The organism is Candidatus Borreliella tachyglossi (assembly GCF_003076595.1).
GTDB lineage: Bacteria > Spirochaetota > Spirochaetia > Borreliales > Borreliaceae > Borrelia > Borrelia tachyglossi.
Map to the genome: position 1 here is coordinate 6,824 of NZ_CP025786.1, position 57,671 is coordinate 64,494.

A 57,671-nucleotide genomic window follows, 5' to 3' on the forward strand; every position below is an offset into this window, starting at 1 on the left:
AGTCATCCCTATTTCTTTAAATAAAATATCTTTATATAATATGTATTGATACTTTGATTATTATAATTACTTAGTATCTCCCCTATAAGTAGCATTTAATGCTTTAATAGCGTAAGAGAATGCTTGTCCTGTTTCATCTCCAAATTTTTCAGCATATTCAGTAGCCTTATTAACATCTTTTTGCAAAATAATAGCTCCAATAGCATAGTCAATAGCACCAACGGATGCAACACCATTTTTATCAGCAAGGCGTCTAGCAGCTTCAGCAAACTTACCAACAGCAGTATTAAATTCGCTAGAAGAAGTAGTAACTGTAGCCAAGGCATCAATATAAGCTTCAATAGCAACATCTATAACCTTAAGGTAAGAATCAGCAGCCTTTCTAGCAATTTCTCCTCCAATACCAACCGGATGATCAGTCCCAGTCTTGTTTAAAGCAGCTTTGACATCTTCCTCAAAGTGTTTAATTGCATTATCCAAAGTTTGACTATTAGCACCTCTTATGAGATCAGCAAGCTTTTTAAATCCCTTAACAAGCTCTGGATCATTTAGCTTGGCAACACCCGCAATACGAATCTTAGAAGGTTCCTCCGAATCACATGAAGACATCTTATCCTTGCTACATCCAGAATAAGTTTTAACATCATTGGAAGCTGAAATATACCTATTGTAAATAGAAACTAGCGTATTTGCATATTCACTAGACTTTTTAACAAAATCTTTAAGTTTATTCATATCTTTTTTTGTTAGGTTATTATTAAGAAGAATTCCATCATTACCCCTAAGATGGCTTCCCTCGCCAGCTGAGTTTTGACATGAAACAAACATTGATACTAATAATATTAAAATAAGACTCACATTGTTTTTTCTCACAATTTCTTCCTTTTTTTTAAAAAAAATTAAACTTCTCTTTAAATATTATGCTATAATATTTAATTTTAATCAATACTAATATAAATTAGAATTAACTCTAAAATTAAAAATGAGATGCTGTCTTTTAAAAAGTCAGTCATCCCTATTCTTTAAATAAAATCTCTTTATATAATATGTACTGCTTGATTATTTTTCTAATGTTTTAATAGCTGCCTTATAAGCAACATTTAATGCCTCAATAGCATAAGAGAATGCTTGTCCTGTTTCGTCTACAAATATTTTAGCATGGTCAGTAGCCCCATTAACATCTTTTTGCAAAACAATAGCTTCAATAGCATAATCAATAGCACTAATAGCTACAACATTATATTTAGTAGCAAAAGGTCTAGCAACTTCAACAAACTTGTCAACGGCAGTATTAAATTCACTAGAAGAAGTAGTAACTGCAGCCAAGGCATCAATATAAGTTTTAATAGCGCTATCCATAATATCAGAATAAGCCTTACCCGCCAATCGAGCATCACGAATAGCTTTTGACATAAGACCCTTATCCTTTTGCTTATCCTCAGGCTTAGTAGCATCAGCCGAACTAGAAGCAGTCTTGATAGCTTCACTGAAAGCATGAATCTTATTCTTTAAGTCCTGTGCATCATAACTCTTTATGGTACCAGCAAGCTTTTTAAAATCATCAGCAAGCTTTTGCTCACTTAGCTTAGAAACAGCCTTATTACGAGCCTCAGATTGTTCCTTACTATTGCACCCACTCCCATCTGTATCGCTACATCCAGAATACACTTTAATATCATTATAAAATCCAACATTATCATTATAAATAGTTATTAAAGATAGGCTATACTCACTAGTATTTTTAACAAAAGTTTCAAGTTTATTAATATCTTCTTTTGTTAATTTAACAACACGTTGTATCGCTACTGCAGGTTCCTTTCTCTGGTTATCAACAACATCAAAACCAATTCGATCCTGATTATCATTCGCACCTACAATCCCATCTTCCTTTGCAACACCATCACCTATCCCTATCTCACCATCTGCAATATCAGAATTATTTTCTCTGTTACTATTGCCAATACCATTAGCAACTCTCTTGATAGCTAGATCATTACCCATTTTTTTATTGCCAATTACATCATTTATGTACCCCCTGTCAGAGAATCCAAATGGATTTTGACATGACACACAAGCCATTGACAACAATAATATTAAATTAAACATACTGTTTTTTCTCATAGCTTCTTCCTCTCTACTTAAAAATAAAAATGTATTTTTATTTTCATCATTTAACCTTCAAATAAATATAAAGCAATATTAATATAAAACAATATTCAATCTAATTTAATACTTAAAATATTTTCCCTACCCTCTAATTTGTAAGTACAGCTTTAATAATTAAAATCTTTGCTCAATATGATTGAATTTACGTCTTATTTTCTCTACAAGTTACCCTGAAGTAGCTCTGCAATAAACTAACTAAATCGCATAGGTCTAAATTAAAAAAATGATTTATATACTTATTTTTAAGCTTAGAGTTAAGCTTGCTTTGTGTATACTTTACTTGTAACTATTTAGATGAAAGTCCTCTATTGCTTCCTTTATTAAACTTTCAATAGTTTGATATATGTTATTTGGATTCAAATCAAGAATTTGGTATGTGTTGTTTGGATTCAAATTAATACTTGAGATATGCTTAAAAACTTTAGACAGATTGGTATTAAGCTTCTGTAATCTTTTCTTTTCATGATCACTTAAAGATTCTAAATCGTTTAAAATATCCTCATCAGTCATCTTTTTATGTAAGTAATCGCTTCCAACATTGCCAATGACTGAACTTGTTATAAGTTCATCCAACCTTGCTAAGGTCTTTTGTGTTAATGATTTCCCTAATACCATAAATCCATCATTCATCTCCTCTAAGGACATGTTTTGATCCCTTAAAAGGATCTCACAAAGCTTTAATACATACCTTTCTTTATCAGTCAAGTGTTCTTTAAACTTTTCATACCAACTAAGTTCAGCTTCTGCATTAACGCCTTGAGTATTCATTAAGAGCAACTCATTATTAATATTTTTCATAAAAGATTTACAAAAAGTTTTAATTTCACTTAAAATCTCACCATACTGTTTTTTATGGTAAACCTTTGTTTGATAAAATGCGTATGATAAGTCCGATTCCAAATCATACTGAACATCTTCCTTATCACCCACGCCACTATATTTATCAACTAATTCTCTGGCACCCTTTATCTCAGTAAGCATATCTTTTGTCTCAACCTCGCCTATGCTTGATAAAAACCCAAGAAAATCATCCTCATTGTAAGCATACTTGTCAGGATCATCTTCATATCTATCCATATGAATCCCGCCAAGTCTTGTCTTATAGCGTGCATCTTGTAACACAGCTTTGAAATATTCTAATGTTGTTGTGTGCGCTTCATCTAACCCCTTAAGCCAATCGAGACTAATCTTCTCCTCAACCTTTAAAGAATCATCATCGCCACTCCTTAGACTATCCTCCTCTTTTATTGCTACTAAAGTATCACCCTCATCATTAACTGAGACTGTCTCTACCAAAGGAGTAATAAACCCATCATCACTACGCTCAAAATCAACATTAGCCTCAGGAACAACACTAGTCGCAATTTTTTCTGTCCCAGAGACCTCCTTAGTCAAAGAAGCCTTCTTGTCTACCTTTTTAAAGTCGCCACTAGAGGTAGCTTTATCCAAATCCACCTTAGCCTCAGGAACATCGTTACTAAGTTTATTATCTAAATCCTTATTAGAGCCCATGATTGAACCAACATTAATATTACCGTTGCTACAAGAGACTATAAAAAATGATATAATAAGACAAAATAGTTTAGTCCTCATCACTTTAAACTCCAAAGGATCAAAACATTAGTGAAAAGTATATGGCATTTACGCTACCCTTTCAACTTTTCATGCAAATGAATTATACCATTATATCATATTATCCCATTGTGATGTTATTCTTTATTTGACGACTAGATTCACTGCAGTATAAACGCTTTAGGACTACAATACAAATCCCCTCACCTAAAGCTTACAGGTAATTATTAAGTATATTAGCTTAAAAATCGTGCCTGCAGTACTTCGATTACAGCCCCCTTAAGAAATATTTACAAGTCTTGTTGATGATATAATTACACCTTTGTATTGTACATTTATTGCATTATGATATTTACTACACTTTGTATTTTTAAACCTTTTTTCTTTTGTTCTCAACATTTTGAGAACATTCTTATTATTTAGACATAGCAAGTTCTAGGTTTACAGCTCTTGGGCACAAAGTATTTAAATTGAAATCACAAAAGTTTAAATACATAACAGAGATGGATGATAAAGAAAGGTGTGTGATACTTGGAATATCTACTACTGGCTCGGTTATAAACTATCTCGCCAAATTAATTATACTTTAAAAAGAGAAGTTATCCACACTAAGTACTACTCATGCTAATACGTTTAGCTTACAAATAAACTAAGATATTAGATCATTCTTAAATGCGACACTAGTCTACTTTTACAGTATAGTTATAAATATTTACAAAAACACTGTTCACTTAAATAATGCCAGCAATTATATGAAAGGATTTTAAAGACAAAAAATATCATTGATGATGTTAAACACAATAACTTTAGAAACAATATCGATAAATGGTTCTTAAACGCAAAGATACTTAAACATATTTTAAAAAGCAAGGTATGTTGACGTATCCCCAAGGTATACTTCAACATACCACTTAATATTACTCAAAATAACTTGTTAATGTCAATAGCTTCTTAATGTAAAAGATGACTTAATTAATCCCGATGAAGTGCTTATAGACTTAGCTGAATTCTTTAGCGAATCTAAAGCTACCTTATACTTAGCATCTGCAGGTTGTTTGTCCAACTTCTCTTTAATGCCAGAGAAAAGGGTTTCCACATCTCCCATAAGACCCTTCACACATTTCTTAGCATCAATATGGTGTTTATCATTTTGGCCTCCGCCCTTTTGAAACCTCCCATCTGCTTTCCATCTTTCCTGTATGCCTGTATCAAAACTTGGATTAGATTCCCCAAACTCTTTTAGTAACTTTTCCATAGCTGCATTATCATCCCGCGTAGTTACTATGCCTACCAACTTATCTAGTAAAGTCATATATTTTACTGCATCATCTATTTTTTTCTTTACTATATTTTCAGGATCACCGTACCCTTCACCTAATAATGCCTTAAATGCTGTTCCAAACTTTTCTGTTAAACCTTTAATGTCTTTAATAAGGTCTGAAACCTCCCATACTCCTAATACTTGCCAACCGCGTCGATCATTCTTTCTCTTTTCCCTCTCATCAAACCAACCCTGAGCCTCTTTTTGAGCCTTACCCGAAGATTTCTCTACAATATTTGCAAGCTCCTCTGGACTTAAAGCCTTAACTTCATCTACGCTTAATCCTGTAATCTCACCAATGTCCTCTGCTATAGATTCTGCACTCTTCTGAGCTGATTGAATCTCAGCAATTGCATCACCAATAGCATCATACGCCTTACAACTTACTATCATCGTGACTAGCAGAATGCTTATTATATTAATGTATCTCATTTTCACGCTCTCCTTGCAGTAAACATACCTCACAAACACTGTAATACCCACATGATTAATGCCCAGACAAATCATCCTGTTTAAGCCTTAATTTTAAAAAATTAAGGCTTTTAAATATTGTTTTAAACTTACGATATTGGCAATTTATATACTATAAGAACAGTTAAAATAGAGCTTGTAACATTATGCTCTACGTTTAATATATTTTCTGGTCCAACTTTATCGATAAAATTTTCAACCATCTTTGACAAATTATAATCCCTAGTATTCTCTAATTTTTTTCCATTAATAAAGATATCATCTCCTTTAAATTTAACAATTATAAGTTCTATTCTTATTTTGTCACCTCTTCTAATGTTATAAGCAAATGTACTTAAATTTAAGCAAAATAAAGCTATAACAATAATCATAATTATTCTCACTTCCCTCTCCTTTAAGTTATTCTAATAATTTAATACGCAAATCTTTGATAAATTTAATGTTGATCCAAACTTTTAAAGTTTTATTACTTATTCTCAAGCGCAGACTTCATTGTAGTAAAGGTACCCGGACACAAATGCATCTCTTGATTAACAATTTGTTTCTCAACTTCTGCCAATGTATCAATTACTCTACCAAGTTATTTATCCACTCTTATAGCATCCTTACGCTCCAAGTTGGCTATCTCTTGGCTTAATCGGAAAACATTTTCCTCCAGCTGTCTAGCTTGCTTATAGTCATTCTTTACCTCTAAATCAAAATGTTTATTGAAAGGCTTTATGAACTTAAGTGTAATTGAATGCGTCTCCAGTTCTATTTGGTTTTTATCCCAATTAACCTGTGACCCAAAGTCAATATGACTATTAAAAATTTTATCCACTGTGTCCTCCCTTAATAGTAACGTTACTATTCACAAATCAGAGTTTGGATTTCCGTAATTCGCCACTATTTATTCATATTGTCAAATATTTATATGAGGAACACTAACTGGGCTTGTATCTCATACATTTAAATGTAGTCCACTACAAGCAACAAGGTAATCGCACAGCTACAAACACGATTACCTTATATTGCTTCCTCTCCAAATATCTAACCTTACTTTAAAATCGTTGTAAAATCCAAGTAAATGTTATACCGTTTATTTTAAAAAACAATAGACGCAATAAGTACTTTTGCTAACACAGATACAAAATAAAAGAATGCACGCAATAGAAAACAAGATCATCACCAGACAATCAATTCTCAGCTACGTGCATCCCATAGAGAGGGTATATTCATGAGAACTCAAATATAGATACGTAATATCTTATTTAGTAATATACCTACACTAAATTATTATTATTAAATTTTAAAAAATCAATAAAATTGATTAATAAATCATATTTTTATGCAAAATCATCGTCTTGTAAAGTTTCAACCCTCATAGGTTTTATATATCCATTACCCTTAGTAGAGAAAAAATCATGCGTTTTCGTGTGAGTTCTAAGCCCATTTAAAACTAAAGGATTAACATCAACATCCCTAATATTAAACATAGGATCAAACCCCAAGTTCATCAAAGCCTTATCAGCATTATAACGAACAAAAATATCAACTGGCACCTCAAGGCCAATAGAAGAATACAACTCCTTAGTATACACTCGCTCCAGATCATAAAGTTTTTCTAAAATAAAGATAGTCTCTTTGCGTGCAAATTCTTGCTCTCGCACGGTCATCTTTCCAAGTTCTTCCTGTGCCAGAAGACCCACAAATACGCCATGCACCGATTCATCTCTCAATATTAAATTAATAATCTCACCACTATTTATCATCTTACCTTGACCGGCAAGATAAAGCGGATAGAAAAATCCAGAGTAAAACAAAAACGTTTCAAGAAACACAGAAGTACACAAAGCCTTATATAAACTCATTCTGTCATGAATATTATTATACCGACCTAAAATTAAATCTAACTTATCTTGAAAATTCCTATAATTTTTAACCCAAGCAAATATATTATCTATACGGTCTATATTAGATAAACTTGAGAATATGCTACTATAGCTTTTTGCATGCATATGCTCCATAGCACCCATAAATCCAAGAACTGGCTTGTAATCCAAGTTGTCTATAGCCAAAGCTATCTTCGGCATACCAACAGATCCCTGCTCAGTATCAAGTAAAGTAAGTCCCCCTAAAACCTTCTCATAAACATCCCTCTCTTCTGGTGAAAGCGTTCCCCAAACCAGCTTATCATCAGATAGTGGAATCTCTTCATCCACCCAAAATTGCCGTACATTTTGATCCCAAAACATTTTAGTAAACCCATTATTTAACCTATTCCAATTAATAGCCTCCCTATTACTCATAAATACCTCCTATATTGCACAAAGAATACATTCATCCACAGATAGATTTTTATTCCTTGTATAATATAAACTCTTAAGGCCTTTATTTTTAGCATAAATATAAAGTCTTACAAGCTCTCGGGTGCTAGTCTCATTTGTAACATAAAGAAGGGTGCTAATTCCCTGATCCACATGTCGCTGAGCCTCACTGATTAAATCAATTAATTTCGTCATATCCATATAATAAGCTGACTTATATAAAGTAGCCGTTTGACGACTTAAATATGGCATTGGATAATATGTTGTAGAATTACCATAAACTCTAGATTCAACAGGTTCAACAATAGGCATAAGAGATGTTGTAGCATTCTGAATATAAGATATGCTCTGAGTTGGTGCTACAGCCAATCGATACGAATGATAAAGTCCATGTACTCTAATCTCATCTTTTAAATCAGCCCAATCACTAGTGCCAGGAATTTGTAAATCTTTAAATATTGCCTTTACTGCATCTGTTTGAGGAGCAAAATCTTCGCACAAATACATATTAAAATAATTCCCATTATAATATTCACTTTTCTTAAAATCTCTAAAAGTCTCGCCTTTCTCTTTTGCAATATTCATACTACTTTTTAGAGAATAAAAATTTAATAACATAAAAAAGGTACGAACAAAATCTCTAGCCTCTGCACTCTCATAAGGAATTTTATTTTTAATTAAAAACCCATGTAAATTCATAGCACCAAGACCAACAGAGTGATACTCATCATTTGCCTTCCTAATGCTTGGAGCATTACGAATATCAGCAATATTTACAACAGCAGTTAACGCTCTCATCGCAGTATCTACCGTATGCTCAAGACTACTATTAACTACATTTACAATATTCAGAGAACCCAAAATACAACTAATATCATACCCTATCTGATCTTCATCCCCATAATCACCAATAGTGGATGGTGTCTGAATTTGAAAAATCTCTGTACAAAGATTAGACATCTTAACGCGTCCAAGCCCTTTAAGCGGATTATTTAAATTACATGCAGAAGAATACATTATATAAGGATATCCAGATTCAAATTGTAATTTAGCAATACGAATCAACATGTCGCGCGCAGAGAGTTCTTTTTTAACAATATTTGGATTACCTGCTAAAGAATCATACTCAACATCAAGATCAATCTCATTTATATATTTGCCAGTTGCCTTGTAAAGGGAATAGGGTGCAAATGCATAAAAATTTTCTCCACGTTTTGCAATATCGAAAAATTTATCCGGAATAATAACTCCCAATGATAATGTTTGAATACGACTTTTCTCATCCGCATTTATTTTCTTTGTGTCTAGGAAATCTTCTATATCATAATGAAAAATGTTCAAATATACAGCCCCAGCACCCTTCCTCTGACCCATTTGATCTGCATAACTAAATCCATCTTCTAAGAGTTTCATAACAGGAATAATACCCTTTGCAACATTACAAATACCTCTTATTTCCTCACCTCTAGCTCTAAGATTTGAAAGATTTAAAGCAACACCACCACCAATCTTGGAAAGTTGCATAGCTGATGAAATATTAAATGTAATGCTATTTAAAGAATCTCCCACCTCAAGCAAGAAGCACGATACAAGCTCGCCTCTAACTTTCTTCCCCGAGTTTAGAAATGTAGGAGTTGCAGGCTGATACCGCTGCTTAATCATCTCCACTGCAAGTGATCTCGCAAAATCAAAGTCCCCGCAGGCAATAGATAAACTAACAGCAATTATTCTATCCTCATAGGTTTCTAAATAAGTCTTACCATCATTCATTTTTAAAGCATAGTCGCGGTAAAACTTTGAAGCACTCATATAAGATTTAAAAGAGAAATTCTCAAGCCTTACAAGTTCATATATCTCAAGTATTTGCTCTTCAGAATAACTTTTATAAAAATCCTCATAAAAATTATTATCTATTAAATAACGTATTCTCTCGTTTGGATTTTCAAATTTCAAAGATCTGTTCTCAATTTCTTCCAAAAAAACATCTAAAGCCTCAAGATCTTTTTCTAATTGATAAAATCCATCCTTTAAAACCATAATCTCATTATTTAATTCTAAATGCCTCATTACCAACCCTTTCTAAAAAATCATTAACATCATAAGTATTACCCGCGAGCTCGAACTTCAATATTTCTTTGACATTATATTGAAGTTTTATCAAATTAACAGCATTACAAAATGAATCACCCCAATTTTTATTTCCACTCCCAGCAACACCCACCATCAAAGCCGAATTACGCGCTAAAAACTTCTCTACCTCAACAGGAACCTTCCCAAAAGGTGCAGTGTAAGTAAGTAAGATGTAAGGCACATCTACAATCTCATCTCCTGATACAATGCGTAACACATTCTGCAGACCAGTTTTTACAATAAAACGCTCCACATTACCCGTCTTTGAAGCATAAACTACTAAAATATATCTAACCCTCTAGTTTTACTATAAATTTTTATGATAAATTAAGTTTTATTTTAAATCTCTTAAGCTCGCTACCAGATAAATTCAGCCTAGATAAATCTAAAGCCTCCCTTAAAGCAGCTACTTCTTCCCTTGAGAGTATGACGCCCTCCAAAATATGTTTCCTAAAACTACTAGTAGCCAAAGGCACCACCAATTCTACAATACCCAATATTACATTCACATAATCTCTGATTTCTTTTTGTGCATGTGATGATATTCTAAGCTTCACAAAACGAAATAAATTATTAAGGTCAATTTGCCAATACCATTCAGTGTATAAACTTAAAGGCAAGCCTATCCTTGCTATCTCTCGTGAAACATCGCTATCTATCATATTTTTATAAATATTATAAGAATGCTTATAACTCTCATCTAAATCCTTAAGTAAAGCCTCAACAACATTAGCATCAATATCCTCATCCCCACGACCCTGTTTATTAGTTGCAGCTTGCTTCTTAACATCACACTTTAAAGGATTATAAAACTCCTCCCTCATTACACTATAACGCCCCGAGACTTCATTGATCCGTGAGGTTCTGTGTCTCATCCACTGCCTAGCAACAAATATAGGTGCTTTTACATGAAAAGTAAAAACTACCTGTTCCAACGGGCTTGTATGCTCATTTCTTATAAGATAATCAATAAGTCCCGCATTATTTCGCATTGTCTTACAATCCCTATAAGAAACTCTAGCCGCACTCACTATCCGGTCATCGCTTCCCATATAGTCAATAAGCCTTAAGAAGCCTTTATCTAAAACCTTGTATTCTTTGTCTAATATTTCTTCTGCCGCCGCTATATGATCATGCATACAAGTCCACCCTTAAATCTAAATTTATCTTTCAATATTTCAACTAAAATGATTATTTCAAAGTGCGCTAATTACTTAAAGTACCAATAAATCCCCAACTGTGCATCTTTAAATTAAGAATGTTTCCTATACTCTAAAGTTATCCTAACTGCCTTCCCAATTTATTAACCATTTCTCCTTAATGAAAATTAATAGCTAAATGTTATCACAAAACTACTCAATATTAAATAAGTTTTTTTAAAGTTTAAGACATAGGTAACATTCATTACTAAAATGATACAAATCATTGAATACAATAAAACAGTGCTATATTTAGATAAAACACGGGGGATAAATAGCGCTATATTTAAACCAACTAACAAATCCAAATAGCGCTATTTTATTACAGATAGGGGTTTTAATCTACAAATAACTATATATTCAAATTGATTAAAAAATGGGTTGAAATAAATAATGGATTTATTTCATCAACAATAATAGCTACATTAATGTTACTACAGCTTACTTGAAGGTACCTGCATACGATCTTCTACCCTTACGAATTGCAAACCTAAGTAACAGTCATTTTTTTACATAGTTAAAAACTTAGATTTATTAACTCAAGCTTTTTATTAATATCTATCTTACACACAAACTTGCTTAAATTGAAAATTTTAAAAATCTTGGAAATACATTCTTTAGATCTAAAATGTATCCTTAAACTAACTTAAAGGATATATCTATGCTTAAACTTATTATTTTATTGTCTTTGTTTGCAGCCTGTAATTTAGCAAATACTGATATTTTTGATACTCCTGATACAATGCTACCATTACAACATAACCAAGTTGACTTTAGTGACAATGTAATATCCCAGGCAGGCAAAGACTGGCAGAACATAAATGGATTAAGAAATCAACCACTTACATCCAAAATTTATAAACAAGAAGAGGTTCGATTTGATTTACTTGAAGGTAGCACATCAAAATGCTTAGATCTAGTGTGCTTATACTTTTGGAAAAAGTGTGAAATCACTTGGATGAAAATTAAAGCTAAGGATATTATGAATGAGGATAGAAAAATATTGCTTGAACTTAAAGACAAACTTAGATATTCATACTCCGTCTCACCTATTAAGTACAATGATTTATACAATAGCTACGTGATGCCTTTAATCTTATTTGAAAGCTTGGATGAGAAATTCGAGGTCAAATCATTTAAATTAACAGAACACGCTAACCTAGACTTTAATAATAAAAGAGTCTTGGGTGGTTTTATGCAAGGTATTCCTGAGGTAGAGAAATCTACTGAAGAAGGTTACAAGAATATATATCCTTATGGAATACTGAATTCAATATCACCAACTGGTGGGGATGAATTAATATCTGCTTTTGCTACTTTATATAACGATGGTAGCTGGACTCCCATGAAAGCAGAAATAACTATTAAACATGACAATAAAGAAACTACCTACAACATACTTTTAAGCAGTAAATTATTTAATGAATTTATGAAAGCCGTCATAGCAAAACATCCAGGCTTAACTACTGCTAATACTAAATTTAGAATCCCTGTTAATTAATGCCTTAACTTAAGGTAAGATCTCATTTTCAATTCTTACCTTAAGTTCCTTATAATTTAATATTAATTTAATGAGTTTTAAGCTTTCCAATACTTAAAGATTATCAACAGACTGCTTAATCCCTCTTGTAATCTACTTTTGCGCCCTTTTATCCCATGAATTTACACAAAAATTTGTATAATTGATAAAAGGAGAACATAAATGACTATAACAAATTTAATATTAAAAATAATTTCCTTATATGTACTATTGCTACATCCAATATACCTCTTCTCCCTAGCAAGTAGTCATAATTATTTCAAAGTAACTAACTGGAGAGTTAATTTTGAAAGATTAAAAGCTACTAATAAAGACTTTCGAGAAGACATAAAAGAGCTTGTAGCTGCATCTGAGGATGATTTTTTGGAAAAATTTAAATTATGCTTCATGATTAAAAAAAGCTATATGGACAGTGATATACTTGATGAATATAAATATCTACTGAGAAAATCATCACAGTTTTTAATTGAGCTAAAGAGTACTGACCCTAAGAAGGCAGCATATATCCTCTATGAACTTAACGCACTAAGCTTACTTTTATCTGACATAAAAGAGCTTGAGATTATGTTGTCTCATGAAGAATCCGATGAGGTTAGGTATTATTATCATGAATATAAAGATTTCCTGTTAGAAATATCACTTTTAGTTACAGAGCAGATAAATAAATTCTATTCTACAATATATCTCCTTGATTTAAAATACCTGCAAGATAGCTTTGAAAACTTTATGATTAAATTTGCAGAACACTACAACTCATCTACAAAGCTGTACTCTAGGCTGTATAAACTTTATAATCAATATTTTATGACAAAAAGGTGACTATCGAAACTCTAAACACTTGCAGTTAAGTAATTAATAGAAAGTGTGCTTAAATAACATACTCTCTATTAATTTCAACTTTAAGCCCCACTGTTTCAACAATCCTACGATGCTACACATAATTTTTTGACTACACACGAGTTAAAATGATGAACAAGCAACATATTTCTTAAATATTGATATTATCTTTCATAAGTTTAAAAACAACAATAACGCCGAGCCTATATTACTCTTCAATTGCAATTTTTAACAAAAATTGCTCTATTCATTTAATAAATTCACATAAATATTATATAATCAATAAAAAGGAGAATTTAAATGTACACTCATTTAACATCAAAAATAATTTTATTATCTATATTATTAATATGTTCATTAAACCTTTTCGCTAATACAAGCGAATCTAATGAATTGCGCGTAAAGGATTGGGAGACTAATTTTGATGCTTTTAAGAAAAGCACAGATCGCTTAAAATACATTGAGGATCTTAAATCTTTATCTGAAGAGGATTTCTTAGGTAAACTTGGATTATCTTTAATGCTTACAAGAAGTTATATGGACATCAAGGTGCCTGCTGAGCATACGGATCTATTTAACAAAGCATCTAAATTTTTAACTACACTTAGAAATCAAAATGCCGATAAGGCTGGTTATTTAATATGTGAACTTGAATCACTAGGTTTTCTTTTAGCTGATATAAAAGAAACTGCTGCCACTTTAACTTATGACGAACTAGATGAAGTTAAAAAACATTACCATGAATACAAAGAACCTTTGGAAACACTCTTACCTCTGATTCCACAACACGTGGACGCATTTTTTTCTACTTTACATCTCCTTGATCCAGAGAATATGGAAAATAGCTTTAACACATTTATGGTTAAATTTGTAGAACTTTTTAACTCATCTACAAAACTGTACTCTACACTAGCTAGCATTCATGCTAAATACATCTTAAAAAAATAATTTGTTAAAAATGCCTAAAATTTAGAATTAAATTAATAGACTGAGCCTGAACATTATATACAATACGCTCAGTCTATTTTTATGATTTAAATACTTAAGTCGTCTTACACAGAATCTCATAATATACTTTGCTTATGCCCCCCTATCATTTTACTCCAAAAGTTATGAAGTATCCTTACCCATAGGAGAACATAAAATGACATGTATCAACATAATAAGCATTCTATCAGTCATGATGATAACTGGTTGTAATGCAGATAGCAAAGCTATCGGAGGCACTCATCCAGCATTTGCTAATTGTGCAAAGCTGGTAGACGTCGATTTAAGTAAACCTGCGGGAAACACACCGAATAAAAGTCATATTCCCAAGGATCAGGTAAGATTGTCAGCAACCCTTGCACAAGCTACTGGAAAACTTAATGCAACAGATTCAGCTATGAAGTCTTGCAAAGACTTAAAGGCCAGCATAGCATTTCTAGGAAAGTCTACACCTGATGATGGGAATACATACATATTAAGCAGATTTATATTATCAGGCAATGGAGCACTAAAAGGTGGCTACGAATCAGCATCTAAAATATCCCTTAAAGCATTGCAGACAATAGCTACAATAATAACATCACCAGAGAGTGTCGTGGGTTTAGGAGCAGATACTCTAGAAAGCCCAACCACAGCACAGCTTGCAGCAGCCAAAATAAAAACAGACGCAGAAAAAGGCTCAGCAGAAAGTTCATGCGCAAAAGTAGCTGCAGTAGCTGGCGGAATAGCGCTACTCTCTTTAATTAAAGGAGGCAAACTGGCAGCATCTAGGTCAGCAGGAAGATCAAGAAATGTGCAATCAAACATAGCACAAGTCAAAAAAGCAGGAGTGAATGCTTTTAACAAATTGCTAAACGCAATAAAGAATCAAATCAAAACTGCTTTACAGAAAATCAAGATAGTAGCGAGATATTAAAAGAGCATACATTATAGATAATCTATATGTCTACTCTTTTAATTTCCGTATTTACTAGAAGCATATATTTTAAAAGAAAAAGGAAATATGTTTTATCATTAGACTCCTCAGGCTTGCCAGAAGAGTCTAAGCTTTATAATCAATGTAAACACAAAAAAGTGTATTATTGCTCCACCTGCCTGATCAAATTGTTGTACAGTCTCTAGAAGGCCTACTCCTAATTTACCTAAAACTCGGAGATATCAATAGGAACAGCAAGAGTAGAACAAGCAATAGAAATGACAATAAAAGATGTAGACAAGTCAAAAATAAATTGTAATGACTAAACATTGGATGTTGCATACAAAAGGAAAGATTTAGTCAGAGTAAATCTTTCAATAAAATAAGTTTTGAATTTAAATGATAAATATTAGTCCTAAGGCAGCAGGAAACATCTCCCTGTTGCCTTAAACTAAACTTAATTTGCATTCGCAGAATCATCTATCTGGCCTTTAAGAGATTTAAATATAAATGCATCTCTATTAGCTTTAAGACCTAAATATGCTCCATCATAACCATTTTCACTGCTACAAACAATTTTAAGTTCCCTTAAGTACTGCTGTTCTTTCTCATCAAGTTGACTTTCAAAATTTTGTCTCTGCGGATGATCATCGGCAAGGTCATATATAGCATTCCTTGCATCATCTCGTGCCTTAAGAGTTATAACTATATCAGCAATTGCTTCTCTGGTTTTATCAACTTCCAGCGTCGCCAAGAATTCATAAAACTCTTCCTCAGTGTAAGTCTTTATACCCACTTTATCTTTTGCAATACTAGGATTTGTTATTGCAGTTCTTAAAAATTCAACCGCTCCCCGCTCCTCCATAGAGAGATCAAACTCTGCAATTAAACCCTCAAGTGTACGCTCCTCATTTGAATCCTCATCTGTATTAGAATTAGACTCAACATCAAAGCTCATAACATTACTAAATTCATCAACTATGCCTAGATCGTTATCTTTGTTACGCTTACAACCAAAATATAAAAACACTAATGATAAGATTAAAATCTTAAAAATATTCATGTTCATAACTTAATGTCTCCTTCAATATAACAATATATCTCATTAAATTAATTTTAATTATTAAGTAAAATTGAAATAATAAGATTAAGATTTTGAATAAAAAAATAATTTTAATTAATTTAAATGTTAAAAATTATCCTAAAAGGGCTGAATTTGCTTACTCTAATTATTGTTATTACTAAAATTTAAACTATATTTATTAAAATACACACAATATTGCAGGAGAGGTAAATGATCGGAATAAGTATCATTTTAGTTTTATTAATCCTTGTACCGTGCTGTAAGCTTGCACACGGAGTGAATTCAAAAGCTGTAGTAAAAAATACACCAAAACCAATTGGTGAGATAAAAAATAAACTCAGGCAAAGATTGATCAACAAAAAAGACCTATTTAATCTTTTAAGTAATGTAATTGATACCGTAACAATATCAGCCGCGACTGCTTCACGGTTGGTATTGTTACAAACTCGAACCTTTTGGTTAGTTACAATCAGTAGCTAACCAAAAGACTTTAGGACATTTAGTTACCTATTCACCTATTCCTTTTGTATAAAATCACCTGATCTTAACAGTTTAATACTTACTTAAAGTGATTATTACCTGCACATTATTATTCTTTTTATTTTCTAAAGTTATTGTTTTTTTGCAAATTAGAGCTATCATTAAGAGTTATAAACTTTTACGTTGTATGCTTTTAAACTGTTGTTAATCGAAGTCCAGCTTTGAGTTTGGCTTCGGTTAATCTTTAAATAAATTTTTTGGATAGACAATATTTAAGGCAAGCCCTATCCCCATCAATCTGAAATTGTAGAACCAAAAGTACAAATAGCCGGATATTTTTGTCGCAAGTCTCTCCTATACTGCATTACCTCAGCATTATCAAAAGCATTGTTTAAGATCTCTTTTGATAACTCCCTTACAAAGTCAACATTAACCACAAATCTTTGCTTTTCCTTTAAGATAAAACCAATATAAATCAATTTTTTTAAATCTTCTCTTATTGTATAATAAGATATATTGGCTTCTTTACTTAAGGCTTCAATTGATTTCACTGTGCGATTATCTTTTCCCAAATTTTTAATAACAAACTCCAATAAATCACAAAACCTCTCGGGTATTTCTGTTAAATCAATTCTGCGATTTTTTTTATCCCTACCAAATTCTTGCCTATGAAACTGCCCGTAGGCACCACTTATCCTAAAGAACAGCATACTTAAGGATATATTCAAACAAACGGATAGAAATAGTAATAAATAAACAAAAAATATTTGATAAAACCCATCGCGTCTAACAACATCAGACATCCCAGTAAGAACACTTATACCCTTAAGTTTATCATTATTAGCAACTCTTAATGCAGATAACCTAGCAAGTTCCATATTTAAATTTTCTAAATCATTAAAGCATTTATTCTGCAATTCCTCTAAATTCTTATTCTCTAAATGTGCAGCATTAATCTCATCGATTAATTTTTGTTTATGAGTTTGTCTCTGATCCAAACCTAAGTATTGACCCCTAGCAAGTTCTATTCTCTGCCTATTACCCTCAATCTTTAAATCAATAAGGAATATCTCACTTTTGATTCCATTTTTTCGCAAATTTAATAATTCTCTAGTGTTTATCTCCGTCTCATGATAACGATCTTTAATCTCAATAATAGTATTATTAAATATCATATGAAAGAAGCTCTCAAAACTAGCCCATGAGCTTAAAACATGCGTTAAGAGTACCATGAAAATAAATATAGGCATTAACATTTGTCCCAAGACAATAATAAAATTTGAACCATTATCTCGTAACCGGTCTCCACGGGTACGCAAGAATGATCCAAAATATAATAACGTTAAAATTGGAATTAATATCATAGATATTGTAAATGGTAGTAAAAAATATATATCAGAACGATTGCTACCAATATAACTTGCAAGCCCATAATAAGCATGTACTATATTAAAACCTAGCAAAAATAATGCTAACATAATTAAAAAAATATTATGAATAAAAAATTCAAGATTACTTATCGATTCTCTTAATATGTTAAATTTGAAATCACTTCTTTTTGCATCTCCTTTAACTAGCATACCATCCTCCTATGCTCAATCGTACTATCATACCCCCACAAATATTTAAAACAGAGATTATTTAAATAATATAAAATTTCGATGTTAAGATCAAATAATATTAATTATTACTCCTTTCAACCTATAAAACTGCGATATCTTTATAATTATTATTTTTAAATAATACATGTTTGCACATTTGAAACATTAACTTTTAATAATAGGAGGAGATTAATCAGAATATTAAAAATGATGGTTTTATTATTAATAGATGATAGATTATATAGAATACAAAGATTAAAAAATGATAAGAAAACAGGACAACTGATAAAACAAATTCTTGATGTCTGAAGGTTTCAGGACCCTCTCATCCAGCACTAGCTCGGGACATTGATGGCATTAATGAAATTCAAGGTAATATGCAAAAGATAAAAAACTGAAATAATGGCTACTTAAAACAGAGAACACAGAGGTTGAGCTAAAGGTAAAGGAGAAATTAGATAGTCTCAAAACTCTTATGTTCCCGTATATCAACTTAAATTAAATAATAATTAATAACTATAATATCAATGCCATTTAATATTTCTCAAATTAGATCTCCATTAATCTGGATAAGCATAATAGTAGTTAATAACCTTTATATTGTCCCTACCCCTTAGTATTTCTAAGATTAGATCTTCTTTTTTCAAGTTATGGTGCATTCGCAAAGCTATATCTCTTGCATGAAATATCCGTATTTTGTCGTCTACCCTACCCACAGCACTCATTACACGTAGCTCTCCACTTGAATACGCACCATTTTCAATGATAAACGCCCGCTTAGCATCACTATTCTTTATCTGGATGCTACTCTGACCACTTTTATACTGTAGTAATATTGTATCGACACTTTGAGTAATCTTGATATCATCTGATTCATCGCTAATAGTAAAGGTTCCATAATCTCTAAAAAGAGTAGTAGCTTTAGGCTTAATATTCGTATGACTAATGATTACTGTCGCCCGCTTATCCCATTGATCCCGCTTCTTATTGTGGTAATAATAATAGTTCCAAACTCGATTATCGCTATTATACCCACAATTAGCATCAAGAATCCATGCATTACTAAGCCCCTCATTAGGTAATAATATGCAAGACATGACAGAAATCATTAATATTGATAACAAAATCACGCTCAAGCACATCTCTAACCTCCTATGAAATTAACTGTGAATTTATTATCTTAAACACACAAATTAAAATATAGAAACCCTTAAAAATGATTTTTTAAAACAAAAAGTATAATATTGAAAATTAAAATGATTTTTAATTCATTTATTAATACAATATAATATCAAACCGGATAAGCATAATAGTAGTTAATAACCTTTATGTTGTCCCTACCCCTTAGTATTTCTAATATCAGATCCTCTTTTCCCAAATTATGTTGTGCGCGCAAAGCCGTGTTTCTCGCCTGCAATACCTGTTTCTTCCCCTCTACCTTCTCTGTATCGCTTAGTATATCCATTTCTCCACTTGAATACGCACCATCTTCAATTATAAAAGCTTGCTTCTGACTGTTACCCTTTATCTTAACCACACTCATACCGCCACTCTCATACTGCACTATGATTACATCTTCCCTCTGAACAATCTTAACATCCTTTGATTTATCTTCAATAACAAAACTTCCATAATTTAGAAAACTTGAATGTGCTCTAGATGTAATCTTACTATGACTGATAACAACGTTAGGATCCTTGTCCTTAAAATACACACTTCCAGTATAACCCTTTAAAATGCCAAATAAACCTGAATCAGTTAATACATGGAAACTACCATTATCTTTGCCAATTTTTATAGTAGCAATGCTACCAATTTGCACATCCATACTCTTCTCATACATGTCTACTTTTATATCACTAAGTATTATTTTAAAAAATAGAATGTTTAAGACAGTAGTCAAAATTATAATAGCTAATACCCCAGAAACAGTCAATAAAATTGGTTTAAACCGCATAACCTTTACCTCTAAAATCTAATATATAAGGGCAATTTCTTCTTAAATAACTCGCTTCAGGAAACCTCTTGAGTTTTCCCCAAACCCATAATGCTACCACCAAAAAGAGGTGCAACAACTCTTCTTACCCCCAAGAGAAATTACACAAAGAATTATATCACACATAAATACTTTACAAAATCACTCTCAAGTATATCAATACTAATATTAAACTAAGAAGGTTAATTAATTATAACCTAAATATCAATTAATATTAAGTACACTTTATACTATATTATTCTACATTCTACTCAAGAAGATTTTCTAGTGACTATTTAAATTCAAAGAGAAGACAATAACTTCTTTATTGCTTCTCTAATACTTTTTATCTTTAGATTATTATCGTAATGTTTGCTATTGTTCCTAAACCGCTGTCTTTGCATCTGCAAGTATCTTTGTGATTGAAGTCTTTATTGCATCTTTTATTGCTACCAGCAATTTATTTGCTGCCTCTACTCCTACTTTTTGTACCGCTTCTTCAGCTGATTCTGCTGATGATAGCTTGCCTCCTTGGATCAAAGAACGCAACGCTATCCCTCCTGCTACAGATGCTGCTTTTGCATCTTTTACTTTAGCTTCTATCTCGACATTAGGGTTTCCATGTACTGAGTCTCTTGATACTCCAACCACTGCAAACTGTACCGCTGTTGTTGCTGCATCTGCTGAAGATGCTCCTTGCAAATTTACTGCTCCGCCCATTGCAACTGCCGGTACATCATTCTCACCTGTCACTATTATGGAAGCTAGGATCTGTTCCTCTGTTACAGATCCTAGTATTGCTAACGTTTTTTCTGTATCTGCCACACCAGCATCCCCTGCTTCCGCCAATGCTTTTGCTCCGACTACATTGTCACTGCCTACTGCTACATCGCCTGCATCTGGTATTATTCCTGCTGCTGTAGCTATTGTCTTTAAGCCTTTAAGACCTTCTTTTGTTGCTGCCGGATTTGCTCCCTGACCTAATCCAACATTTTGTATTTGTACTTCACCTACCTTTCCATCTCCCCCATCAGTTGCCTTTGATAAAGAATTTAAGCTACCCTTTAAGTCTTCTAAGGACTTCTTAGTTGCTTCTATATCTGTTACCGCAATAGCTTGATCAAGTCCTTCTCCTAATTTTTTAAAAAATCCAGAAATATCACTCTTCTTCGTGTTTACATCTGCCGGTTTACCTAAAACCTCATCTACTAGCTTTGTAAAATCCCCAAGTGCTGCCTCAACATCACCATCTATCTGCTCAATTCCTGCACCTCCAACTTTCAATGCTTTATCTCTCCCAGCATCATATTGCTTACAACTTATAAAAAGCATCATTATTACTAAAATACTTATTATATTTACATACCTCAATGTAACCCTCCTACATAATAAGCAAATATACTGCACAAACCCCCATTAATATTATGGGATTTTCACTTAACAAATGAAGAGTTCGCTTTAATGAAATTTTAAAACACTACAAAACACCTGAGGTAGTACCTGTTGCAATAGTAGGAGAACCAACAGCATTTACATAAGTTATGCTACCAGCGCCATGTGTATGACTTTCGAATAATTTACCATTAATATATACTTTTCCTTTAAAGTTAATGCTATCCGCCTCAATGATTAAAGATTGCGCCTCAGCTTTCACACTCTTGCCCTCAAGACTAACATTTTCGGCATTTAAGTTTAACTTATCAGTCTTAACACCAAATTCTTTGGAAGTTATGCTAAACTTATCTATTTTAATACCCGCACACTCGGGAGTTACAGCATTTAGGATATAAAAATGATGTTTATCAAAATAATTATTATCCGCTTCATTGAAAATATTAATGCTACTTTGAAGCAATATAACTTGATCGCCCTCTTTAAGTTTGAGTCTTAAATTTGAAATATTACGACTTACAATACGCAATCCATCATACTTCGGGATTTCAACAATGCCTTCTTGCTTCTCAGAATCAAACTCCTTAACAATGCCAATCCGACAAATAAATAAATTCTCACGCAAATATTTTTTAGCATCTTCTAATACCAATGAATCGCTACTTAGGCTACCCAAACTTCTGCAAACCTCATAATTTTGACTCATACCTACGCCACCTACCTTACTACATTAGATTCGTCATAAAGCTTTAATTTAAGTGTGCAATCACCTATATTGCTTAAACTAGCACCTGTTTCCTGCACGACAGCCTTCACAATCTCGCCATATCGATTCATAAACTGAACACCATCCCCTACCTTAATCTTGTCTGTAAAAAGAATTGTTGCATTCCAAAAATTGAAAGTATATTTATCTACAACCCTTACTTCTTTTTGAGGAATAAATAAAAGTGCAAAATCATCCAAATTTTTGTATACTCTTTCTAGTGAGCTTAAACCATTAAAATTAACAAAAACAAATCTAGTATCAACCCCATCTGAGAAATTCCCAATATCAACAAATACTGAATGCACATATTTACCTATAAGCTTTTCTACAAATTCTTTCAAAGTCTCTGCATAAAACCTTTCATCTATTATGCGCCCCTTATCCTCTCTGCCAATATTAATAACGGCCTTATCTTTAAATACAGCTTTTATTGCTTGCTCTAAAGATTGCCCTTGAAAATTTCTAACAGTAAGTTTTTGGTTTAAAAAAGTCTCTCGAGATAACAGGTAAACATCATACTCACAAATAAAATCACCATTTTCAAAATCAAAATCAATGGGTGCACCCAAATATCCAGCCATAACAAACTTATAAGCCGGGTACTTTTCATAAGAAAACTTTTTATAATATATTTTAACAACATCTCCAATTTTTAAAGATTTATTAAAGTTTACGGGCATGTTAAATAATTGCAGACGTGCTTTTTTGCACTGCATTGCACTTACAAAGGGATATTCATTACCAATTAAAATATTAACAAGAGGCGCGCCGCCTTTTGTCTGTATTACCATTTTGGGTTTGCGACTTACAATTTTTTCATGATTGGTGAAAAACTCTATTTTAAAGTCGTACTGAAACAATATCATAAAAACTCCCCTACAAACTCATCAAGTAAAAAGATTCTTTGTACATTAATTATTTTAAAATACACATAGTGTACCAATCCCTCTAACATGGGTACTCGTTGCTCCAACACCTCTACTTGATCTAACATTGATAGCTGCTCTGCTGCCACCACTGGGTCTGATATCACTACTAATGTAAGGTCTAGCATTGGTGTTACTTGACCTCTCACTACCATAAGGTCTGGAACTGTTACCTGGTCTGGCATTGGTATTGGGTCTGGTATTAGGTCTGATATCGCCACTGGGTCTGGCATTGCTACCTGGTCTAGCATTGGTATTAGGTCTAGCGTTAGTATTAGGTCTAACACCACCACTGGGTCTGGCATTGCTGCCTGGTCTAGCATTGGTATTGTTTAATCTATCACCATTATGCCTAGCATTTACTACATTGCCTTGTGGAGACTCTAACCTTATGCCCAGTCTACGAGTAACATAATTTTCCGCAAACGCAATTTCTCTAATCTGTAAATTAATAAATACTTTGGTATAATCTGGACTTTCAATCAATTTCTTATTGCGAAAATTCAACAGTCTATGCCTATACTTAGCAAGTTGATTGTCCATAGGAACCTCGATTATATCTCTGAATCGATTATCAGTCTCAACAAAAAGATCGTCATCTAAATAATGGCTATCCGCTTGTAAGAATTCTTTTTCTACCTTTAAGAAAATATCATCTTTGATTATAGTCAGCAGGCTTTCATAGTAGTTCGCAAGATCTATTACTCGCCTTAAAATTCGATCAGCCTTTAGATGTCTACTTGAATCATTAACCTTCACCAGAGTCCCGTCTAAAAACTCATAACTTAACTCATAAGCATCCTCAACATCTTGATTAAAATTCCAATTTTCGAAATTAAAAGGTTGAACAAGGATTGCATTAAGATTTAAAATTAATCCAAATAATAATAACACATATAAAACCTTTAACATAAATATTCTCCTACAAGTATTTTAACCTTTATAGCTTAAAAAGTTAAAAGTCTTTGCTATTTTAATTTGTAAACTAATATCAAGCTCATCGATAAATGGAGTACTTTTAAGTTTTAAAGAACTAATAATAGCCGTCTCATGAAGACCTATCACGGGACCGTAAATCGTATAATAAATGCCCGATTTAAATCTTTCTCTAAACTGCATCTTGACAAAATTAGAATTAAACTCTAAAACACTGTTGGCAAAGGGAGTTACTCTTAGATGATCAAGTAACACCCTATCATAAATAGAAGACAAAATTGCATTATTAAGAGTAATGATTTCGGGTTTTGCAGTAATGTTATAACTAACAAATTCACTCCGCCTACTACTAATATTAATAACGGCTCGATCGCTACTAATGCTACTTAAATTCTCCTCAACTGCCCCTCTTTTAGGAAATACAAAGAACACCTGAGGAAGGTATCCTAGTCCATTAAAATCAGGACGCGGGAAGAGTGCAATAAAATTAGATACGTTAGCGAGGCTTAAGATTTGATTTATTACTTCCTTAATAAGTAGTGTTGTTTTCTCTAGCATACTATTTTCCCTCTAAGGCATCCGTGAACTCTGGCTGCCCATTCTGTAATCATGAATATTATTCTTAAACCCTGTAGAATCGCTTACTCTATCTAATAGTTCTGTTAAATTTTCAATAGCACTCGTCATGTTATCTAGGGCAGTATTAATAGGCTCAACGATGCTTCCGGTAATATTTAATCCTTTAAGAGAACTTACAAGCTCACCAATTTTCGTCAAGAGTGTTTGCATATTTGTATCCAAATCTATTGCTGAGAGGTTATCTACGCTGTCTTTATGCCCAATAGTACCAAAGTTTGGTTTTCCGTCATTAAAACTTGAAAGTGCACTCTTAAGTTTGTTTCTTAGCAAATCGCTTCTTGAGCTTGTATTTATATTTAAGCCTGCATTAAACCCTGAGCCTTGGATTAAACTATCATCAAAATTATTGTTATAAGGATTACCATTTATCTTTGTGCGCGTTGAGTTATTGATAATAGAAGATAAACGCTCATCATCCCCCTGGAATAGCTCATAAACGACAGACACAGCATCCTCATTATTCTTCAAGCGACCACTAGTCTTTAAGTAGTTTGCAAGTTTAATGGCATCAAAAAGTGTCTGATCCCCACTTACCTTATCCTTAGATAACAAAGACTTAAACCCACAAGTCTGCAAAATAAAATCATTCATGTCTACCTGAGTGTCAAACTTACCCGCAAGCATGTCAGTTAATTTAGCACTCTCATCATTACTGTAAGTTACATCTTCAATTCTTAATAAGTTAGTACCATTGCTTTGATCGGAGTTTATGCTTAATTTCGGATTAAATTGCTGCTCATTAAATTTATTCTCAGTATCATTATTCTTTAAAGTCTCAAAGATTTCCCCCCCAAGATTGAAATCAACATCTGGGCATTTAACAGCAAATTTGTTCGCAAGCTCTGGTAAATATAGATTATCTAGACTTAAACTCCTAAACAACTCGTCTGCAGTATTGACACCCAAACTAACATCAGAATTTAAATTAGAATTAAAACTAGAATCAGAACTGGATTTGCAATTAAGATCAGCAACAGAAGGTAGCACAAAGTCTGCGAAATTATTGTATGAACGTTCGCTGGTAAGTGTAGGCAGTAACTCCCAAAGCATATTGTACTTAAATCTAGATAACTCTTTCTCCTTATAACCCTCATCTGTAACTTCTCTTCTACCTCTTAAATCTGCAGCATTTAAATTTTGTAAGTATTGGTTACAAAAAGCATTAGAAGAATTATCATAAGGTTTTAAATTCTGACCATAAGCATTAAAGCTTGGCAAGTCAACTAAAAAAGCCTCATACCAAGCACTCTGTCTAAACAAATCATCTTGTGAACTCATATTAGTAAAGAGAGACGCAACTTGTTCTTTGAAAAAATCCTTACTGCTCTCAAACCCTAAGCCAAAATGCTTATTTAAATTAATGCTTATAAAAGGAGTATAGCTTGAAAACAATCCGTCCTTTAAGTTAAAGAAAGGCTTATTGTTCCATAGCTTATCTATAATATAACGCACAAAATCTCCTAAACACTAGATCTTAAAAAAATTTCATAAATTTCTTTTTTAAGTTTAAAACTAGCAATTTTATTAATCTCTAAAAGCTCAGAGTATTTAAAACGCTTAACCTCATCGAAGGTGCAAACCTTCATTAAAACAGGAAAATAATACTTACAAGCCTCACTTCTTAAATATTTCAGGTAAGAAAAATAGTCATCCAAAGTAGCATTATGCATAATTAGTTATCCCTTATGTTTAAATAATTTTTTAAAATACAAATTATTGCTTATCTGATATTAAGTTTTCATAATTCCAGTTCTCATTAATGTGAGAATACTTAATAAAATTCCCACTAGCATCTTGAAAACTTTCAATATAAACTAAACTAGGCTCTCTTAATCCCTCAATTTTGTCTAGAAGAGAGTATTGAACTGCGAAAAGAATTGTTGGGAGTGAATATTTATATAAAAATGAATGTTTTCTATCAGAACTAAGAATCTCATAAAATTCATCAAAGAAATTAGGTGATACCATCAAAGCACTAATTCTTTTAAGCACAGATAAGCTATTAAGCTCACGCCTTAGAGTTTCCTGACTAACATCAAATCCTAAAATAGAATCCCAGTCATACATAGGAATATCTCGCAAGGTATACTCATAAGCCTTATATTTAGTTAAAATTTTTAGCTTGTACCTCAAATTCTAGACCCTCTCAACTTCGCAATTAATCGCATGAATCACAAAATTAACAGTCTCACTATCATTTGCATAGCTCCTGCTTGGTACTTCAGAAAAAAACGCACTATTGGAAATAATTTTAAGTCCCATCTGGTCATTGAAAACTAATGGTTTAAGTTTTTCTAGTTTGGAAGAATCAGAGTAAAATTGATCATTACTAAGTTTAGTTAAAGCCTTATAATCTGCTGATCCTTTGGTAATCTCTAAATTGAATATATGAGTAACAGTTCTTGGATCTCTGAAACTAGGAATTGGCACATTGCGATCCTCAGTGCTTGCAGTAGCCATAATATTTGGTGATGTGGAATATTGAACTTTTCCTCTATCTATTAGAATACCTGCAAAGCTAAAAAATACTAAATCTAGTGAGTAGTAATCCTTCATTGTGCAGCTGCCTCCCCTCTTAAATAATCATTAATATCATCACTACTAATATTTAAGACTACGCTTTTAAAGCTATCATTATATTTAACTCGAATAGATAGGTTTAAGCCTAATCCATTAGTTGTAACAATTTTAAGTTTAATGTCCCCATAAGATACAATTAATCCTCTTTCTTTGAATTCCTTAAATAAACACTCAAGGCCTGCTGTGTAAGCATTAGGTTTCCCGTCCTCAATATTAAGCGCACTAAGCTTGCTGTTTTGTCTATTGTTTCGATTCCAAATACGAATAAGCTCGCGTGTTGCTTCCGTTTTTAACACATAATATGTAAAGACTTCATCAATTGGATTACCCGCAAAATCAACCCCTTCTTTTAATGCTAAAACCCCATCCCTTCCGGTCTCATTGAGTAGTGAATAAAAATTAATATTATCTTTTCGCAAAGCGCTAATTAAATTTGCATCATAGATTGGATTACCCTTAAGCGTGATTCCATAAGGATTAACAGACTGGAAAATTGATGCTTGGTGCAAATACTTAGAGATGAACTTTAGATGCAAATTATCATCATTTACATATACAACAATAATTCCATCTCGTTGACTTGCAACTTTTTTCTTTAAAAAATCAGGTAACTCTTTAGTCTTACTTGCAAATACGCTAAATTGAACCAAAGCCTTAATTGCCTCATAATCACTCTTAAGCGTTTCTTCCACTTTATCCACAAATACTACAAAGGTGTGTGCATGTTTCTCTAAGTATGCAACTAAATTTTTTATGTCCTTGTAGATATATAAACTTAAAGATCCTAGACCCGCTTCACCAAAAAAATCACTGCAACTTGTAGCTAGAAAAGTTTTCTGCTCCAAGATAATTTTGGCCTTCTGATGATCTTCACTTACCAAATCTTTAGCCTTAGGAAGTTCTTCAATGCTTGCCTTAAAGCTTGAAGTATTTAGTACAAGATGCCCTTCGCTTAAAACATCGCTTTTGTAAATAAGCAAAGGACTACAATAACTAATACTATTTGGCTTAACTGCACTATCAATTAAATTAACATTAATTGTATCTTGTGGCATATTATCTCCTTTTTAAATTTAATTTTTAATATATTTTTTATTTATTATACTTAAATCCAATTATTTTAAATCTCCACAGCTTGTATGTTTGCTCTATAAATCTGACTTAGCCCAATACATGATCTATTGCGTCCACCTGACACATTCTTGATCCCCTCATTATTTAGATTACTTATTGCTTTTATGTAATAATTTATAGATAGCTTACTCGAGTTTTCAAGTTGCTGCAAAAATTCAAACCTATGAGAGCTTTCATGTAAAAATTCCAGAAAATGCTCATAAACACTATGCAAGTTACAATAAGTCGCAAGTTCACAGCAACAATCTCTAGTAAACCCTAAAAAGTAAATAGTAAAATTTAAGCTAAATTCATTAACATTCCCATAAAACCCTCCACTCCTTAAGCTTCGTGGGACAAGTTCTTCGTACCCTTCTGGCCTTACAACAAGTAAATCAGAATGATTTTCTGGTAAATCACTTAAATTTAGGCTATTATATGAATTAATAAGCTCTATATTTAAAGATTGCCTCTTTAAGTATTCCTTAAACTTAAGTAATACTTTGATTAGAAAAGTTTGAGATTCATATAAACTCAGTAACATAATTACAACTCCCATCTGCATTCTAACTTGCTTGCAAGTCTTAAAGTCTTCTAACCATCAAAACGGTATATCCGATTTCATTTTGGAAATATCCACTTATACTCATAATCTCTAGGAAAGACTTCTCAACTAATACTTGCTCTTCTGGTCTAAAGTTAAGACCATCTAGAGTGTAAACCTTAGCATAACGCTCGTTTACATATATTTTTGAACCAAAAAGCTCAACTGTCTCGTCTTTGTTTAATGGTAAGAATATGCCATTAAATTTAGTCAAATGATCATGATCAATCTTTGTCGAAATAGTTGCATTCTCGCTATTTTTAACTAAGGTTTTTTTCAATAAAAACATAGGTTGCTCATACCTTCTGATAAGGTTAGATACTGTTAAATAAATATCTTTAAGCGCACTCATTAGATTACTCCTATTAATCCTTTATTTTTGCCCCTACTAATTTCTCTTAGCAGATCATTAAAGGCAATGCAAAAATCCTTAACTCGTGCTTCATCTCTTAAGACATAATCGGAATACTCCACCGATATCTCATTAAATCTCTCTGACTTTACTCTACTAAAGTCAAAATGTGTAAGCTTACCTCTCTTCTTAAGCTCACATCCTAGAAAGTAATAAATAAGAAGAAATACCTTACCATCATTTAAATCCTTAAGCCCTATGTCGTAACTAAGCAAAATATCCTCAAGTAACCCCAAATACACATTAAAATCTTTGATACTAAACTCCTCTGTTTTAAGCACAAGCAAGTCTAATATTCGAGAGTATATGTAATCTAAAGGTTCAACCTCGTTTTTCATTTTTATTATTCCCAAGTTACCTTAAGTCTAAGGATTGAATTCTCACTTGCAAGGATGCTACCAATAGAGAAATCCAGAAAACTAGTTCTAAAATTACTACTTGATACTTGTGTATACGCATTAAGCACCGGTGGATGTCCATCTTTTAAAACTATAAGTTTAGAACTTCTCGGATAAATCAACATCTCATCGTCCAGTAAGTTCGTAGTTTCAAGTTCAATATCAGCATCATTGTTGATTGCCTTAAGAGAATCAAATAACATATCCTTATATGAATAATTATTATTGGGTAACCTCTCAAGCAATAGCCCTTTAAGTTTAGCAGTAGTTAAAACTTTAAAAGGCACACTTCTCTCATCTTCTAGATTAATTTTACCTAGCTCTGCATTGCAAGCTTTTACTAAATCCGCAGCTTTTGTGATCTTTATTGTCTTATCTATTTGCCCTGGAAGATTAAGTAGACCATACATAGTCTCTCTATTAGCCTCATCAACAAGAAGAGTACGCTTGTGCTTACCATCACCTGTAAGGCACAGACCACCTCTTAAATAGTGAGCACTAATCAGTTTGTGTATCTCAGCTATAGAATATTTAAGACCTTCTTTCATATTAATATTATTTACAGCCTGTATATCTAATTTGCCATCAGGTGCGTAATATGTAAATGCGTATTGAAACGGCAAATAATTAACAAAAACTACTTGTCTTTTAAATTTAATAGTAGCAACGGTACTAAAATCATTAACCCTTAGAGTTGGAAGACCTGTTAAATTTGAATGCCACTTTACAACTCTCTCGCTAGCAAGTGATACATCACTACTCTCTATTTGTTCATTATCAAAAAAATGATAATATTCCGGAATCGGCCTCTCAAGAGATAAAGATTCTCTAATTGTATTTACAAATTCTTCGTTATTAAATAAACTTTCACTCATAATCAATCTCCTTAAATTTAACTAGCACTCGCAATAGTCTTGCTTAATAGCATTACTTTTGTGCCATAATATCCTGGTTTATCCTTAAACTCACAAGCACTACTTAAGGCCACTGCATGCATATATGAAGACTTACTGTTAATACTTTTAAATAATCCCGACTCATCAACAACTAATCTATCTCCAGATTTAACATCATTATGACTAAGCACAATACATTCAAAACTACTAGCAATTGAGATAACTGTTGCTGTCTTAGTAAGATCATCATAATCTACGCAAATCCCATAAAGATCATCACCCCCTCCGCGTGCAACCCTAGGCTCAAGCCCCTCCTCAATCACTAGCTTTACGCCACATTTATAGCAGAAATTAATAGCTTGGAAATTTTGCAATCTTTCTGATGCAAAAGCCTTAAGCACACCTTTGTGAGCAAAATACATATTTGCAGATTCTAGTCCACCCGATTTATCGAAAACAGATGAATATGTGTTATAATTAACTTGTTTAAGTTTCTCTAAAACTTCTGCATAACTTTTGGCTTTCCTTAAAGACTCCTTCTCTTCTCTAAGGCTATCATTTTGATGTAATAAATTATTTAAACTTGTCTCTAGATTATTCTTGTCTTGCATAAAATATTCTCCTAAAAATTTTTTAAATCAAAATTAATTTTTAAACTAAGATATCAAGATTTAAGCGTATAAAATTCTTGCTTAATCTTGTGCCACTCATTCAGCATTGCTTGTCTTAAATCTTTATAATTATTTATTAAATTATCTTTATTTCTTAAATTTAATTCCCCACTAACATCATTAACTCTACTAAAAGTCATCAAGCTATATGAATTATTTTTGTTCTTACATGAATCAATATTTGCACTAGCAAGCCTTAAGAGTATATTTTTGACCTCCAGACTTAAGCTCGCAATATCAAGAGTGCCTGCAACTGCCAGTATCTGCTTTTCTGCAACATATTTCTTTACAAGTTCACGAGCTTGAATATCTAAAGCCCCAGATAAATCATGTCCTGCATGTAAAAGTTCTTGTGTAGAATAGCTTGAACTTAAATGATCATCAGCAAGCCTAGTTATCCAAACAGCCCTACTAATCATCTCATCACCAGTACCTGTTGTCGCCCTACCTGATAAAGCTTCCCCATTAAGCTCACTTGGTGAAACATTCATGTTAGGCCTTATAGCCTTTTCTGATGCTTCCTTCACGAAACCTCCTTAAAACGAAAAATTTAATTTCCTTCTCAAAGTTTCTATCTCATCACCACTTAAAGAATTATGTTTTATAAGTTCTAAATATTTAGAATATGCATCTAGTAATTTTAAATCCCTTTCCAGCTTCTGCTCATCGCTTAAGATAAGCAAATCATTAAACTTCATGTTGAGCCTGTAATGCTTATTAAGCTTCATATTAACCGCAAGTGCAGCCGATTCTTGAACCGTACCTAAAAAATCAATATAGTTACTGCGATCTCCCTTGCCGTCTGAACCTAAACCCTTAACTTGTTCATTAAAACTTCTAGTTAATGGTTCTTTAGTGTCAGCACCAATTTTTGCTCGTATAAGCTCAAATGCTTCCTTTAAAAATGTAAGATCATACTTTATGACTTCTAAACGTGCAGAACCATCCGCACTGTAAAATATTCCATCATTTCCTAAACTATCCCTAAGCCTACTAAGCGTCCGATCAAGCTCAGAACCCCCAGCACCTGATACACCATCCCCAATGCTATCCTCACGATCATTGCTCTTAAAAAATGTAGCAAATAATCCCCTACCCTTAAACCCAGTAACCTGACTCCTAGCAGAACTTAAAGACTCCATAAGACTCACTAATTGTTCATCCTTGTAAAACAAAAAATTATATTGCTCAATTCTCTTTTCAATCTCTATATATATCTGTTCCAAAAGACATATATCTAAAAGCAAACTCTGGGTATAAACTGGTGCATGTGCGCCCAATATATAATCAAAGTTCTCATATATAATAACCCTACTCTTGTGTATAACAATGCTCTCACCATCATCACGTAAATACTGAATGCAATCATTATCACGATCATCTCTTAAGCGTCTATAATCTAAATATTTAAACCCCACTGGTAATTCATCATTAACACCTCTACTTAAATCTTCGTCTAAAGATTTAGGCTTAATTAAAATATACCCAGCCCCATTAAACCTATAACTTATCATAGCCTCAAGAAGTGCGTCTGATAACTCCAAACCTAAAAGTCTCAAATCAACATTAAAACCCACTCCCAAATATTCTAAATAAATACCAGGCCTTAAAGCATCCTCCACTGAATTTTCTATATAATTCCTAAAAAATATTGAATACTTGTAAAGTTCCATAGGATTTATATGACCCTCAGAACCTAGTACACGCGCAAATCTGTTAACTACTTTTTTAAATATCATAAATTAACTATATCAAAAAAAATATATTTTGTAAAACACTTATCATTTAATAACTTTTATTATATTTAAATAATTTTAATATAATAAAAGTTATTGGTTTTAAAATTTATCTAACTCCAGAATATTTGTTATTCTCCATTTAGATTTCATTTTAAAATAACCACTAAATTGTACTGGGATCGGGAGTTAAAGACGCACCGATAAGTTTATTTTAACTGCACTAAGGTTGTGGAAGTCTCAAGGATCATTCGGTCAGATTAACTGTACTTACATCAAGAGGCCAAAAAAACCATTTAACTTACCTCTTAAGTACACTCCAAAAAATTCAGATAAGAACGTGCTCCCATGAATTAAGGCATTAACTTCCCCTAAATAATTGAATTAAGTCACCGCAGTTTTTGTGTCCAAGTGCCTCTTTAATTTTTCCTTCATCTAAGCCTAAAAGTTTATCAAACTGATCTTTTTTTAAGTTTTGTTTAAGAGCATCTAAATCTGATCGTTGCTTTGCATCTAATTTTTCTCTTATGGCCTCTTCTGGTGTTTTTTTATTTACTGTAGCTTGCTCTTCTTTTACACCTACTTTACTTTCACCTTTCACCTTACTATTTCCAGCATTCCTCATAATCTCACCATATGGCTTACAACTAAAAAACAGTAACAATAAAATTAACATAAAATTAATCTCCTTCATTATCTATCTCTCCTATTCCTTACACTAACCATAGTCAATAAATATATAGCAACTAAAGATATCATCATTAAGAGTATTAAACTTGTTAAAGTGGAGTATTAATTTACTAACTACTTAGGTTTAAGCATACAAGCCTTAAACTACTGCGTGTATTACAACTACACTTAACACATAGCGCACCTTTAAGACCAAAAATCTATAAGTTTTGCTTCCTCCTAAGCCTAAGTTTTATTCTTTAAAATTTTATACTTAAAGGCTTGCTATGAACACCGCTTAAAGCTTGTTTAAAAAACACATAAATATTTATCTAAAATACTTGCGAGGTCTGCCTCTCTTTTTAGGAATCCCTGAAAGTATAAACTGGTGCAATGCTTAAAATTATATAACTAATGTACATAAGTTTTATGAGCACAATTGAAAGAAATTTAATAATATTCATAAACGCGATTGAAAGAAATTTAACAGTTTTCATAAATATAATTAAAAAACACTTCTTGGCTTTCATGATTGCAATTAAAATAGACTTAAGAGTTTTCATTTAACCTCCCCTTAAAAATTTATACCTAATAAGTATATCTCAATATTAAAATTTTATAAGTAAATCTCAATATTAAAATTTTATAAGTAAATCTCAATATTAAAATTTAAGGAGATTATCAACAACTAAAGGGATTAATTTTTCAATATCTATGTTTAAGAGCAATACAACTTAACCCAACTACTCAGCCTAATCTCTTGTGCAATTCAAGCAAAGTCTTTGAGTCTATTTATTAGTTAGAAATCATATTCTTTCAAAAAATTGGGTAACTGGACGACATATTCCTTATGATCATGAGAGATCAAAGTAACTTTAAGTTTATCTTGCGCCTTTAGTCTATCAATGAGTCCTTGCCTTAGATTAACAACAAAAGTATTAACCACTTCCACTGGAAATATAATATCAAAAAGTGGTCTCTGATATTCTGTAACAGGATTTATCTGAAAATCCTTAATGGTTTCAAGTTGAGCACTAGGTTCATACAAATAAAAGATTGAAGGTTGTGCATCTACACCATCAAAAATGACATTTGTAAAATCAATCATTTTCTTTCCATCAACTATAACAAACTCCAGCTCATAAGCCGGATACTCCTTACGACAAAAATATTTATTACAAGACTCTAAAGCACAAGCTGATAATAAAAATAACCCTGAAACATTGATAAATACTAATATCCTTGCAACAAATCGCATAACCATCACCTCCAAACTAAAAATTACCTAGGTATTCCATTAGGGTGTATAAGCTCAATAGAATTGAGGAATGCAAGTAAATTTACAGGACTTACCTTAAAAGAATAATTTTTATCAATACCAGTTTCCGTCTCAGATGCAATAACGAAGAAATCCAATTCTTGCGTCCCTGCCTTGCCGGCTAAATTTTTCCATTCTTGCATACAGTGATTTAAATCAATATCAACCCGCACTTCCCATGTTCCATTATACTCACGCATTATCAAAGCTCCATCACGCTTATCCTCTTCCATAGATCCTTCAACTAAAAGACAAATATCATGTTCAACTAACCTTAAATGCTTTATTAAAAGTTCCCTCTCATTTACAAGACGAGCATGCAAAACGCAATAATCACTCAAAATATCAAATCCAAGTGAAAAAGTATCATTACCATTTCTCAAATTCAATTTAATTATGCCCAGATCAGGACTATTGCTATGACGCTTAATTATAACCTCTTGGGACTGCTTAGGCAAAGCTTTACAAGACACAAATAAATTTATCCCGAAAGCCATTATTAAAAATAATCTTTCTATTCTCATAGATTAAATACCTCCCAACGAGCTTCTGTTTGTCACTTTGAAAAACACTTTATATCATTTATTAATATTAATAATGCTATCAATTCGTCTAAGTGCAAGCTCGCCTGATGCCCTAATTGACATATAAATTATGTTCATCAAAGTCTTATCTGCTCCTAAAGTTGATTTTAAAACCTCAAACACCACACCTAAAGCCCTAGCTTCAAGTATGCTCTTAGCTTCTTTAATCTCAGCCTCAGCATCATCTATTAACTCACAATCATCAAAAGTATGACTTAATCCCTCCCTTAATCGTCTCTCAATCTCATCCATCGTATGGAAATCCGTCCTAATCCAATAAAATAAATCCAATACATTATCCACTATCTGAATTACAGATGATGTGTCAATCTCTTGAATAAACTTATCTCTAACTAATAAGAGATGATTATTAAGTCTAAAAGTTACAGCGACAACAACCTCTACCGTCTCCTTTATTCTATCAACTCCATAGTTTAATTCCTTTATGTTGGTTGTACTACAAATTCTATCCAATCTATGCGTAATCTTAATTAGTGAATCAACAGTTACCTGCTCTAGTCTTTTTGCTACATTAACATCATGATTTAAACTTAAATAACTACGAATGTCTTCCCTTTTCATAAATCGTCACTCTTTATTCAAACCAATTACATAACCTTGAAATACTTTATTTTATCAATTCCAAAGAAAATTAATGCTTTTATTACATGACAGTGAAAACCTTAAACCAGTTGCAGTTATTAATTAATTGGTGATTATGGATTTATTATAATATCTAACCTTTAAAATTAATAGTAAAGATTACTTTAAACTATTAAATAACTTTAGACTCATTGACTGATAAGGCAAAACCCTAAGTTCACAAAAACTTAGGGTTAGTAATGAAAACTACTATAAATTCGTGTATATTAAATATTCCTCTTCAAACTATCTTTTAACTCCTTTTTTCAATCTCATCTATGAAATCTGTAAAGCGTTCACCTTTATCCTCATAAGTGAAGGCCTCTTTAATATTCTCAAAAATTTGATTGCTACCTCCTTCCATCTCATCCATAAAAACACTACCTGCTACTTGTACGAAAAATCGATTGATAGATTCTGGATTCCCTTCCTCAGTACCTTCAGGAGTAAGAACATATTTTACTAAAGCATCTACTTGTTCATCACCCTTGATGTCTAAAGGAGACTCAATCTTAGCTTGCTTGAAAATGTCGCTGTCCTTACCACGCTTGATTATATCGTAAACTTCTTTTGATGTGGCGGCTTCCCTTTTTATTATGCTATACATCCTGTCCATACCTTTTCCTAATTCTGTCCTCTTAGAGGAATCAGAATCATTTTTTTCTAACCATTCAAAGAATTTTTTATGTCTCTTTCTCATAGCTGGATGATCCTCATCCTTAAAAAACCAGATGATATCACTTAAAAACCCTTTTAAATTTTCAAATGTATCTCTCTTAGCTTCAACTTCAGCTTCAGCTTCATCATCTAGTGCTTCTGGTTGCTCTGCAACCTTCACAACAGCTACCCCATTTAGTATGCAACTCAATGTAAAAGCACTTAAAACTACAAAAAAAATACTAATATTTTTCAAATTTCCTCTCCTTTATAACCTATGTCTATACCACTCTAATATTAAGCTTATAGCAAAAGAGATAACTTAAAAGCAAACTTTATTATTTTGGAACTCAAAAATAACAAAGGTCAAGCTCCTTCCTTATCCCCAAAAACACTAATAATCTAGGATTGCTAATTATCCCTTAAGCTTACTTGTAAGCTTAAGCACTAATAATAGCAAGTATTATCTTGCACACTACTGACGGTCACACTTAAAAGATTGCCTATATTAAATGATAAGCCTCAAAGGTTAATTTTAAATGTTAATTTTAAATCCAAGACAACGCAGGCAACATCAGGTATTCAGGGAGTCAACATTGCCTACATTATCATGTCTTCTTTAAAAGAAAAACTTACATCAAAATTAAAAATATACAAGCCTTATAATTGGAAACTTTTCTCTAGAATTTCTAAAAATAACTTAATCACCCATTGCCACGCATTTCCCTTCTTTAATAGGACTCTTGTAACTCAGTATGAATAAATTGATCTACATGATTATAATTTTATAAGCTACCCAAACGCTATAAATTTCCTAATAATTACACACAACTCAAACTGCAAATTTGACACAAGGCCAATAATAATTAGTGCAAACTTAAACTACTTTAAGAAAAATATATTCGAGTATACTTTTGATATTCAATTTAATTCCTACCAGTTGTTTCAAACTTATACATGGATAAAAAATTATTAATTTCAAAAGTATACACTACATTATCATGAGCAATTAAATTAAACTTAAGTTTTTTCTGTGCAATTAAATACTTAAACAAAGTATTATTAAGTGTAATTTTTAAAATATTGGATACTTTCACCGGATACTTGCCCAAATATGTCTCACCAACATCATCCTTGCCAATTTTAAAATATGCTACATCTGCTGATCTAAAATCAAGCTCAGGCATATTATCATTATAGCTCTCAGCATTGCTTCCCTCAAAAATGACATCCTTAAAATTTATTAAGCGTCCATTATCAACTACAGTAAACTGCAAACAATAATATGGGTAAGTCTCAAATAAACTTTGCTTATCATGCTCATCTAACAATTTAAAATTGTTAGAGTTGACATTTATATCCCGCTTCTGAAACAAAATACTCACTATATGTCCGGACTTAAATGTTTTGTAATAAGATTTATTTATATTAATACTCGAGGGATGTTCATATGAATGATAATGGCCATTTACATCCTTAGAATCATTTATAAATTCTCTAAATAAGTATATGCAAAATATTATGAGGCATACCAAAAAACATACAAATACTCCCGAAATTATTTTAAAGAAAGCATTCTTGAAAATATTCATGTGATCTCCAATTAAACAATTTTGTTTAAAATCTTCAATCCCAAAACCTTTAAGAATTGCTAAAATGTTGATCAATAAGGTTGAAGAATTGTTTGCCACCTTCTAAACTCACATCAAAAGAAACATCCCGAGCTATACCACTTTCTCTCTCGACGCATTCAACATTAAATTTAAGACCCTCCTCTCCTCGTGCAAACTCCGCAAGTCGTAAATGTTCACCCAAATCAGTATCCAACTTAACCAAAAATCCTGTCTTTGTAATCGAATCATCAAAAGGCAACTTATACTGCTTCCCATCAAATGGCAATTGTTCATCAGGATCATACAAAGCATTAGGATCAAGCGGAACATCGTTGAAAGAAACCCTTAAAAGATTTAAAGGTATATCAGCTAGTATATTAAAGTCCAAAGAATATGTCCCCCTAGCATTATTATCATTATTATAATAAATAATAAGAGAACCTAGATTATTAGTTAAAGTCATCCTAACTCCAACTTTACCTAGATTACTCTCATGAATAATTTCAATCTCCTCTCCAGGATTTAAATTACTACAAGCGATAAGTATTGACATTAAAACAAATAAGATTAAAGTTACAATTCTCATTCTTTAAATTATAACTCACACTTGAGTACCTTTAACCAAATACATATAAAACTCTAGATTTATTTTATTAATTGTATAATGTAAATATAAGGTACCTAGACTATAAATGCCAAGATTATAACCCTAGATATGAAAATTTCAAATACAAGAGTTTCATTATTACCACTTGGCGCAATATCTTTTATTTCAATCATTTACCTCAAATTGATGATGAGGCTTGATTTCTTATACTATTCATTTATATAATCAATGTTTTTCTTGCTAATCACTCCCATCTATTTCAACTTGTAATAATGCAGACACATTATGTGTATATTATATTCCGAAAAATATTGTTATTTTAAAATAATGTAATACACTTGTGCTTTTCTAATAAAATTGCTAGTATTATAGAAACTACATTAAGTTATTGTGTCTTACACACAATAAAAAGGAGAATATTTAATGAAAAAAATCATTTTAATGGCTTTAATGGCATTGTTTGCTCTAGTAAGTTGCAAGCATGATTATGAGGGTACATCTGCAGCATCAGTTTCTGATCTTAAGACTTACCTTGACGGCTTTGTTAGTTCAAAGGGCAAAGAATATGTCACTGAAAACCTTCAGGGTGTTCTTAACCAGCTAGAAGCAGGCAAAAAAACAAACTTCTTAAAAGCGTTTACTTTAAAAACTGATGCAGAGAAGCCTGGTTTAGACGATAAGAAGAGAAAGGAACTTACTGATCTATTTAAAGAAGGACTTAAAGTATACGGCCTTGAAGGTACTGATGCAGGTAGCTTTGAGAAGATACTTACTGATCTTAAGGCTACAGCTCTAAAAGATAAAACTAAAGCTAACGATGATAAAGCTCTAAAAGATACAGCTAAAGCTAACGATGATAAAGCTAAAGCTCAGGTTAAATAAAGCTTTACCCAGTGGTCTTTCAAGCCCATCGGCTAACCAAAAAATTTTAGGTTGACAATATATACGCTACCCACGTAGCGTATATAGTCTTTACGCTTTATTAAAAATGAAAAATCAGTAAAACCAAAATCCAGGAAATTAATTCTTATGCCCCCACATTTGACATGCCCTTAAGAAGCTTAGTAGCACCATCTGGCAGCATACCCATAATATCATCTCCAATCGGTAATCCCATACCGCCCCCCTCAGCTGCTCCTGCAGGATTTAAAAACTTACTAAAACCATCCACAAATTTTTTCATATCCCCTTCGGTTAAATTTAGATTACTAAATCTGGATCTGAGCTTGTCTTCAAGCCCCTTTGCATAAACTTGCTTTTCCTCATCAGTACCTTTATATGCATCAATCTTCTTATAATCATCATAAAATGCACTAAATGCCTCTAGATAATTACCCTGCTTCTCCTTTGGGTATTGATTTAAAAACTCCTCAACCTTGCCTTCATCAACCTCCAAATTAAGGTTTTCCTTAGCATACTCCTTAAGATCCCCCACCATTTCTTGTTTATTTTTAACATTCATGTTACAAGAACAAAATAATGCCAATATACAAATAATAAAAACTCGAACCACTATTATCTCCTTAAGATTTTATTGTTTTATTAACACAAGAATAGCGCAAATATAGCCAACATAACAGTTTTGATATAAAATCTAACTGCTACTTAAACAATTTTGTGTATTAGGTAAATATTAAACAGAATAAAACTTATATCCCAAATAAGTTTTACCTTACGTGAGTTCAGATACTATTTTGCAAATTTTGTGTTCCTGAAAGCTACGCAAACAAAATACATTAATTTTAAGCCTGAATTGGGTTTAAAGACCAAAAAACTAAAGCCTTAAGGAAGCTTTTCCAAAGGCTTATGGTTTCATGAAATAATTCTAATTTAATCTCCTGCATCTTTCAATGTTTATTCTTCTACAGCAATTTTTCCTGATGATTTTTCTGGTGATAACGTTTGATGATTGCTGTGACTTATCCTGCGATGAGACTACCGAGCTTTTATCACTTGAGCTACTCTCTGTTAAAGATTGCTTGCTCTCCGTAACCCCTAATGATGACTGACTAGATATTGCATTCGATAATGTATCCTCTCTGGTATCTGATCTACTAGAACTTCCTGTTGGTGATGAGGCTGAAGATTGTAATGTTATTGTAGTATCTGCTGATGTCTGACTGTCCGTTGTTGATTGACCTGTAGTACCTAATGATGACTGACTAGATATTGCATTCGGTAATGACTGACTACCCAATGCTGATGAAGGCACTGTTGTTGATGCTGATACTATACCCTGATTTTTTACTGTTGAATCCTTTCCTATTGGTGATGTTCCATCTACTGCTGGTGATGACTCTTCGCTTGCACTGCCTGATAATAATTGACCAGCTGTAATACTTGATGACAAATCGGATCTATTACCTAAGTCGCTGCCACTACTACCTAAACTACCCGATCCTCCTACACTATTTGTTGATGTTAACTTATCGCTTTGTGATGAAGCAACACCTAATTTGCTATCTGATCCGCCCGTTGTACCTGCTGATGCACCAGATTTTTCCGCATTTCCGCCTGCACTACCTGATTCATTGGCACCGCCTGCTAATGAATTAGATTTACCATCTGATCCGCCCGCACCACTTGCACTCTCAGCACCAGCTACCCCACCTATACCGTTTGCACCAGATTGTCCTGCCTCTCCGCCTGCGCTGTTTGCATTCTCGATGCCAGATGCTTTACCTGAATTGCTAAAATCGCCTGCTTTTATATTACCTTGCTTGTTTGCAACAAGCACCTCCCCACTCGAGCCAATCAGTTGTCTTTCCAATCGACCGTCCTGGCTTTGTTGCCCATAATCCAAATTATGATTACCATGTCTAGTTCCCGCAGTTATTTTGCCCTCTGGCATAACGTAATGCTTACATCCAACTATACTCACTGAAAGCAGCAATAAAAATAATAAACCTCTCTTTTTAACTATCATATTATTAATCTCCTTACCACTTAACTTAAATATCAACTTATATTAATACTAATTTAGTATAATATAAGTTCGTATTTTTACAAACTCCTATTGTAATCTATTTTAAAAATAAATATCGATTTGTACCTCTTTTATGGTATCTTGGCAAGTCTACTAACAATAAGAGAGTAAGCAAAAAAAAGGAGGTCTTTAAAGTTTAATCCTTAAAAGACCCTTACATTTGTATTATCTAATCATTATCCAAGTTCAAAACTGCTTTAATTATCTTTTTTCATTTACAAAAACACTACCAAGTAAGCTCTAAAGTAACATAATGACTCATACACTTTATTGGATTTCTATTTAATACCTTAAAGAAAATTGTCCTTACGCATAAGAACTGCTTTAAATTCACTTAAAACTGTAGTATTATTTTGTTCTTCTATCTTAGTATTTAATTCTTTCAAAAGTGTTTCAACTTTTTTTAGTGATACCACGCCATCAGAATCTGCCTTTATATCATCCACTTTTGAAGTATAATCAAGATTACATCCAACTAAAACAATTATTAGTAGCAATAAAACCAATAGGCCTTTATTAAATCTCATATTATTAAGCTCTCTTCACGATTTATTTATCTTAGTATCAATTTATATTAATACTAATTTTAGTATAGTACTATGCTATATATTTATACCTTTATAAGTAGTTTTTGATAAAAAGTGTATTATTTTAACAAAGTACAATAAGATTCGTGATCTCATATCTAACCACAAAGATTTTTATGAGGACAGAGCATAAAATAGCCTCCAAGGAATACCCTTGGAGGCCTTCAATCTATTTAATTAATATATTTACTAAAATCAACAAACAGTTTGTTCCGTGTCAACTATCCAATCTCCTACTGTTCTACCTCTACTATAGCAGCCTGATTGTTGGTAACAAACTCTTTTAGCTGTTCTGCAGTAGCTAGATTATCTAGCACCCTAACATAATCCTTGGAAACTGTAAGCTCTCCATACTGTTCTTCTGTAGTATTGTCGTCTGGATATGTATAGTTACTGAATGAAAATTTTATTTTAGAAGTTGAGCTATCATAGGTAACCTGATCAGGTGTAAATATTCTATCAGTTTCTGATTCTCTATCTCCAAAATTCACTAATATTGTTTTTGTAGCCCCCCAAGAAAAGTTTTCATGATCCACCCTAATGATTTCGCCTGGTTTAGCTATAGCCTGTTTCATATCAACTAGAAGTTCAGAACCTATCCGGACACTCGCTATTTCTTCACCAGTATAAAACACCAAATACACCGGTATAAGACCCGCTTCTTTTCCTTGTTCCTTCAGTGCATCTATCACTTCAATAAGATTATTAGTTTTTGTCTTTAATGTTTGCTGTGTCAGACCTAGCATTATCATATTTATATAGTTCAACTCTGCATCTTTTATATCCTCTAGAACCTCTCCCTTGTCTGACCACTTAGGCATATCCTTTAGTTCTAATGTCTTCTTTTCTTTCTCTACTAAAATACCTTTATGATTCCTTTTCCCTCTTAATAAACTGAATTCAATATTCAAATTACTTAAAGGACTTACCAATTTGTCTGTAGCAAATACAGTCATTATCATATCTTCTGGGCTAACATCACCATCTGGTAAAAATTCATCTGGATTCTTTGCCCTAAAGTCATCCTCATCTAGTTCAGATTTTAAGTCTTTCACATTTATCTTTCGTGCGTCTGGATCCTCTTCTGTTCCCTTTGACCCGCCTAGAGGTGTTACTTCATCCTCTGTTGTTGTGCCTTCTGCACCCTTTGGAGGTGTGACTTTATCCTTTTTACTTGGATTCTCTGTTGTTCCTCCTTCTGCACCCTTTGGAGGTGTTTCTGGTTTCTTGTCCCCTAATTGATTACAGGAAACTACTGCAACAAGCAATAAAACCAATAAATTTTTTATATTAAATCTCATAAAATCTCCTTACGACTTATTTACTTTAATATCAAATTATATCAATATTAAATAGGTATACTATTATACTGTACATTTATAATTTTGTAAATAATTCTTATTAATATTAGATATTATTTTTAACAAAATCCAATAATGTCCACTGGATTCGCATCTACTCGCAAAGATCTTTATGAGGACAGAGCATAAAATAGCCTCCAAGGAATACCCTTGAAGGCTTTCGATTTATTTAATTGATATTTTCTAATACTTGCTTATATCTGGAGACATTATAAATAGCCCCCCATGCAATCCCCATCAAGTATTAGCCTATTGTCTATTTACTTACTATAGCAGACTGATTTTTGGTAACAAAATCTTTTATCTGGTCTGCAGTTCCTAGATTCTCTAAAACCTTAACATAATCTGGCAAGAATTGAATATACCCTTCTTCTGTTACGACCCCGCCATCAGCTTTGCTACTATAAGGACCATTGAAAAGTTTAAATATTATTTTAGAATCTGAACTACTATAAGTAACGGATCTAGGATACAAGGTACTATTCTCATCTTCACAAATTAACCCCATACCAGGAAACTCCAATTCCTCACCCTTATACTGCATAAGAGAAATTTCCTTGTCAGGCTGAGCCATAGCTTCCTTTAAATGTTTTAACTGCTGATTGTTAAGCACTATGCTCATCTTTTCATCTGCTTTAAGACCAATCTTAAACTCTAACAATATTGATAAAAAATCCGAAGCATCAAGATTTTGTTCTTTAACTTTGTCTAATACCTCTACAACCTTATTAGTCCCAAGTTTGCTTAAAGCATCATCCGTACTTAAAATAGTTATCTGTTGTAATTTCTCATCTCTTATATCCTCCACAATCTCATAAATTATACTATCTGGATTACCTTCGACTGGTTTGATTGTCTTTGATTGTTTTAAACTAACGCTTATATTCAAGTTGTCTAGAGGACCTAACAATTTCTTTACATCAAAGGATATATCTGAATTTGATATAGCTGAATTTGGTACATCTGATGCATTTTTGCCTAGATTCGGATTCTGTTTTAATTTTTTCTCCACAAAATCAAAACCCACATCTGGATTACAAGATAATGCGAGAATAGACAATAAAACAATAATTATTTTATCCATTAAATTTCTCCTTTAAAATTTTGTTACATTATTATGATAAATATATTATTGTAATATATATTAGTATATTACTGTATAATAATGTACTATGATTATCAATATAATCATTATTATTTTTAAATATTAATTATGTATTACCCTTAACTTACTTAATTGTAGGGATTCCTAAAGCATTGGGGGTCTGTATTATTAAGCACTATACTAAAGTCTACACTCACCTTTGACTCAAATTCACTTACTGTTTTGCTATAACCCTTGCAAATGATATACTTTGCTACAATAGGTTTAAGTTTTGCCTCTGCTGTATTAATATTCTTGCTAATCCCCTTAAGTTGCCTAAGTTTTTTGTCTATACTTATTAACACGCCGTCCTAATTATATGATACTCATATTTAATTTTCCTTAAATTACTATTAGATATTCTTAAACAAAGTAATTTTAACGAATAGATGCAAGTCTTACCAATAAACTTATTTAACACTACTACAATCTTTAGATAATCTGCAGTATTGCTATATCTAAAGTGATCAAGCACATAAAACCTAAAAGCCTAGTATTATTTATTAGAATAATAGCTTTTAGGTTACAAAGAAATAGAACATGATATCGTTGGCTGAATTTTAATAAGTTAGTTAACCCTAAACCAAAACTTAATTTTCACTTCCAAATACAATAAAATTAATATAAATTTCTTTTATTCCTTAATGACTGACAAAGCAATTTAATTGATCTGTATAACAAGTTTAAATGCTCACGGCTACCCTAGCTAATAAACCTTTAAACTCTTTATACTAAAGTTATAACAATCTATATAGTCTAAAATAAAACTATATTGCAACACCTGAAATATTCAGTTACAATTCCCAACTTTGTTCATGATTTATATCATAAAAGTTTAAATAAATATTTTGAAAAACTTTATATAAACCCTTTCAAAATAAAATTTTTAAAATACTTCCTATTTTATTCAATGATTAAGTATTAGGAATTAATTAATAATACTATTATAATTAAAATTTTAAAAAGTAGATATTACCTTAATATCTATTAAATTGCGATATAGTTTTAGTTATATTTTTTAATAAAATATAACTTGAGTTTCATACTGTATGTTTAATAGCTAATAAAGGTTATTTAAAAAAATACTTATCCCCTAATAACAATTTAAAAAAGTACCAATACTCAAATAAGGCTCCGAAAGGGGGCTTATTTGGGTCCTTTGTTCTCCTGCACTATTTAAGACTCTCGGGTTTCACTTGCTCATTCTAGAGTTTAAATAGTTCTCCCCTTAACTTACTCAAAAACCTGATTGCATTCTTAAAAAGTGAAAACAATTTCACACTTAATTGAACATTTAAAAATAAATGTTCAATTTAATACATAGTATATTGATAACTACAAAATTGCGCTATCCTTTATAAGTAAAAGTCACATTTAAAATGATTTCCTTCATTAAAATGGACTCGAAGAATTACATCAAGCTACAGTTTCAGTGTTGGGCTGTGGCTTTTAATTTATTTTGCTTAATACCAAAAACTTTGAATTCTAACCTGCAATTAATCGGGTCTAGATATATTTGATTTTAGTGAAATGCTTAAGTTTATCTTGATGCTGAAGGCTTAAGAGCAAATAACAAGCACTTAAAGCATCAAGACAGTCATCCCTGCCCTTAGAGTCTCCGCTATAGCAATAAATATCATTAATAACATTTTTATCGGTAATTTTTAAAAATTCTATTCTTCGAGCACTAAATAGTGGAATTAGTGTACATATTCGCATAAATTTATTACTTAAAGGTTTAACTGCTGCTATTTTAAAATAATGATTTAGTGAACCACGAATAGATATCATTATCTTTGTTAAAAATCCATGCCCATTAGTATTATCTCTGTCTTCAACATAAAGCGTATTGATATTAAAATTCTCAGCTAGTACACTAATTGCATTAAGAATAGAACCATCACTTATTGGCTTTCTATCCTGATAAATATATGTATAATATTTATCGCCTATTCTCTCGAGTACGCAAATAGCAGTATTGTCCATGCCAAGAGAGAATGCAGGATCAATATACATGATTGGACTCTTAAATACATAATCTTCATTTAAAATCACCTCATTAAAACAAGCATCAACACTCGCAGTCCATTCACCAAGCAGTACGCGTGCCTTGTAAGCAGTTAAATTTTTATAAATCATTTCCTGAGTCTCAATGAAATCGCTTGTATTTAAAGGATTATCATAAACACTAAAATTATATGTCCTATATACATCCTCATTATCAATATAATCTGTCTTAAAATAGTGTGCAGGATGATCGGGATTGGTATCAAAAATAATAATAGCAGGTTCCTGTCTTAATCTTTTCATCACCTCAAGCAACGTCTCTTTATGCATCAAGGTTGCCTCATTAATATACACTAAAGCAGAATTCCCACCTCTAATCTTTGAGAAAGCATCGCTATTCTTACCCCCATAAATATTAAGCCTTAGCCCCGCAATCACGCATGAAACATTCCGAGAATCTTTAAGAATATACTCTATATTCAAAAGTTCACATATTTTTTCTATTTGCTTAAGCGTATTAGTAAGCAAAGAGCCAATTGAATTTCCTACAATAAAATTATTAGTATCCCTGTGATAACAATGTTTATTTTGAATTAAAAACTTAATAAGCAAATATGAAGCTAAGAATGTCTTCCCACTAGATATTCCACCACTAAAGATTAACTTAGGGCAAAAATTGTTATTAATGTCGTTAAGTACTTCACGCTGTTTAGTGCTTAAATATTTATCTTCAAATAGCTTAAAATCAATCTTTGCATATCTATTCTCTGAAAACTTAGCAATATTAATATTAAATTTTTGATTAAACCTTTTTTGTAATTTACGGAAAACCGATAAATCATTTAACCTCAAGACTACCCCAGCTTTAATCCCTTAGATTTAAAAATTTCCTTGATTTTCATTAAACACTCATAATCTTCAGTCATATCACTTAAGATAAGCTTTTTGGCAACACGATTCCTCTTATAAACTTTAAGCTTTAACTCAAATTTAAGTTTTTTGCAAAAATCTTTATCCTCACAGCCGCTAATCTCTCTTTCTAAATCTAAAATTTCCTTATTAAGGTCAATGAGCTTGCGAAAAGTAGCTCCCAGAGTAATCTCCTTACACTTAAGATGGGAATTTATGTATGAATTTGCAAGCCTATAAAAAGATTTGTGAAAACTATCTCGCTCCCCCTCAAGTCTATAAGCCTCAAAAGTAGCATCCCTAGCAAGACTATCTAAGTCATCCTCATTTAAAGTTCCAGGAGCTTTTAAAGTAGCAAGATTATTATCAACATGCTCTGCAAAATCACCTAATCCTGCAAGCCTAGCCTTCAATACCGCAGATTCACTTACATCCAAAACTCTTGCAATGTCAGCTACACTTAAGTTTGATCTCAATAAAATTTTATATTTTTGTTCTCTATTTTTAAATGTCATTTATATAAATTGTAAACAAGTTTTTACAAAAATACAAGATTAAACTCGCTTGTAACCCAAATCTCAGTGCTACACACCTTAAAGCATTAACATAGAAAATCAAAAGATATCTTTAAGTATCTATTCTCCTTAACGACCATACAAATATATTCTCCCTTTAAAGATTGTTAAAAAATCTAGTTAATAAAACATTTACTTCTTTCGTTCCTGCATACGCTTTAAAAGAGAATCAAAATTACTCAATGCTTTTCTTCTCTCATCTTTTCTTATATATGCATTTCTCCATCTTAATGTCATTTCAGATAACTTATTTTTAGCATAACCTAATACTTTAAAAGACAAGTAAATTAATAACAAAATTAAGCATAAAAATATTAACCTTTGTATAAACAACTCTATATCCTCCTATTGACATTTATCAACACTACTTAAATCTTAAAAATTGTCTTCTAAATAAATGAGATCAAATCTACCCATAAAGACATTACCAGTAAATTATAATCAATCTATTAAAAGACTGAATTTATACTCTAAGATATTATTAAAATAATGTCAAACTCAAAATGTATATGATATAAATGTCTACTCTTATACTTCAATGTTTCTTGCAAATAATAAGGGCTTAAAACCTAAAACAAATTTAGAGTCAATTAAATTTAATAACTATCAATGCTACTCCGTAACTGTTGCCATAGCAAATTAAACTCATTCGCATTCATGCTTAAAATTACACAAGAAGTCTCTGTTAGTCTTTGTAAAACATAACAGAAATATTTTAAAAAGACATTCAAAAAAAGGGCTTGCGCCCTTTTAAAGAGAATTTATGAAAAAAATAGTAATGTTAGATTTAAAATTAAAGGGTCTATTAGAAACTCCACACCAAAATCCCTAATAAACCCTTTAAGGTAACAGGTCCTTATATTAAGAGTGACATATTGCATGTCAATCTGTACTTACTATAATATATAACAATTTTTAATATTTTGCAAATAAATTTAGCATTTTTTTAACAAAAATAAAAAGAAAAATAAATATTATAAAATTATGTTAAATAACTTTATTTTTATTAAATTGACTCTTAATTATCAAAACCTAATTCTCTTCTAAGTTTCCAAAAACAATCCCAATTTCTGTTAAACTTTAAATAAAAATAAGGTTAATTAACATTAATATCTATTTCTGTTAGATTTATTTCTAAAATTCCTCTGCATATAATTTTTGATACAAAAAGCTTTCGAAATAAATCTAGCATTATAAGAACTCTATCTTCTTCTCTTTTTTAAATTCTCGAATTCATTCTCTATTTTTGTTAAAAACTCTTTTTCATCCGAGAAAACTTTCTCTAAAAGAAAGCTAGTAAGCTTAGCATTTTGCTTATAAAATGCATATGCATGTGGACACTTAAGTTGAAACCTTAAGGGTCTTAGTGGGTTTTGCTTGGACTTCTTTATGCGATGACCTTCTTTATCTTTTAACAAAAACATGGTTCCGTTGATACCATGGCTAATTACATACTTTTCCTCAACAATTCCCTCTTCAATAGCAGTTGCAATCTTGAGATACTTATATGTTTGAGTTCTTGCTAGTCTATAATCTTTAGCAAAATCATCAAAGCTTGCATAGTTATCAAGCTTATAATACTCATTGTCCTTAATTTCTTTTAAGACTTTCATTGCCTCTATCTTATAAAAGATCTCTTTCTGAAAATTAATCGTTAACCTCTCCTTAAGCTTGTTATAGTGTATCGATATCTGTTCTTCTGGAGTAATATCTTTAGATAAATTCCTTCTATTAACTTCTATTCCCATTTCTCACCCTCCTTTGTACTAGACGTACACTTAGTGTACGTAAGCTATATTTAAAGCTTTAAACCACAACGTTTTTAATCTTATGCATAAATATTAAAAGCGTATTTTGATATTCTTTTATGTAATCTTTAGTTAAATCAAAGACATCGTTCCTGGCTATTTTTCTGTTTAAATCTTCTCTCTCAGATATTGTACCTAAAAAATTATCATTCTCTTTTAAGATATTTAATAATTCCTTATGGGTATTATTCCTTTTAAATTTAGTATTAATAAGATAAATAGGCACTCTTAAGGCTAATTTCTCTATGAAAAAATTAAATAAGTCTAGGCTTTCAACTGCCCATTTCTCGGCTGTTATTGGAACTATTATATAATCACTACAAACTAAAGCATTAGTTAAAGTAAAATCTAAACTAGGATTTGTATCAAGAATAATATAGTCATAATTTAAGCTTAGTAACTTTAATTGTTCCTTAAGCCTAAATTCTTTATATGGAATTGATTCGGAATTGAATTTATGTAAAGTCAAATAACTTGGTATTAAGTCCAGATTCTTACTAATATTAACAATAGCGTTGTCAATATGCAGATTTGATATTAAAACTTCATATATATTTTTATTGTATAAGTCAACTTCTTTCTCTTTTATTATCTTAAAATAATAACTTGTAGTTGATGCTTGTGTGTCTATGTCTATTATTAACACTTTACAATTTTGTGCTAAAAGTGTCGCAAATATTAAGCTCGTAGTACTCTTGCCAACCCCACCTTTAATGCTTGCAATTGTTATTACTTTTGTCTCTTTTGTATCCATCTTGGAATAATACCTCCTTCAGGCAATCCTTTTCCATAAAATGCATAAAGTTCCCTCTCTAATTCTAAGGCTATGTTTAATAAAGTTTGGTAATAGGAACTCTTAATTTTGTCTTTTTTTAATAAAATATGCAGTCCACTTAAATAACAAAAAACTCCACCTTTCTTAAATCTAAATTCAATGTACTCACACTTCCTTAAAGTGTAAGTTTCTCTTTTGTTGTAATTCTTTACTAAGAATACTTTGTCTAACTTTTTAATTCCATAATAAATTCCCAAAAATCCGTCATCATTTCTTATAGAGAATAAGTGAAACGTGCTGATGTCCTCTATATTAAAAATTCCTCTAAGAGATATGTAAAATTTAGTTGGCTCATTTTTGCTTATTCCGAAAGTATAAAAATCGTTAAATATTTTAGTATGATATATCTTACGTCCATTGATTTCCTCTATTTTCGAGAAAACATTGTTTTTATCCTTCTTAGGTTTCCTAGACTTTTCTTGTAAGCCTGAATTTAATTCTTTCTGCTTTTGCTTTAATAATTCTAATAAAGCCGTCATCTTTCCTTTTTCCTTGGTATTCAAATATTTATACCCTTATAACTTATTATTCGACCATTTCTAGCAATTCGTAGTAGTATGTATTGTCAAATACTTTGCTATACTTTAACTCGCTTTTATTATTGATAAGTTTTTTTAAGGCTGGTATTAACACACTGTCATCTACCTTATGCCTTAACTGTTCTAATAATATACTAAAAATATTATTTTTCACATCATCTATTTTGCTTTCCTGCTTATTGCAAGTAGGAATTTTAATTTTGATTTTGTCGATCATCTTTTCTAAATCCCTATATTTGTCTTGTTCTATTATGAAATGGGGTTTTTCTTTGTAAGTTTCATATATTTTATCAATTTCCATACTTAGGTGCTCCTTGCTGTATTTTTCTTCAAGTTCTGCTTTTGTGCTTTCTAGTATTGATTTGAGTTTTTTTCTTTTAGTTTCTTGTTTGCCTTTGTATTCTCTATTCAAGTACCCTTTACTCTTCAAGAATTCCATTATACATCCTTTTGTATTACCGTTTTGTCTAACCTCTTCTTGTAGTAGTTTTAAATCCTCCTCTTCAAGTTTGTTTATGATTCTTTCACACTTCTTGAGATCTTTTGTATGTTCTATTTTCAGCTCTTTTGATATCCTTAAATTTAATAGAAAGAAAGGAAGAGTTGTCTTGAATTTGCATTTTCCTATGTATTTTATTAGGATCTCTTCTTCTTGGTTTTCGGTCTTCCCTTCTTCTTTATTATTATAATTATTAATACACTCCCATTTTAGACTCCCATTTGCTTGTTCATAAGTCTTAATTCTTTCTTTAAACTGTTTTATTTTGTTTTGCTCGATGTCTTTGAAATGAGAATTTATCTTAAAGTGACACTCTCTCTTGGGATACTGCAAAGTATAGTAAACTTCACTTCCACATTTCTCGCCTAAGTGCTTGCAGTAATTGAGTGTGATTTGAAACTTTTTCTCAAGTGCGTATAAATAATTCTGTAATGTCTTAATTTTGACAGGGTTTTGATTGTTTCTCTTCAAGTTGCCATTTAAAAAATATAAAATATTTTGCTGTGTGTATTTATTTAATTTTAAGTTCATGAAGTTAAGTGTCGATACAAGTATGATCAGGTTGTATCGATATCGGTTAGTTTTTCCCTTTATGCTCTTGGTATTCACTTTGGTTACTCCTAATATAAGTATTTCTAAGTATAATTAAAGTAATAGTACAATTTATCTGAAAAGTAAATAGTAGTTCTAGCAAATATAAAAATAAATTAAAATTTATTTTTATATTTGCTAGAACTACTATTTACTGACATATATTCAATTTATTAGTTTTTTTACAAAATACTTTACAAACTTTTGTTTTTGCTATATCATAAAACTGTAATCACTTATGTTAAGAGAACAAATGAGTACTGGTAATTTTTATTTAAAATATTTAATAAGACTAGCCTTAATCAGGCAAGTCTTATTTTATTCTGAATCTCAGGATAAAAAGTGCTAAACAGGAGATTTTGTGAAACAGTGTTATTTGTGAATTAGTGTTTTAATTTGGTTATTACCTAGACTTTGTCTTTAACTTCTTAAATATTATAATATTGAGATTTGAGCCGATAAATTATTGATGATATTTAAAAATTATTGTTTAGTGAGAGTGATAAAATTGTTAAATCAGGTTTAATTTAGGGAAATACTGTGAAGAATTATTTTAAGTAAAGCTTTAAATAGAATAATTGCAATAAATGGTATTCGTGATATAAATAAGGATTATAACACAGGGTATCATCAAACCTTAAGTATTTGTTAAAAACACTTAAGCAGAAACTGTAAGTTCACTAAGTGAACTTACAGTTTTATATCTATGTTATATGGATATTTATATCTTATATAAATATCCATTAGAAGATGAAACTCTTGATGCTAAAAATTATTTTCTTCTGATTGGGAAAAATTTAAATTTATTTTAGTAAAATTTACAAGCAAATAAAATAATTTTCTCCTGAATTTAAAAGAGAGAGTCCCAAATAGGGACTCTCTTAAGAAAGGAAAGATATTAACGAATTTTAAATTTACTTTTTTAATTTACTATATTTTTTGTATACAATTATGGCAATAGGTTTTGTAATATTGATGTAATATTTTAAATGTTCTATATTCTTTGTAACCGCATTGATTGTATGCGTTGCTTGCAGAAGGGTAGAATCAAATAATGTAAATTTAGGAAAATTTGCATCTCCAAATTTTTCTTTAGTTCTAACTAAAAATGTTTGCAAATATAAAGCATAACTTGCAAGCTTTGCCTCATATGCACTTAAAGACTTAAGTGTAGCATCACTAGGATGAGATGGTTCTTGTGGTAGAGAGGCTATAGAAGTGCATCCGAAAAGCACAATAAATAAGGGCAAGAAGAAAGAAATAATAATTGATTTGTTATTCATTATTAGTATCCATTCCTTCTTGCGTGTCTAATTTTGTTAGTTCTAGATTTAATAGTTTTGTTTTAGCCGCCATAAGCTTATTACGCTCGAGTCGTAAGTTTTCAATTAAAGCATCGTCCTCATCATTATTAATTGCGTCAACAAGATCCATGATTTTGTTGTTAACAGTCTCAAGTTCATTCAAGATGCGATTACTTTCTTGTGTTTCCATTGTTTGTAGTGAATCTAGATAAATTGAACTCATGTACCTATAAATGTCAACAACCTTCCCCATCCCCATCTTCATAAGATCACCCTCACGAGTATTACTGTATCCGAAGAATTCTATTAGATTTTGAAGTGAAATTATTCCTAAGTTAATATTGTCTGTACTTATCATAAACTGTCCTTAATTTTAATTTTTGTAATCCTTGTCAATAAAGTGTCGCAGTATTTTAATTGCTTCTCTTATAGCAGGTCTTAAAAGTATTGCTAAAGGGATTATTGTAAGTAAGGTCATACCCCCAATGATTATAAGTTTTGCCTCATCAATATTGGATAAGAATTCAAATATCCCGTTCATATTACCTCCATTTTAAATATTTTTAAAAAATGTTGTTGTGTGTATAAAGAATAAGACTTTTAATTTTGTTATAATTATATTTTAACATAAACTTAACAAAAACCGAATATGTAAACCCTACATTTTTACAAGATACGGAACATCTTTATCTGGATCATTATAGTGTATGCTAGATTTTATCATATACCACCCGTGAAAAATTTGTTTTTTAGTTTGCTGTGTAAATCCCTTAAAATGATAGTATAGTTGTTCATATGATGTAGCTTTATTCTCTGAAAATCTAATAAGTATGCTCTTAGCCACTATTTTCGAAGTTTCAGGAAATTCATCAGCCCTAATGGTTATATCTAAGTAAACCACTGTATTTTTCATGCTTCTTGGGAATCTTAGTTCTAGGTCTTCGCTCCTCATGGTTGCAATTAATGGGTTGTCTTTAAATTCATAGTAATAGTACATAGTGTCTGATTTTTTTAGCTCTTTCCAGTACTGGAAGCTAGAAGGCATGCCCTTTAAGTAATTAGGGAAGTCTAATCTATGAATCGATTTTTTCTTAGGATCAAATGCAAGCAATTGTAAGTCGTCTTGCATAGTGCCCTTTGAGGTACTGTTGATTGATAAGTTTAACTCATCAGACATATTAATCTTTTTTATGTAGGTTTGAGGTAGAGAATTGTGTACTGCTTGAACGCTGTCTATTTTTGCAAAAGTATTATTTGAATGCTCTCTTAGCTGTTCTAGTTTGGTATTTTCTGCAAAGGTCTTATTTGAATATTCTCTTAGCTGTTCTAACTTAGTAATCTCTGCAAAGGTCTTATTTGAATGCTCTCTTAGCTGTTCTAATTTAGTATTCTCTGTAAAAATTTTTTTTAAAGTATTGATGAAATTTTGAAATTCAACTAGTTCGAAATCGCGCTTGATCGGATTGTATATGGATATTTTACCTAACTTTGCATCATATCCAGAGTGATTAAGCCCTGAGATTAATGTTTCTTTGATTTTGTTAGACAACATATTAAAATCAATATGGCTTGGTACCGTTTGAAGGCCTATTAGCTTCGATATTACTTTACAGTACATTTTCTCTGTATATGATGCATCTTCAAGTAATTCCTTAGAGATTATTTCTCTTATGACTTTTTTGAAATAATCAAGACCTTCATAAAAGGTGTCTTGTTTAATTTGTTCAAGTAAGTTTTTGTATGTAATGGCGTAAGTTTCTTCAATGACATCATCAATTGGTATGAGATCATTTTGGTTAACTTTAATTTTTCTGTTAAAATCTTTTATTTGTATGCATTCTTCTGTATCAGACTCATTATTACTCATATATTCTCCTTATTTGTGTTTTATTTAAAGATAAGATAAATTATGATTTTACTTCCTTGTTATAGGTGTCAAAAATTTTAATAGTTCTTCCAACCGGAATTAGACTTTTAATGAATCCATAAACGGAATCTTTGAAGTCTTTTGGAATATAGTTAGATTCAAGTTCTCTGTATAGACCTTTGTGTTTAACACTAATTTTTGTAGTTACTCCCTTAATTTTGCCAGCTATTTTAAATCTAATTGGTGATCTGATGTTGTCAAGTAATTTAATGTTAATCTCTCCAGGCGTTGCAGAATTAACACTAACTTCAACTCTTGCGTGCAAGAAGGCCTTAAAGAGTACGTGGAAACTCTCATCTGTTCCTATTGATTTTAATGCAAAAATTAATGCCTTAAGAGATTGGATTAAATCTTTGTTAATGCCCGCCTTTAAGTGGAACGCTTTAAATATAGATAGCATCATCAGTGAGATATATCTTGATTTGATACTCTCTTCTACATTAATTGTTCTAAAATTTTCTAATAATTTGCGAAGTTCCCTCAAGATTTGTTTTTTAAAATTAAGCTCACTTTGCATAATTTTTTCAATCTGGGTATTTTGTAAAAATTGTGGGATCTCTGTCATTTTATTCTCTATCAATTAGTAGACGTAAGTTTGGATCAAAAGATAATAGTTCACTCTCTTTAATCTTAAAATCTTTGTCAAATGTAAAGTTGTTCTCGTCGATCTCTGTGATTTTAGTGTCTAGGCTTTCTTTTATGCAAATACCAATTCGTATGCTTCCAATTCCCCGAATTAGACCAACTGGGCTTAAGAAATCTTGGTACCGAAATGAAATGCCCATGTCTTTATACTTTTCTGTAATTATATTTTTATAAATTTCTCTTATTTGTTCAGCTATTGATTTATAA

General features: G+C 31.6%; 64 protein-coding genes (1 of these 64 cut by a window edge). 6 read left to right on the forward strand and 58 right to left on the reverse strand.

Annotated elements, in window-relative coordinates:
* Positions 1–66: 66 nt before the first annotated feature.
* From CR532_RS04490 to thyX, 10 genes are all read right to left on the reverse strand, one after another.
* The gene (locus CR532_RS04490) at positions 67–873 is read right to left on the reverse strand and encodes a hypothetical protein (protein WP_108729652.1); all 807 of its coding nucleotides are present in this window, start codon (positions 871–873) and stop codon (positions 67–69) included.
* A gap of 186 nt (positions 874–1,059) precedes the next feature.
* Positions 1,060–2,121 (reverse strand): hypothetical protein, encoded by a 1,062-nt coding sequence (locus CR532_RS04495; RefSeq protein WP_108729653.1) that lies wholly within the window; start codon positions 2,119–2,121, stop codon positions 1,060–1,062.
* A gap of 321 nt (positions 2,122–2,442) precedes the next feature.
* Positions 2,443–3,759: a hypothetical protein gene (locus tag CR532_RS04500; RefSeq protein WP_108729654.1), complete on the reverse strand. Its 1,317-nt coding sequence runs from the start codon at positions 3,757–3,759 to the stop codon at positions 2,443–2,445.
* A gap of 919 nt (positions 3,760–4,678) precedes the next feature.
* Positions 4,679–5,491, reverse strand: a complete 813-nt coding sequence (locus CR532_RS04505; RefSeq protein WP_108729655.1) for a hypothetical protein — start codon at positions 5,489–5,491, stop codon at positions 4,679–4,681.
* A gap of 128 nt (positions 5,492–5,619) precedes the next feature.
* Positions 5,620–5,913: a hypothetical protein gene (locus CR532_RS04510; RefSeq protein ID WP_108729656.1), complete on the reverse strand. Its 294-nt coding sequence runs from the start codon at positions 5,911–5,913 to the stop codon at positions 5,620–5,622.
* 197 nt (positions 5,914–6,110) lie between these two features.
* Complete coding sequence (locus CR532_RS04515; RefSeq protein WP_108729657.1) at positions 6,111–6,350, reverse strand: hypothetical protein; 240 nt, start codon at positions 6,348–6,350, stop codon at positions 6,111–6,113.
* Between the two features lie 505 nt (positions 6,351–6,855).
* Positions 6,856–7,818: a class 1b ribonucleoside-diphosphate reductase subunit beta gene (nrdF, locus tag CR532_RS04520; protein WP_108729658.1), complete on the reverse strand. Its 963-nt coding sequence runs from the start codon at positions 7,816–7,818 to the stop codon at positions 6,856–6,858.
* 9 nt (positions 7,819–7,827) lie between these two features.
* Entirely contained in the window at positions 7,828–9,903 is a 2,076-nt protein-coding gene (gene nrdE, locus CR532_RS04525) for a class 1b ribonucleoside-diphosphate reductase subunit alpha (protein ID WP_108729659.1), read from the reverse strand.
* Positions 9,881–10,252, reverse strand: coding sequence for a class Ib ribonucleoside-diphosphate reductase assembly flavoprotein NrdI (gene nrdI, locus CR532_RS04530; protein WP_108729660.1), 372 nt, complete (start codon positions 10,250–10,252; stop codon positions 9,881–9,883). The genes nrdE and nrdI overlap by 23 nt, the downstream gene beginning before the upstream one ends.
* A 31-nt stretch (positions 10,253–10,283) precedes the next feature.
* Positions 10,284–11,105: an FAD-dependent thymidylate synthase gene (gene thyX, locus CR532_RS04535; protein WP_108729661.1), complete on the reverse strand. Its 822-nt coding sequence runs from the start codon at positions 11,103–11,105 to the stop codon at positions 10,284–10,286.
* Between the two features lie 721 nt (positions 11,106–11,826).
* On the opposite strand from thyX, the gene CR532_RS04540 reads away from it, so the two are divergent.
* The 4 genes from CR532_RS04540 (at position 11,827) to CR532_RS04555 (ending at position 15,445) form a co-directional block, all read left to right on the forward strand.
* The gene (locus tag CR532_RS04540; protein WP_108729662.1) at positions 11,827–12,666 is read left to right on the forward strand and encodes a S2/P23 family protein; all 840 of its coding nucleotides are present in this window, start codon (positions 11,827–11,829) and stop codon (positions 12,664–12,666) included.
* 201 nt (positions 12,667–12,867) lie between these two features.
* Entirely contained in the window at positions 12,868–13,524 is a 657-nt protein-coding gene (locus CR532_RS04545) for a hypothetical protein (protein WP_108729663.1), read from the forward strand.
* 318 nt (positions 13,525–13,842) lie between these two features.
* Positions 13,843–14,490: a hypothetical protein gene (locus CR532_RS04550; RefSeq protein WP_108729664.1), complete on the forward strand. Its 648-nt coding sequence runs from the start codon at positions 13,843–13,845 to the stop codon at positions 14,488–14,490.
* Between the two features lie 196 nt (positions 14,491–14,686).
* On the forward strand, positions 14,687–15,445 hold the full coding sequence (locus CR532_RS04555; RefSeq protein ID WP_108729665.1) for a variable large family protein: 759 nt from the start codon (positions 14,687–14,689) through the stop codon (positions 15,443–15,445).
* A gap of 457 nt (positions 15,446–15,902) precedes the next feature.
* Here CR532_RS04555 and CR532_RS04560 read toward each other — a convergent pair whose 3' ends face one another.
* Positions 15,903–16,514 (reverse strand): BTA121 domain-containing protein surface lipoprotein, encoded by a 612-nt coding sequence (locus tag CR532_RS04560; RefSeq protein WP_108729666.1) that lies wholly within the window; start codon positions 16,512–16,514, stop codon positions 15,903–15,905.
* 225 nt (positions 16,515–16,739) lie between these two features.
* Between CR532_RS04560 and CR532_RS04565 the strand changes: the two genes are divergently transcribed.
* Positions 16,740–17,009: a hypothetical protein gene (locus CR532_RS04565; RefSeq protein ID WP_108729667.1), complete on the forward strand. Its 270-nt coding sequence runs from the start codon at positions 16,740–16,742 to the stop codon at positions 17,007–17,009.
* 293 nt (positions 17,010–17,302) lie between these two features.
* Here the strand turns inward: CR532_RS04565 and CR532_RS04570 are convergent, their stop codons facing one another.
* From CR532_RS04570 to CR532_RS04705, 28 genes are all read right to left on the reverse strand, one after another.
* A complete protein-coding gene (locus CR532_RS04570) occupies positions 17,303–18,589 on the reverse strand; it encodes a replication/maintenance protein RepL (RefSeq protein WP_108729668.1) in 1,287 nt (428 codons plus the stop codon).
* A 581-nt stretch (positions 18,590–19,170) separates the two neighbouring features.
* Positions 19,171–19,746 carry a hypothetical protein gene (locus CR532_RS04575; RefSeq protein ID WP_159076634.1) on the reverse strand — a complete coding sequence of 192 codons (576 nt, stop codon included), beginning with the start codon at positions 19,744–19,746 and terminating at the stop codon, positions 19,171–19,173.
* A 155-nt stretch (positions 19,747–19,901) separates the two neighbouring features.
* A complete protein-coding gene (locus CR532_RS04580; protein ID WP_108729670.1) occupies positions 19,902–20,567 on the reverse strand; it encodes a hypothetical protein in 666 nt (221 codons plus the stop codon).
* Positions 20,568–20,969: 402 nt separating this feature from the next.
* Positions 20,970–21,956 (reverse strand): variable large family protein, encoded by a 987-nt coding sequence (locus CR532_RS04585; protein ID WP_108729671.1) that lies wholly within the window; start codon positions 21,954–21,956, stop codon positions 20,970–20,972.
* 106 nt (positions 21,957–22,062) lie between these two features.
* Positions 22,063–22,683 carry a DUF777 family protein gene (locus CR532_RS04590; protein WP_108729672.1) on the reverse strand — a complete coding sequence of 207 codons (621 nt, stop codon included), beginning with the start codon at positions 22,681–22,683 and terminating at the stop codon, positions 22,063–22,065.
* Positions 22,684–22,694: 11 nt separating this feature from the next.
* Positions 22,695–23,612 carry a DUF693 family protein gene (locus CR532_RS04595; RefSeq protein WP_108729673.1) on the reverse strand — a complete coding sequence of 306 codons (918 nt, stop codon included), beginning with the start codon at positions 23,610–23,612 and terminating at the stop codon, positions 22,695–22,697.
* A 54-nt stretch (positions 23,613–23,666) separates the two neighbouring features.
* Positions 23,667–24,584 carry a hypothetical protein gene (locus CR532_RS04600; protein WP_108729674.1) on the reverse strand — a complete coding sequence of 306 codons (918 nt, stop codon included), beginning with the start codon at positions 24,582–24,584 and terminating at the stop codon, positions 23,667–23,669.
* A 21-nt stretch (positions 24,585–24,605) separates the two neighbouring features.
* Entirely contained in the window at positions 24,606–25,166 is a 561-nt protein-coding gene (locus tag CR532_RS04605) for a DUF792 family protein (protein WP_108729675.1), read from the reverse strand.
* Between the two features lie 12 nt (positions 25,167–25,178).
* Positions 25,179–26,699 (reverse strand): hypothetical protein, encoded by a 1,521-nt coding sequence (locus CR532_RS04610; RefSeq protein WP_108729676.1) that lies wholly within the window; start codon positions 26,697–26,699, stop codon positions 25,179–25,181.
* A gap of 8 nt (positions 26,700–26,707) precedes the next feature.
* Positions 26,708–26,917: a DUF1322 family protein gene (locus CR532_RS04615; protein ID WP_108729677.1), complete on the reverse strand. Its 210-nt coding sequence runs from the start codon at positions 26,915–26,917 to the stop codon at positions 26,708–26,710.
* Positions 26,918–26,960: 43 nt separating this feature from the next.
* A complete protein-coding gene (locus CR532_RS04620; protein WP_108729678.1) occupies positions 26,961–27,380 on the reverse strand; it encodes a DUF1473 family protein in 420 nt (139 codons plus the stop codon).
* A gap of 3 nt (positions 27,381–27,383) precedes the next feature.
* Positions 27,384–27,803 carry a DUF1463 family protein gene (locus CR532_RS04625; RefSeq protein WP_108729679.1) on the reverse strand — a complete coding sequence of 140 codons (420 nt, stop codon included), beginning with the start codon at positions 27,801–27,803 and terminating at the stop codon, positions 27,384–27,386.
* Entirely contained in the window at positions 27,800–28,882 is a 1,083-nt protein-coding gene (locus CR532_RS04630) for a DUF787 family protein (protein ID WP_108729680.1), read from the reverse strand. The genes CR532_RS04625 and CR532_RS04630 overlap by 4 nt, the downstream gene beginning before the upstream one ends.
* Before the next feature lie 65 nt (positions 28,883–28,947).
* Positions 28,948–29,484, reverse strand: coding sequence for a DUF764 family protein (locus CR532_RS04635; protein WP_108729681.1), 537 nt, complete (start codon positions 29,482–29,484; stop codon positions 28,948–28,950).
* A gap of 40 nt (positions 29,485–29,524) precedes the next feature.
* Positions 29,525–29,896: a DUF1506 family protein gene (locus tag CR532_RS04640; protein ID WP_108729682.1), complete on the reverse strand. Its 372-nt coding sequence runs from the start codon at positions 29,894–29,896 to the stop codon at positions 29,525–29,527.
* Complete coding sequence (locus CR532_RS04645) at positions 29,896–30,294, reverse strand: DUF3890 domain-containing protein (RefSeq protein WP_108729683.1); 399 nt, start codon at positions 30,292–30,294, stop codon at positions 29,896–29,898. Before CR532_RS04645 ends, CR532_RS04640 begins: the two co-directional genes overlap by 1 nt.
* A gap of 5 nt (positions 30,295–30,299) precedes the next feature.
* Positions 30,300–31,229, reverse strand: a complete 930-nt coding sequence (locus CR532_RS04650; protein WP_108729684.1) for a hypothetical protein — start codon at positions 31,227–31,229, stop codon at positions 30,300–30,302.
* Between the two features lie 17 nt (positions 31,230–31,246).
* Complete coding sequence (locus CR532_RS04655) at positions 31,247–31,861, reverse strand: DUF228 domain-containing protein (protein WP_108729685.1); 615 nt, start codon at positions 31,859–31,861, stop codon at positions 31,247–31,249.
* Positions 31,862–31,914: 53 nt separating this feature from the next.
* Positions 31,915–32,448: a DUF1357 family protein gene (locus CR532_RS04660; protein ID WP_234416442.1), complete on the reverse strand. Its 534-nt coding sequence runs from the start codon at positions 32,446–32,448 to the stop codon at positions 31,915–31,917.
* 9 nt (positions 32,449–32,457) lie between these two features.
* Positions 32,458–33,660, reverse strand: coding sequence for an anti-CBASS protein Acb1 family protein (locus CR532_RS04665; RefSeq protein ID WP_108729686.1), 1,203 nt, complete (start codon positions 33,658–33,660; stop codon positions 32,458–32,460).
* A gap of 358 nt (positions 33,661–34,018) precedes the next feature.
* Complete coding sequence (locus CR532_RS04670) at positions 34,019–34,351, reverse strand: Mlp family lipoprotein (RefSeq protein WP_108729687.1); 333 nt, start codon at positions 34,349–34,351, stop codon at positions 34,019–34,021.
* A gap of 337 nt (positions 34,352–34,688) precedes the next feature.
* Positions 34,689–34,889: a hypothetical protein gene (locus CR532_RS04675; RefSeq protein WP_108729688.1), complete on the reverse strand. Its 201-nt coding sequence runs from the start codon at positions 34,887–34,889 to the stop codon at positions 34,689–34,691.
* Positions 34,890–35,125: 236 nt separating this feature from the next.
* Positions 35,126–35,584, reverse strand: coding sequence for a hypothetical protein (locus tag CR532_RS04680; RefSeq protein ID WP_159076635.1), 459 nt, complete (start codon positions 35,582–35,584; stop codon positions 35,126–35,128).
* 23 nt (positions 35,585–35,607) lie between these two features.
* On the reverse strand, positions 35,608–36,168 hold the full coding sequence (locus CR532_RS04685; RefSeq protein ID WP_108729690.1) for a hypothetical protein: 561 nt from the start codon (positions 36,166–36,168) through the stop codon (positions 35,608–35,610).
* A 54-nt stretch (positions 36,169–36,222) separates the two neighbouring features.
* The gene (locus CR532_RS04690; RefSeq protein ID WP_108729691.1) at positions 36,223–36,810 is read right to left on the reverse strand and encodes a hypothetical protein; all 588 of its coding nucleotides are present in this window, start codon (positions 36,808–36,810) and stop codon (positions 36,223–36,225) included.
* Between the two features lie 313 nt (positions 36,811–37,123).
* Complete coding sequence (locus tag CR532_RS04695) at positions 37,124–37,783, reverse strand: hypothetical protein (protein ID WP_108729692.1); 660 nt, start codon at positions 37,781–37,783, stop codon at positions 37,124–37,126.
* 670 nt (positions 37,784–38,453) lie between these two features.
* Positions 38,454–39,119 (reverse strand): hypothetical protein, encoded by a 666-nt coding sequence (locus CR532_RS04700; RefSeq protein ID WP_159076636.1) that lies wholly within the window; start codon positions 39,117–39,119, stop codon positions 38,454–38,456.
* 49 nt (positions 39,120–39,168) lie between these two features.
* Positions 39,169–39,693 (reverse strand): hypothetical protein, encoded by a 525-nt coding sequence (locus CR532_RS04705; RefSeq protein WP_159076637.1) that lies wholly within the window; start codon positions 39,691–39,693, stop codon positions 39,169–39,171.
* A 477-nt stretch (positions 39,694–40,170) separates the two neighbouring features.
* On the opposite strand from CR532_RS04705, the gene CR532_RS04710 reads away from it, so the two are divergent.
* Positions 40,171–40,629, forward strand: a complete 459-nt coding sequence (locus tag CR532_RS04710; protein ID WP_108729695.1) for a hypothetical protein — start codon at positions 40,171–40,173, stop codon at positions 40,627–40,629.
* 145 nt (positions 40,630–40,774) lie between these two features.
* Here CR532_RS04710 and CR532_RS04715 read toward each other — a convergent pair whose 3' ends face one another.
* The 19 genes from CR532_RS04715 to CR532_RS04805 form a co-directional block, all read right to left on the reverse strand.
* The gene (locus tag CR532_RS04715) at positions 40,775–41,260 is read right to left on the reverse strand and encodes a hypothetical protein (protein WP_108729696.1); all 486 of its coding nucleotides are present in this window, start codon (positions 41,258–41,260) and stop codon (positions 40,775–40,777) included.
* Between the two features lie 312 nt (positions 41,261–41,572).
* Positions 41,573–42,673 (reverse strand): hypothetical protein, encoded by a 1,101-nt coding sequence (locus CR532_RS04720; RefSeq protein ID WP_108729697.1) that lies wholly within the window; start codon positions 42,671–42,673, stop codon positions 41,573–41,575.
* A 350-nt stretch (positions 42,674–43,023) separates the two neighbouring features.
* Positions 43,024–43,260, reverse strand: coding sequence for a hypothetical protein (locus CR532_RS04725; protein WP_108729698.1), 237 nt, complete (start codon positions 43,258–43,260; stop codon positions 43,024–43,026).
* 293 nt (positions 43,261–43,553) lie between these two features.
* On the reverse strand, positions 43,554–44,621 hold the full coding sequence (locus CR532_RS04730; protein WP_108729699.1) for a hypothetical protein: 1,068 nt from the start codon (positions 44,619–44,621) through the stop codon (positions 43,554–43,556).
* Positions 44,622–44,937: 316 nt separating this feature from the next.
* Positions 44,938–45,765, reverse strand: coding sequence for a hypothetical protein (locus tag CR532_RS04735; RefSeq protein WP_108729700.1), 828 nt, complete (start codon positions 45,763–45,765; stop codon positions 44,938–44,940).
* A 149-nt stretch (positions 45,766–45,914) separates the two neighbouring features.
* Positions 45,915–46,130 carry a hypothetical protein gene (locus tag CR532_RS04740; protein WP_108729701.1) on the reverse strand — a complete coding sequence of 72 codons (216 nt, stop codon included), beginning with the start codon at positions 46,128–46,130 and terminating at the stop codon, positions 45,915–45,917.
* 1,201 nt (positions 46,131–47,331) lie between these two features.
* A complete protein-coding gene (locus CR532_RS04745) occupies positions 47,332–48,684 on the reverse strand; it encodes a PBSX family phage terminase large subunit (RefSeq protein ID WP_108729702.1) in 1,353 nt (450 codons plus the stop codon).
* A gap of 2 nt (positions 48,685–48,686) precedes the next feature.
* Complete coding sequence (locus tag CR532_RS04750; protein ID WP_108729703.1) at positions 48,687–49,256, reverse strand: hypothetical protein; 570 nt, start codon at positions 49,254–49,256, stop codon at positions 48,687–48,689.
* A gap of 192 nt (positions 49,257–49,448) precedes the next feature.
* Positions 49,449–49,598, reverse strand: coding sequence for a hypothetical protein (locus tag CR532_RS04755; RefSeq protein WP_159076638.1), 150 nt, complete (start codon positions 49,596–49,598; stop codon positions 49,449–49,451).
* A gap of 920 nt (positions 49,599–50,518) precedes the next feature.
* Positions 50,519–51,064: a chromosome replication/partitioning protein gene (locus CR532_RS04760; protein ID WP_108729705.1), complete on the reverse strand. Its 546-nt coding sequence runs from the start codon at positions 51,062–51,064 to the stop codon at positions 50,519–50,521.
* A gap of 58 nt (positions 51,065–51,122) precedes the next feature.
* Positions 51,123–51,878 (reverse strand): ParA family protein, encoded by a 756-nt coding sequence (locus CR532_RS04765; RefSeq protein ID WP_108729706.1) that lies wholly within the window; start codon positions 51,876–51,878, stop codon positions 51,123–51,125.
* A complete protein-coding gene (locus CR532_RS04770; protein WP_234416443.1) occupies positions 51,854–52,462 on the reverse strand; it encodes a DUF226 domain-containing protein in 609 nt (202 codons plus the stop codon). Before CR532_RS04770 ends, CR532_RS04765 begins: the two co-directional genes overlap by 25 nt.
* 22 nt (positions 52,463–52,484) lie before the next feature.
* The gene (locus CR532_RS04775) at positions 52,485–53,606 is read right to left on the reverse strand and encodes a plasmid maintenance protein (protein WP_108729707.1); all 1,122 of its coding nucleotides are present in this window, start codon (positions 53,604–53,606) and stop codon (positions 52,485–52,487) included.
* Between the two features lie 896 nt (positions 53,607–54,502).
* Positions 54,503–54,871 (reverse strand): BBA14 family lipoprotein, encoded by a 369-nt coding sequence (locus tag CR532_RS04780; protein WP_108729708.1) that lies wholly within the window; start codon positions 54,869–54,871, stop codon positions 54,503–54,505.
* Entirely contained in the window at positions 54,864–55,250 is a 387-nt protein-coding gene (locus CR532_RS04785; protein ID WP_108729709.1) for a BlyB family putative holin accessory protein, read from the reverse strand. The genes CR532_RS04780 and CR532_RS04785 overlap by 8 nt, the downstream gene beginning before the upstream one ends.
* A gap of 15 nt (positions 55,251–55,265) precedes the next feature.
* Positions 55,266–55,433 carry a BlyA family holin gene (locus CR532_RS04790; RefSeq protein WP_108729710.1) on the reverse strand — a complete coding sequence of 56 codons (168 nt, stop codon included), beginning with the start codon at positions 55,431–55,433 and terminating at the stop codon, positions 55,266–55,268.
* 117 nt (positions 55,434–55,550) lie between these two features.
* The gene (locus CR532_RS04795; RefSeq protein WP_108729711.1) at positions 55,551–56,759 is read right to left on the reverse strand and encodes a DUF685 domain-containing protein; all 1,209 of its coding nucleotides are present in this window, start codon (positions 56,757–56,759) and stop codon (positions 55,551–55,553) included.
* A 40-nt stretch (positions 56,760–56,799) separates the two neighbouring features.
* A complete protein-coding gene (locus CR532_RS04800; RefSeq protein WP_108729712.1) occupies positions 56,800–57,384 on the reverse strand; it encodes a DUF735 family protein in 585 nt (194 codons plus the stop codon).
* A gap of 1 nt (position 57,385) precedes the next feature.
* A protein-coding gene (locus CR532_RS04805) for a DUF276 domain-containing protein (protein ID WP_108729713.1) crosses the window boundary here: on the reverse strand, positions 57,386–57,671 show its 3' end. It continues 578 nt past the right edge of the window; the window shows 286 of its 864 coding nt (coding positions 579–864); its start codon lies off the right edge, out of view — the gene reads right to left on this strand; its stop codon occupies positions 57,386–57,388.

Excerpts from the sequence above, each read along its gene's own strand:
- CR532_RS04495 (WP_108729653.1), bottom strand. The coding sequence starts at position 2,121 with ATGAGAAAAAACAGTATGTTTAATTTAATATTATTGTTGTCAATGGCT.
- CR532_RS04500 (WP_108729654.1), bottom strand. The coding sequence starts at position 3,759 with ATGAGGACTAAACTATTTTGTCTTATTATATCATTTTTTATAGTCTCT.
- CR532_RS04505 (WP_108729655.1), bottom strand. The coding sequence starts at position 5,491 with ATGAGATACATTAATATAATAAGCATTCTGCTAGTCACGATGATAGTA.
- nrdF (WP_108729658.1), bottom strand. The coding sequence starts at position 7,818 with ATGAGTAATAGGGAGGCTATTAATTGGAATAGGTTAAATAATGGGTTT.
- nrdE (WP_108729659.1), bottom strand. The coding sequence starts at position 9,903 with ATGAGGCATTTAGAATTAAATAATGAGATTATGGTTTTAAAGGATGGA.
- thyX (WP_108729661.1), bottom strand. The coding sequence starts at position 11,105 with ATGCATGATCATATAGCGGCGGCAGAAGAAATATTAGACAAAGAATAC.
- CR532_RS04540 (WP_108729662.1), top strand. The coding sequence starts at position 11,827 with ATGCTTAAACTTATTATTTTATTGTCTTTGTTTGCAGCCTGTAATTTA.
- CR532_RS04545 (WP_108729663.1), top strand. The coding sequence starts at position 12,868 with ATGACTATAACAAATTTAATATTAAAAATAATTTCCTTATATGTACTA.
- CR532_RS04550 (WP_108729664.1), top strand. The coding sequence starts at position 13,843 with ATGTACACTCATTTAACATCAAAAATAATTTTATTATCTATATTATTA.
- CR532_RS04555 (WP_108729665.1), top strand. The coding sequence starts at position 14,687 with ATGACATGTATCAACATAATAAGCATTCTATCAGTCATGATGATAACT.
- CR532_RS04560 (WP_108729666.1), bottom strand. The coding sequence starts at position 16,514 with ATGAACATGAATATTTTTAAGATTTTAATCTTATCATTAGTGTTTTTA.
- CR532_RS04565 (WP_108729667.1), top strand. The coding sequence starts at position 16,740 with ATGATCGGAATAAGTATCATTTTAGTTTTATTAATCCTTGTACCGTGC.
- CR532_RS04570 (WP_108729668.1), bottom strand. The coding sequence starts at position 18,589 with ATGCTAGTTAAAGGAGATGCAAAAAGAAGTGATTTCAAATTTAACATA.
- CR532_RS04580 (WP_108729670.1), bottom strand. The coding sequence starts at position 20,567 with ATGCGGTTTAAACCAATTTTATTGACTGTTTCTGGGGTATTAGCTATT.
- CR532_RS04590 (WP_108729672.1), bottom strand. The coding sequence starts at position 22,683 with ATGAGTCAAAATTATGAGGTTTGCAGAAGTTTGGGTAGCCTAAGTAGC.
- CR532_RS04595 (WP_108729673.1), bottom strand. The coding sequence starts at position 23,612 with ATGATATTGTTTCAGTACGACTTTAAAATAGAGTTTTTCACCAATCAT.
- CR532_RS04600 (WP_108729674.1), bottom strand. The coding sequence starts at position 24,584 with ATGTTAAAGGTTTTATATGTGTTATTATTATTTGGATTAATTTTAAAT.
- CR532_RS04605 (WP_108729675.1), bottom strand. The coding sequence starts at position 25,166 with ATGCTAGAGAAAACAACACTACTTATTAAGGAAGTAATAAATCAAATC.
- CR532_RS04615 (WP_108729677.1), bottom strand. The coding sequence starts at position 26,917 with ATGCATAATGCTACTTTGGATGACTATTTTTCTTACCTGAAATATTTA.
- CR532_RS04625 (WP_108729679.1), bottom strand. The coding sequence starts at position 27,803 with ATGAAGGATTACTACTCACTAGATTTAGTATTTTTTAGCTTTGCAGGT.
- CR532_RS04630 (WP_108729680.1), bottom strand. The coding sequence starts at position 28,882 with ATGCCACAAGATACAATTAATGTTAATTTAATTGATAGTGCAGTTAAG.
- CR532_RS04635 (WP_108729681.1), bottom strand. The coding sequence starts at position 29,484 with ATGTTACTGAGTTTATATGAATCTCAAACTTTTCTAATCAAAGTATTA.
- CR532_RS04640 (WP_108729682.1), bottom strand. The coding sequence starts at position 29,896 with ATGAGTGCGCTTAAAGATATTTATTTAACAGTATCTAACCTTATCAGA.
- CR532_RS04645 (WP_108729683.1), bottom strand. The coding sequence starts at position 30,294 with ATGAAAAACGAGGTTGAACCTTTAGATTACATATACTCTCGAATATTA.
- CR532_RS04650 (WP_108729684.1), bottom strand. The coding sequence starts at position 31,229 with ATGAGTGAAAGTTTATTTAATAACGAAGAATTTGTAAATACAATTAGA.
- CR532_RS04655 (WP_108729685.1), bottom strand. The coding sequence starts at position 31,861 with ATGCAAGACAAGAATAATCTAGAGACAAGTTTAAATAATTTATTACAT.
- CR532_RS04665 (WP_108729686.1), bottom strand. The coding sequence starts at position 33,660 with ATGATATTTAAAAAAGTAGTTAACAGATTTGCGCGTGTACTAGGTTCT.
- CR532_RS04670 (WP_108729687.1), bottom strand. The coding sequence starts at position 34,351 with ATGAAGGAGATTAATTTTATGTTAATTTTATTGTTACTGTTTTTTAGT.
- CR532_RS04675 (WP_108729688.1), bottom strand. The coding sequence starts at position 34,889 with ATGAAAACTCTTAAGTCTATTTTAATTGCAATCATGAAAGCCAAGAAG.
- CR532_RS04680 (WP_159076635.1), bottom strand. The coding sequence starts at position 35,584 with ATGCGATTTGTTGCAAGGATATTAGTATTTATCAATGTTTCAGGGTTA.
- CR532_RS04685 (WP_108729690.1), bottom strand. The coding sequence starts at position 36,168 with ATGAGAATAGAAAGATTATTTTTAATAATGGCTTTCGGGATAAATTTA.
- CR532_RS04690 (WP_108729691.1), bottom strand. The coding sequence starts at position 36,810 with ATGAAAAGGGAAGACATTCGTAGTTATTTAAGTTTAAATCATGATGTT.
- CR532_RS04700 (WP_159076636.1), bottom strand. The coding sequence starts at position 39,119 with ATGAATATTTTCAAGAATGCTTTCTTTAAAATAATTTCGGGAGTATTT.
- CR532_RS04705 (WP_159076637.1), bottom strand. The coding sequence starts at position 39,693 with ATGTCAATACTTATCGCTTGTAGTAATTTAAATCCTGGAGAGGAGATT.
- CR532_RS04710 (WP_108729695.1), top strand. The coding sequence starts at position 40,171 with ATGAAAAAAATCATTTTAATGGCTTTAATGGCATTGTTTGCTCTAGTA.
- CR532_RS04720 (WP_108729697.1), bottom strand. The coding sequence starts at position 42,673 with ATGATAGTTAAAAAGAGAGGTTTATTATTTTTATTGCTGCTTTCAGTG.
- CR532_RS04725 (WP_108729698.1), bottom strand. The coding sequence starts at position 43,260 with ATGAGATTTAATAAAGGCCTATTGGTTTTATTGCTACTAATAATTGTT.
- CR532_RS04730 (WP_108729699.1), bottom strand. The coding sequence starts at position 44,621 with ATGAGATTTAATATAAAAAATTTATTGGTTTTATTGCTTGTTGCAGTA.
- CR532_RS04735 (WP_108729700.1), bottom strand. The coding sequence starts at position 45,765 with ATGGATAAAATAATTATTGTTTTATTGTCTATTCTCGCATTATCTTGT.
- CR532_RS04750 (WP_108729703.1), bottom strand. The coding sequence starts at position 49,256 with ATGACATTTAAAAATAGAGAACAAAAATATAAAATTTTATTGAGATCA.
- CR532_RS04760 (WP_108729705.1), bottom strand. The coding sequence starts at position 51,064 with ATGGGAATAGAAGTTAATAGAAGGAATTTATCTAAAGATATTACTCCA.
- CR532_RS04765 (WP_108729706.1), bottom strand. The coding sequence starts at position 51,878 with ATGGATACAAAAGAGACAAAAGTAATAACAATTGCAAGCATTAAAGGT.
- CR532_RS04780 (WP_108729708.1), bottom strand. The coding sequence starts at position 54,871 with ATGAATAACAAATCAATTATTATTTCTTTCTTCTTGCCCTTATTTATT.
- CR532_RS04785 (WP_108729709.1), bottom strand. The coding sequence starts at position 55,250 with ATGATAAGTACAGACAATATTAACTTAGGAATAATTTCACTTCAAAAT.
- CR532_RS04790 (WP_108729710.1), bottom strand. The coding sequence starts at position 55,433 with ATGAACGGGATATTTGAATTCTTATCCAATATTGATGAGGCAAAACTT.
- CR532_RS04795 (WP_108729711.1), bottom strand. The coding sequence starts at position 56,759 with ATGAGTAATAATGAGTCTGATACAGAAGAATGCATACAAATAAAAGAT.
- CR532_RS04800 (WP_108729712.1), bottom strand. The coding sequence starts at position 57,384 with ATGACAGAGATCCCACAATTTTTACAAAATACCCAGATTGAAAAAATT.